Below are 56215 nucleotides of genomic sequence, written 5' to 3' on the forward strand. Positions count from 1 at the left end.
CGCGCCCGGCTCACCCAGCTTCTCGGCCGGGTCCCAGCCCTCCAGAGCCTCCGGCCCGTAGACCGGCTCGATGGGCAGACCGGACTCCGACTCGCGCGCCATGGTGTGATGCCTCCCGCTGAGCAGTTGCTCGAGTTGCTTGCTGGTTCCTCGCCAGTTACCCGCCAGTACAGACCGACCCTTCGACGGACTGTAGCGGTGGGCGTGCACCCGGTGGAGAGGCGCACGCTGGGACCTTGCTCACAGCCGCGTTGGGACCTCGCTCACAGCCTCCACCGTGGCACGGGTCGCCCGCAATGCGGCCAGTGGTTCACGGCCGGACCGTTTCACGGCCGGACCGGTTCGTGGCCCGACCTTTTCGTGGCCCGACCGGTTCGTGGCCTGGCCCGGTTCACCGGCGGGCCCGCCCGGGGAACATGTCCGGTGACACCCGGGAGCGCCGGTGAGACGAACGGGGGGCGGTATGCATACCACGGGCAGGGGGAGAGCGATCGCCGTCCTTGCGGCGCTGGCCGCGGTGACCGGCTGTACGGTGCAGCCCGCCGGCGAGGACGGCAGGCGCCGGTCGCCGGTGCACATCGACATTCCGAGCGGGACACCGGCCCCGCCCCGGACCTCCGACGACAAGCAGCCGGACAGCCCGCGTGCCGCGCCGCCCGCACAGGACCCGCCCGCACAGGCCCCCGCCCCGGCCCCGGTGCTGTGGTCCCGCGGCGACACAGGCCGTGACGTCCGCGAGCTGCAGGCCCGGCTGCGTCAGGTCGCCTGGCTCTTCCACGGGCCGACCGGGACGTACGACGAGCTGACCGAGAAGGCGGTCGAGGGGTTCCAGGGCAAGCGCGGGCTGCCGCGGACCGGCGAGACCGACACGGTCACCTGGCGGCGGCTGCTGGACATGACGCAGAAGCCGGGCAGGTGGGAGCTGTACCTGATGGGCGGCCAGCCGGCCGACGCGCCCGACCCACGCTGTCTGTCCGGCCGGGTGCTGTGCATCAGCAAGTCGAGCCGGACGTTGCGCTGGATGGTCGACGGGCGGACGGTGTCGACGATGGCGGTCCGCTTCGGCGCGCAGTACACGCCGACCCGGGAGGGCGTGTTCCACGTCTACTGGAAGTCCCGGAACCACTGGTCGACGCTCTACGACTCGTCCATGCCGTACGCGATGTTCTTCAGCGGCGGCCAGGCGGTGCATTTCAGTCACGACTTCGCCGCCCGCGGTTATGCCGGTGCCTCGCACGGCTGCGTCAACGTGGGGGACGAGGCGGCGATCGCTCAGCTGTACGCGCAGGTGAGGAACGGCGACAAGGTCGTCGTCCACTGGTGAGATCCGCGCCGCGAGGGGCGAGGGGAGAGATGCGGGGCGCGGGCGGGACCGGGGGAACGTGTCCCGCCCGCGCCAGGTGCACGAGCCGTGGGTACGGGGGGAACCCCGGCTCTGTGCGACGGCCGATGACCAGTCGGCTCACTCATTACTGCGCCGGGGCGGCCGAAAACGTCACACCCTCGGCGAAGAAATTTCTACGGATCACGAAACCGCAGGTCAGCGGCCATGAAACAGGGTGCCGCCGATGCCCCCGGCGGGGATCAGAGGGCGCTGTAGATGGGGCTGGGCGACGCGTCCGGGAAGGTCGTCGCCTTCTTCGGCAGCAGGGTCTGGGGCCGGGCCGAGGGCGCGAGGGCGCCGTCGCGGTGGCCGCCCGGGACCGTGTCGCCCGCGTCGTCGCCGTCCTTGCCGCCCTGCTCGCCCTGGCCACTGACGGCGCCCTTGCCCTTGTCGCCGCCCTTGCTCGTGCCCTGGCCGGTGTCCTTGCCGGTGTCCTTGTCCTTCGGGGAGCCGCCGTCGGTCGCGGACAGGACGCCCCTGCAGTACGTCCAGACCCGGGCGGGACCGCCCGCGACGCCCTCCAGGGCACGCTTGCGGCCGGGGTCGAGCGCCTTGCCGTCGCGGATGTCGCGGCAGGCCGCCTTGTCCCCCTTCCACTGGTCGCCGGGATGGGCGCCGGGGTCGTCGGCGCCCAGGTCGGCGCCGGGCTTCGGGGTCGTACCGCCGCTCGCCCCGTCCCGGCCGGAGCCCCCGGCGATGCCGCTGGAGGGGTCGCTCGACGGGCCGCCCGGCGTGGACTCGCCCTGCGGGGAGCCGCTCGGCGGGGGCGACGGAAGCGAGCGCTCGGGGGGTGTCACGGCGGCCGAGACCGAGGCGGCGGGGTCCGGCTCGCCGCCTCCGAACGGCGCGGGCAGGACTCCGGTTCCGGCCGCGACCGCCACACCGCCGACCATGCCGACGGCCAGCGCGGCGGCCAGCCCGAGGCGCGCGGGACGCGCCCAGCGGGGGCGCCGGGCGGCACCGGCGGGGCCGCCGAGCCGGACCAGCCCGGCGTGGGAGGCCTGGGCGGCGGAGCGTCGGCCGGCGGGCAGCTCCGCGTCGCCGCGCTCCGCGCGCGCCTTGCGGAAGGCCGCCAGCGCGGCCGCCTCACCGGGGAGTTCCTCACTGGTCAGCGGCGGTGGCGTGGAGAGCGCGCCGAGCATCTTGGCGAGCCGTTCGGCCCGGTCGCGGGCGGCGGGGTCGACAGCTTCCGGTGGCTCTCCGCTCAGCAAACGCTCCGCCGTTTCGCGGTCCAGCCACCTGTACTGCTCGTCGGCCATCACATGTCCTTCTGCGTCCGCGTGCGCGTAGGCGTCACACTCGCGGACGTCACCGCACGGCGGCGCGGTTCTCGCTGGGGCGGCAGGGCGTCGAGCACTCCGGCCGATTCCGGATCCGCCTCCGGGTTCTCGCCGAGCAGTTCGGCGAGCCGCTTCAGACCGCGGTGTGCCGCCGTGCGGACGGCGCCGGGCCGCTTGCCGAGCGTCTCGGCGGCGGTCTTCGCGTCGAGCCCCACGACCACGCGCAGCACGACGGCCTCGGCCTGGTCCTGCGGCAGCCGGGCTATGAGGGAGAACGTGCCGTCGGTGGCCAGCGCCTCGATGGCCTCACCCGCGGTGTCGGACTCGGCGGCCCGGCCGGTCAGCTCGGTCTCGTCGCCGCCGATCGCGGGGCGGCGGCCGCGCATCCGTATGTGGTCCAGGGCGCGATTGCGGGCGATGCGGGCGGCCCAGCCGCGGAACCGGTCGGCGTCGCCGCTGAACCGCTCCAGGTCACGGGCGATCTGCAGCCAGGCCTCGGACGTGACGTCCTCGGCGTCGGGGTCACCGACCAGTGTCCGTACGTATCCGAGCAACCGCGGGTGCACAGCGCGGTACACAGTCCGGAACGCGGTCTCGTCCCCATCCTGTGCCGCACGCACCGCGGCGGTCAGCTCCGCGTCGTCCCCCAGCACCGCGCGCGCCCTTCTGCGCCTCGACCGGCGCCGCTCGCGCGGACCGGGTTCTCGCCGTTGTGGTTTCTCGATTGATGGTTGCGGTCTCAAGGCCGTGAGTGGTTGCTGTGGTCGTCTGTCCTCCGTGGCCCGGCGCGAAAGGCACGTTACGACCTGAAACCGCTCCTCGTCCATGTCGGTACAGGATGCAACCAACCCGTGACGCGCTGGGTGTGACACAAAACGCACGCGCGGCGCTGTAGGAAGTACGGGCCGCCGCGCGGCCCGTCCGCGCGACGGCCGGGGCCTCTCCTGTGGGGGGTGGCGGCCCCGGCCGTTGCCACAGCGGCGCAGGCGGGAACCGCTGAGCCTGGTGCCGGGATGACGCCGGGGTTCCACGTCGGGGGACAGCGTCCTGGGAAAACAGGGTCGCGCTACTGGTTCTTGCCGTTGGGCTGGGCGGGCTTGCCCTGACCGTTGTCCGCGCCGCTGCCGGCGCCGGTGCCGCTGCCGGTGTCCGCGCCACTTCCCGCACCGTCCGCGCCGCTGCCGGAGTTTCCGGTGCCGTCGGCGCCGCTGTCGCCGCCGGCATCGCTGTCCGTGCGGCCGGATCCGTTCTGCGTGCCGCCGGAGCCGTTGCGGGCGGCGTCACCGGCGTCGTCGCTGTTCCCGGGGCGACTGTCCGGCCCGTCGGGCTTGCCGGGCTTCGCCCCGTCCACCGCGCGGGCCAGTTGCTCGGAGCAGTACGCGGCGACGTTCTTCTCGCCGCCCGCGGCCGCGACGAGGCGCTGCCAGGCCGTCGCGTCCAGGGCCTTGCCGCGTGACCCGACCTGCTCGTAGGCGCGGCAGTGGGCCTCAGTGTCCTGGGCGGGGGCCGGGCGGCCCGGCGGCGGGGAGGCGGTGCCGTCGTCGGAGGGGGTTCCGGCGGACCGACCGGGGGCGCTGGTCGCGGGGTGCGGGCGCTTTCCGTCGTCTCCGGTGTCGTCCGTGGCGGAGCCCGCCGCGCCGATCGCCGCGACGGCGACGCCGCCCAGGGTGAGGCTGGCGGCCAGCACGGAGAGCATCGTCTTCAGCGAGCGCCCCGCCCAACGCTCCCGGGGGCGCCAGTCGTCCCGGCGCCGGGTGCGCGCCTCCTGGGGTGCCCCGGCGTCCCGGGCGGCCCGGAACGCCGCCACGGCCCGCAGCTCGGCCTCGGCGTCGACGCCGTCGCGGATCAGGGAGGCGACGAGGAGCGCCTCCAGGTCGGCGGTGTCGATCGTGCGACGCGAGCCGGAGCCGGTGCCGTAGGGGCCGGTGGTCCGCCGGGCGCCGGACACGGGCCCGCCAGGGTGCACACGCCGACGGCCGGGAAGACCGCCGTCGCTCTGCCGTTCACCCATGTCCGTTTCCGTCCCTGCTCGATCCACTCGGCCCCTCGGGCTCACCCCATACGTCCGGCGCGCCCGACGCGTTCACGCCACGCTGCCCGACCGATGCGTTCAGGCCACCCGGCCGAGCCGGCGCGTCCAGGCCGCGCAGCCCGTACGGCCTGCTCAGACCGCCCGGATCGCCGTGCCCGTCACGCCCGGCCGATCCGTTCCGGCCAACCGGCCGACCCTGCCCGCCGTGCCCGGCGCGGCTGTCCGGCCCGCTCGGCCCGGCGCCTGTGCCGTCACTGTTCATTTCGACTCCCCCAGCGTCCGGGAAGCCTCATCCGTCACACTTTCGACGCCGAGCTGTTTGGCCAGGCGTTTCAGACCGCGGTACGCGGCCGTCCGCACCGCGCCCGGCCGTTTGCCGAGGACCCGGGCCGCGGCCGGGCCGTCGAGGCCCACGACGACCCGCAGCAGCACCGCCTCGGCCTGGTCACGGGGCAGCCCGCGGACCAGTTCCAGGGCGTACTCGGTGGACATGGCCTCCAGCGCCTGCTCGTGGGTGCTCTGCGGCCCGGGCAGTTCCAGCACGTCCTGTTCGAGCGTCGCCGCCCGGGGCCGGACCCGCCTGCGGCGCAGATGGTCCAGCGCCCGGTGCCGGGCGATGGTCGCCGTCCAGCCCCGGAAACCGGCCCCGTCGCCCTTGAACCGCCCCAGGTCCCGGGCGATCTCCAGCCAGGCGTCGGACGCCACGTCCTCCGCGTCCTCCCCGACGAGCCCCCGCAGATAGCCCAGCAGGCCGGGCTGCACGAGCCGGTACGCGACCGCGAAAGCGGCCTCGTCACCTTCCTGGGCCCGCGCGACCGCCGCGCCCAATTCCCCGTCGTGTGCCTGCACGCGGCGGGGTTCTCCTCCCTGGCCCAAGAACCTTCCTCGTCCGTACCGAGTTCGTGGCGGGTCGGCGTCGTCCGGCACGGCCGGCCGTGCACGTCCCCACGGTGATCAGCGCCAGGCCCCACAGAAGTGTCACAGCGCGCGGGGCTTGCCCACGCCGTGCGGCAACACCGGGCACCGTCAGCCCGCTTCCGGCGGCAGCGCGATGCTGCCCGTGAACCTCCCTTCGGTCCGCTGCGTCACGTCCTGGCTGTAGCGGATGGTCCGGTCGCCGTACGGGATGAGGAAGGCGCACCGGAACGTGTGCGAGGTGATCCGGTACGTGGCCGGATCCAGGGCGACCGTCTCCTCGGCGCGCTCCACGCGGATCCGGCTCTCGGGCGCCGTGACCCCGGCCGCGCGCAACTGCTCGAGGGTCGGGGCGAGTTCGCGCAGCGCCTTCCGTACGACGCCCTGTCCCCGTACGGCGGGCAGGGCGGCGGGTGCCGTACGGACGCGCAGTTCGAGCCGGCCGGCCGACTCGACGGGCCGGACGGCGTCGGCGTACGTCCGCAACGCGTCGAGCGCGGCGACCGGGTCCTCCACCTTGTCCGCGATCCCGGGCTCGGTCAGGGGTCCGTGCCGCCAGGCGGTGCCGTCCTTGACGTACCCCGTGCCGTCGACGACGTAGACCTCCTCGGACCGGGCAACTCCCTTGCCGCTGACGCTGGTCCCGGTGGAGTGGAGCGCCCACGGCTCGTCCGTCGTCCGGTGCACGGTGGCCGTGTACGTCGCGGTGTTCGCCTGCCCCCGCAGGACAAGCCCCTCGCGCCCCTCGACGGCGAACGTCCACCCCTTCTCCTGGGCCATCGCCTCCTCGGCGCGGGCGAGGAACTCCTCGGCGGTGTCGGGCGGCGCGGCGGGAGCGACCGGCCGGCTCGGCGCGGTCGCCGCCGCGGACGGCGGTCCGGGCGGTTCCTCCCGGCCGGTTCCGGCGCCGGAACACCCGGCCGACGCCAGGGACAGCAGGCAGCAAACGGCCGTCGCCGCGGCGCGGCGTCCCCCGCCCGGCCTTCTCACGCCACGGCCCGGCGAGCCCGGCCGTGCAGCGTCAGGTAGAAGGTCTGCAGGGACTCCTCCGGGCCGCCGGCCTCGAAGCGGTTGTGGACCTTGCCGAGCGGGTTCCAGACCCGGCCGTCCGGCATCCGTACGCCCACCAGCTGGCCGAAGTAGGCGCGCTGGTCGGCGTCGAAGTCCACCCACACCGCGCCCGCGCGGCGCACCAGCACCTCACCGACGTACGCGCCGAGCGCGAAGAGCGTGCCATGGGCGCGCTCCCCCTCGGCACCGCCCTTGCGCAGCCCGTCGATCAGGAAGTCGACGACGCGCAGGCTGCCCACGGAGAAGTCCAGCGGCAGCCGGTGACGGGCGGTCACACGTGCCACGAAGGCCGCCGCGTGCGACCGCATCTCGCCCGCGCGCGCCGCGCGTTGCTCCGCCCTGCTCATGGGACCCCACCCCTTCGTCAGCCGGGAGAGTCCTCCCAGCGGCTCCCCCCGGCTGACCCAGCGCATCCGGAACCACCCGCATCACGGGTCATGGATGTGTTCATGACCACACAGCGGGGTCACAGCAGTCGTACAACCCTTTCGCCTTCTGGAACGTCGGCCGGGGCGTGGGCGGCGGGACGAATGCCACCGTCCCGGTCGTCTCCGGGCACGGGCCGCGGCCCGCCCGGCGCGTGGAGCCTCATACACGGCCGCCGAGCCCGGTCGGGGGCGCGTGATGTTTGGCCACACCTCAGCGCTGTGTGAGTGCCGCCTGTGTGACAGGTGAGGCGTCCGTGTTCCTTCTCTAGGGGTGGGGTAGTTGAGTCCTCGCAGGACCCATGCGTACAAACCGCTCAGTCTCAAGCGCCGTGCCTGGCTTACGGCCGGGGCGGTCCTTCTGAGCGGTGCGGGTGTCGTGACGTACGCGATGGCCGGTCCGTCCGCGCCGTCCGGCACCAAGGCCGAGGGCCGGGAGCCCGCCGTCCACACGCTGAAGCTCAAGGACCGCGGCGCGGGCCGCAAGGGCCTGGCGAAGCGGGACACCGAGCAGTTCAGCGCGGTGGTGCTGACCTGGAACGACCCCGAGGCGAAGGCCAAGGGCACGCCCGAGGTGCGCACCCGGGACATCGAGACCGGCAAGTGGTCCGCCTGGCAGAAGGTCACCGTCGAGCCGGTCCAGGCCGACGGCGCCGAGGGTGAGCGGGCCGCCCTGCGCGGCGGCACCGAGTCGGTGTGGACCGGCGCGTCCGACGGCGTCGAGGTGCGGGTCGTCAACGCCGACGGCACCGAGGCGGCCGGCCAGCCGGCCGGGATGGACATCAGGCTGCTGGACCCGGGCACCGATCCGCAGGGCCCGCTGGAGCCTGCCGCGTTCGCGGCGGAGACCACGGCGCCGGCGGTGAGCGAGTCGCCGACGGCGACGGCCACGGAAACGGGGACGGAGACGGCCGGCCCGACCGGTTCCCCGACGGCCGGGGACCCGGCACCGACCTCGGCGTCCCCGTCGACGTCCGCCTCCCCGACGGACCCGGCCTCCCCGACCGGCACCGCCTCCCCCTCCCCGTCCGCCACGGTCCCGGCGCCCCGGCCCTCCACGGTCGTCAAGCCGCCGGTGATCACGCAGGCCGAGTGGGGCGCGTCGACGAAGTACAACGGCACGCCCGAGTACGGCACGGAGATCAAGGCCGCCGTCATCCACCACACCGGCATCGACAGCGACAACACCCTGTCCTGCGCCGAGTCCCGGGCCCGGATGCGCTCCATCCAGCAGGCCCACTTCAGCCAGGGCTACTTCGACCTCGGATACAACTTCGTCGTCGACAAGTGCGGCCAGATCTTCGAGGGCCGCAGCGGCGGCATGGACCTGCCGGTGATCGGCGCGCACGACGCCGGCTTCAACACCGACACCGTCGGCATCTCCTACATCGGCAACTTCGAAAAGGCCAAGCCGAGCCGGGCCGGGCTCGACGCGATCGCGCGGATCGTGGCCTGGAAGTTCGGGATGTACGGCATCGACCCGACCGGCAAGGTCACGCTGACCTCGCGGGCCCCGCTGAACTACAGCGGCAACAAGGTCCCGGAGGGCCAGCAGATCACCCTGCCGCGGGTGTTCGGGCACAAGGACACCAACGCCACCGCCTGCCCCGGCGTCTCCCTCTACGGCAAGCTGTCCTTCATCCGTACGCTGGCCAAGACCCCGGGCATCTCGCACGCCCTGGCCACCACCGACTACAACCGGGACGGCGTCAGCGACCTGGTCGCGGGCACCCCGAAGGCGAACTCGGTGACGGTGGTCCCGGGCGGCGTCAACGGCCCCGTCACCGCCGCGAAGGTGACGCTCACGCAGAACAGCCCCGGCGTGCCCGGCTCCTCCGAGACCGGTGACGGCTTCGGCACGGCCACCGCCTGGGGCGACGTCAACGGCGACGGTCACGCCGACCTCGCGATCGGCTCGCCAGGCGAGGACGACACCAGCGGCAACACCGACCGCGGCCAGGTCACGGTGATGTACGGCCCGGCGCTCACCACCGGCTTCTCGTACACCACCTCGGGCGTCACGGCGGCCGGCGCGAAGCTCGGCTCGACGGTCACCGTCGGCGACTTCAACGGCGACGGCAAGGCGGACGTGTTCTCGGCCGGCACCGGCAAGGGCGGCAACTGGAACGTCCGGCTGACCGGCGGCGCCACCAAGTACGGCACGCTCACCACCGCCACGTCCTCGGTCGCCCACCTGGACGCCGCGACCGGCGACTTCAACCTCGACGGCTACGCGGACGTCGCCCTCAACTACCGCGACACCGGCGGCATCGGCCGCGTGCTGCGCTTCGCGGGCTCCGCGAGCGGCCTGACCAAGGTCGGCGTCATCTCCGTCAAGGGCGGCCGCTCCATCGCCGCGGGCGACATCAACGGCAACGGCTACGACGACATCGTCATCGGCCAGCCGTACGCCTCCGAGTCGGGCGGCAAGTCCGGCGGCCAGATCACCATGGTCCCGGGCACGTCGACCGGCTTCACCACCACCGGCATGACGACGATCCACCAGGACACGGCGTACGTCCCCGGCGGTAACGAGTCCGGTGACGCCTTCGGCACCTCGGTCTCGGTCGGCGACTTCAACGCCGACGGCTACCTGGACGCCCTCGCGGGCGCCCCGGGCGAGGACCTGGCCCGCAGCGGCGTGAACTACGCCGACGCGGGCGACGCGATCCTGGTCAAGGGCACCTCATCCGGCCTCACCGGCTCCGGCTCGGTCGCCGTCTCCCAGGACACCTCGGGCGTCCCCGGCACCGCGGAGACCGGCGACCGCTTCGGCTCCTCGGTGTCGCTCACCGACCTGTCCGGCTACGGCCGCGCCGACCTCACCTTCGGCGCCGACGGCGAGGACGGCACGGACGGCATCCTGCTGCACCTGCCGAGCAACAGCACGGGCCTCGGCTACTCCGACGCCGTGATCTACAGCAAGACCACGCTGGGCACGCCGACGGACGGCCGGCTGGGCCAGACGCTGACGCCGTAGCCCGCGCCGGCGGAACCACGTGCGGGGGTCGCGAGATCGCGACCCCCGCACGTGTCACTCGCCGCGCAAGCAGCGCCGGCTCGCGCCGCCGGGAAGCGCTACTCCGCCAGCCCCATCCCGCGGAGCTCATCGAGTTCGGACAGCACCTGACCGAAGCTCTTCGAACGCCCTGGGGCCACGGCGACGATCGAGTCCCAGGGGCTCACCCCGAATCGACCGGCAGCGATACCCGCATACACCGGCAGATCCGACAGGTCCGCCCCTGCAAAACTCTCCCGCCGCAGCAGGAACTGCGTCTCCTCGTCCCCGCGAATCAGTTCACCCGGGACGTAGTAGAAGCTCGCGTCACTGAACTTCGCCTCCCTGATGTCGAGCGCCCATTCCACCTCCTGATAGGCGACACGCATCGCCTCCACGAACCTCTCCTGTACCTCTCCCGGCAGGGCATGGTTGGGAGGAGTCGTGACCACTTTCCCCCCAATGTTCCCCGCAGGGTGACGCGATCGAAGACGCACGCCTCCAGAAGCAATGCCCTTCGACCGCCTGCCCCGCCGTCCGCGTCTTCGACGTTTTCCTCCGGGACCGCAATGTCACCCGTCTCCCCGCGGCCGGATCACTTCATGAACTGACACCCAGGCCGAGTCAGTCTTCTTCTCGGGCCCGTCGGACGCGAATCTGCACGATCTTCTCCGCCTCGGCATTCTTCCCCGCCAGGCGCCCGGCCTCCAGGATCTCCTCGTCGGTCACCTGCTCGCCGAGTGCGAAGACCTCGTGCACGCCCTCCATCCGGTGGGCGTCCAGCATCTGCAGAAACCAGCGGGCGGACCGGACGAGATCGACGTCCGTACCGATGCCGTCCCGACACCACTCGCCGACCGCGAACATCGCGTCGATGTGCCCGAGTCCGGCCGCGACCTCGTACCAGTGCAGCGCCTCGCTGTCCTCGTCCCGCTCGGAGTACACGTCACCGAGCCGGGCCGCGGCCTCCGCGACACCCCCCTCGGCCGCCATCCGCAGCCAGCGCTGCGCCTCGGCCACATCGCCCGGCACCTCCTCCAGCAGGAAGACCCCCAGATTGTGCGCGGCGATCACATCACCCGCGTCGGCCGCCGCCCGGAACAGCCCTTCGGCCACCGCCAGGTCCTTCTCGACGCCCGCACCCTCGACATACAGATAACCCAGGGTTCGCCGTGCCTCGTTGTGCCCCGCCTCGGCCGCCCTGCGGAACCATTCAGCCGCAGCACCCGGATCCTCGTCCCAGGCCAGCAGCACCCCGCCCAGGACGTTCTGACACTCGACGTCCCCGTCCCCGGCGGCCTCCTCCAACTCGGGCCGCAGCTCCGCGAGTCGGCGCACAGCCCCGGGCCTGTCCTGCTGCGCCGCCTCCAGACACGCACGCACGCGCGCGGCGAGCCCGGCCCCCTCCTCGTGAGCGCCCGTCATTGAATGCCTCACATTCTCACCTGGTATTCGAGCGAGATCTCGCCGAATTTGGCCATCATCGAACTGTCCCCGGATTCGGCGATCTCACGCATTTCCCGGAGAAGTCCCTCCAGAATGACTTGCGCTCCGTCGACTCCCGCCCGAAAATCACGCAAGGCCTGCACCGCGTCCGCCGCGATCTGCTTACCCTCGCGAATTCCCTTCTCCATCCCACCTCTCTGCCACCTCACGCAGCGACACTCCCTTGTGGTCCAGGAGGCGCTTCACCCGAACTCCCAGGTGTTGCCGAGCGGTGAGGTCTTGCGCCACAGGTCGGCCGCGTAGCCGTCCACCCGGGTCTGGTACTCGTACGCGGTGGCCTTGTCCGGGTACGTCGACGGGTTGCAGTAGTCGGTCGGGTTGAACGACGTCCACGCCTTGGTGACCTCGGCGTCCCACTGGCGCAGCGGGTAGCCGGTCTTCTGGTCGTAGCAGTACGCCGTCTTCGCCCCGTTGGCCTCCTCCAGGTACGTGACGTTGTTGTCGGCGTCCCAGGCCAGCTTGGTGGTCTGCGCCTTGGCGTTCGTCAGCTGCACCGGACGGGCGAAGTCGTCGGTCACATGGGTCGTGACGTGGTTCTCCGCGTCGGTGACCTTGGTGTCGACGAACTTCGTGTTGGAGGTGTGCGGCGCGTACGCGAACGTGGTCGTGTACCGCAGCCGGTCGGTGATCGTCTTGTTCCACCAGTGGAACTTGGGGTCGTCACCGGCCTGCGGCGCGTAGTAGGCCAGGTCGGTGGAGTTGCCCCGCGGGTCGGTGGCCTTGACGAGCTTGACGTTCTTGTTGCCCTGCGTGGCGTCGTAGGTGAACTTGAAGACCTTCGGCTGGCCGGACGCCTCGCCGTCGATCACCTGGCCGAGCAGGCCCTTGCCGGTGTAGTAGAAGGTGAGCTTGCGACCCGAGATGTCCGTGATGGACTTGACGTGGTCGTAGATCTTGGAGTTGGTCAGGTTGGTGCCGCTGACCTTCGCGCCCGTGTCGTCGATGTACGAGTAGGACGCGTCGCCCTTCTTGTAGTAGTCGATCGTGAGCGACTGGCGGCCGGCCGGGTCCGTGACGTAGAGCAGGAACTTGGTCGGCTTGTTGTTGGACCTGCGCTCCTCGTACGTGAACGTCTGCGTGTTGCCGTCGTTGTCGACGACCGACGTCAGATAGCCGTCGCAGCCGAACAGGAACCGTGTGCCGTCCGGACGGGTGAGCGTCCAGGCGTCCGGGACCGGGTCCTTGGCCGGCGTGCAGTCCAGGTCGAGCTTCGGCGTCAGCTTGAAGTGCACACCCGCGGGGGCCTTCCACGAGCCGTCCGCCTGCTTGCGGAAGACGTGCGTGGTGCCGTCGCCGTCCGGGAGCTTGATCTCGGTCGGGTTCGGGTTCGGGTGGAAGTCCAGCGGGGCGCCGAGCCGGTTCGGGCCGGAGATCTGCGCGGACCAGCCGTGGCCGAGGACGGTGTCACTGGTGTCCAGCGAGTTGTACGCGATCCGGGCGAAGGTGTTCAGGCCGCGGCCCGGGTTGTTGATCGCGTTGTACTGCCAGACGCTGTTGCCGGAGGCGACATTGGTCATCAGCGACGAACCGGCGCCGGTGTTCTTGCCCGCGTACGAGTAGAACTTCTCCAGCCCCAGCGTGTTGGAGGTCGGGTCCTCCACCGCCACGTTCTGCTTCAGCGGCGGAATGCCGCCCGTGCCCGCCGACAGCCAGGTGCCGTCGGCGACCTTGCGGACGTCCCAGCCGAGCACGTACTCGGTGCGCTTGCTGCCCGAGTCCGAGTTGATCGGCGTCTTGACCTGCGCCTGGATGGTCGCGGACTTGCTCGGCAGCAGGGCCGGGATGGCCGTGGCGACCTGGTTGCCGCCGTTGGTCACGTCCGTGCCGTCGGGCAGCTTCCAGGTGTAGGACAGCTCGCGGTCGCCGGCCGCCCAGGCGGTGGCCGTGGTGTTGGTGACCGTGAACTCCACCGTGTAGGTCGAGTTCGGGGTCATGCGGGCCGGGTTCTGCGGGGCGTAGTACGTGTCCTCGGTGGTCGAGTCGACGTAGATGACCTGGATGTACGGGCGCAGCTGCGGGTCGGCGGCCTCGGCCGACAGGAACAGGGTGTGCTCCTGGGGGCCGGTGGCCGACTCGTCCTTCAGCTTGACCGCGACGCCCTTGTTGCTGGCGGGCGTCTTCACCCAGCCCTGCGTCAGGGAGGTCGCGTTCCACTGGTGGCGGCCGACGTCGTGGACGCTGCCCACCGTGCTGGCGACCGTCGAGGAGACGTCACCGCCGGCCGTGGTCCACGCCGTGGTGGAGCTGGCCTTGTTCCAGGTGGCGCTGGCGGCGTCGAAGTCCCGGTTCATGGCGCGCAGTTCGTAGATCGCGCCGTCGGAGCCGGTGGTGGTCTCCGCGCCCCACATGTACATCTTCGAGTCCAGGACCGTGGCGGTGCTGGGGATCGAGGTGGTGGGGAACTTCAGCAGCGCCCGTGTCTTGCCGTACGTCGGCGAGTCGTTGCCGACCTCCAGCCAGGTCTGCGAGGTGTTGGTGAGCGGCTCGGTCAGGCCCGCGCCGTAGTTGGCGTCCGGCTTGGCGGAGGACAAGGTGGTGTCGGTGACGCCGCCCTGCGAGCCCTGGATGATCTTCATCGTCCGGCCGGCCTTGGGGATGCCCACGGTCCGCGTCGGCGAGCCGAGCAGCTGCCCGTCCTTGGTCTTGACGGCCAGTTGGTAGAAGTACGACTTGCCGATCTCGTTGAGCGAGGAGTCCGGCGTGGGCACGGCGGTGGTGTCGGTGTACGTCGTCGCCGTCCTGTCGATCGGCGCGACCAGGGTGGCCGCCGATGGCGTGAACGCCTGCTGCGTGGAGCGGTGCAGCTGGTACTCGACGATGTCCAGGCCCGGGTCGCCCGTGGTCTTGCTGTACGCCTTCCAGGACAGCTCGGGGCCGGTGCCGTGCACCACGGTCGGCGAGTTCAGCGTGGTGCCGACCTTGCCGTAGGTGACGGTCAGCCGCGGGATCGTGGAGGTCTCGTTGTTGTAGTCGCCGTCACCGGACTCGTAGCGGGGACCGCCCACCGGGCTGGACGACAGGGTGTCGTCCTTGGCCTGGATGACGAAACCGTGGTTCGTCGCCGTGCCCGACAGCCACTTCTGCACGGTGTCGGTGACGGGGAAGTTGTGCCACTGGTTGTGCTCGCCCGCGTTCTTGACGATCTGCGCCGGGTTCACCAGGCGCACCGCGTCGGCGATGTTGCGGGTGGTCGAGCTGCCGGTGTCCCCGAGGACGACCTTGCCCGTCGTGCCCTTGTTGAAGGGGTACTGGGTGCTGCTCAGGGCCTTCCAGGACGCCGCCGTACCGCTCTGGTTGACGGTGTGGCTCGCTGTGCCGTCGCGGTGCGTGACCGTGTACGGGGCGGCCGTGGCACCGTCCGAGGCGGGCGGGAAGTGCGCCTCGACGCGGTAGGTGGCCGTGTCGAGGACCTTCGGCTGCCAGATGTACGTCTCGCCGGTGGCGGTGTTCTTGTTGTACGCGTAGTCGTCGCCGACGGCCGCGCCGCCGGTGGTCGTCCCGCGCGGCCACTCGCCGACCGCCGCCGTGCCGGTGTCCCCGTCGTCGATCTGGACGGTGGTGCCGGACAGTTCGCCGGCCAGGCCGGAGGTGTTGCTCCAGTTCGCCCCGGTCTCGGTCCACGCGCCGGTGGCCCGGCGCACCTCCATGGTGACGTTGTTGGCGACCCCGGAGTGCACCTGGTCGAAGTACATCTCCAGGCGCGCCGAGTCGATCTTCGTCCCGGAGGGGATCGCGGTGAGCGGGAAGTAGATCAGCGAGCGGGAGATGCCGCCCGTGTTGGTCTTGCCCGCGGACAGCTTCCAGCTGGTGGCGTAGTTGGCCGTCGGGTACTCCGACAGGACCATGGTGTCCTGGGCGCTGGAGGGGCTCGGCGCGATGGTGATCGTCGGGTCGATCCGCACCGGGTACTGGCGGTCCTTGCACGCCAGCCACTTCGCCGACGGGGTGACGGTCAGCTTCCAGTTCTTCCCGTCACGGGTGAGTTTCTGCCCGACGGCGGTGGAGTACGTGCCGCCGGTCGGCGAGTCCGGGACCTTCTTGGCGTCCGTCATGTACGGCGCCGGGATCACCATCCCCGGGGTGTGCGGCCGCTCGCCGTACAACTCGATGGCGCCGTCCTTGCGGGCCTTCGGCGTCAGCCCGTCGGTGTCGAGGGTGAAGGTGTAGCTGACCGGGCCTGAGGGGGGCTCGGTCAGGACGATGTTCTCCTTCACCTGGCCGCGGCCGACCTTGTACTCCAGGTCGGCGCCGCCCACGGCGTTCTCGTAGGTGACGGTGGCGCCCTTGGCGACCGGCTTCGGCGCCCGGTCGGCGCCGGCCAGACCGAGCGTGACCGCACGGCCGTCGGGCGCCTGGAACCGGACGAGCTTGTCGCTGCTGTCACCGAACCAGCTCCGCCCGGAGTTGGTGGTGTTGGCGAACTCGAAGCCCTCGGCCCGGCTCTTGACCACCGACGTGTCGATGGTCTTCCAGACCTTGCCGTCCCGGTACGACAGCGGCTCGGCCGAAAGCTCGACCTCGGTCCGTCCGTCGGACAGCTGCCAGTAGCGGGCCGTCGCCGTGCGCTTGCCCTTCAGCTCCTTGACCCGCTTGGCGGGCGGCAGGGCCTTGCCCTTCGGCAGCTTCTGCCGGCTGGGTATCTCCAGCTTGCCGCCGACCGGCGGCCTGGCGTCGTCCTCGTCGTCGTCACCGCCCAGCCAGTCCGCGATCGTGTCGATGACGCCCTTGCCGTCATCGTCCGGCGCGGCCGCGGGCGCGGCGTACGCGAGCTGCGGCAGTGTCGTACTCACCACCGCCGACACCACAAGGCAGGAGATCAGTCTCCCGTATCGGACTTTCACGTCCAATACCCTTTCCGTTTACGGCGCGACCCGCCCGGGAATGCTCCGGAATTCGGGCACGCCAAACCGCCGGGCGGGTATTCCCGACCGGCCACCCTCGTGCGGGGACACGAGGATCCGCATCTTTAAACACCGACAAAGGTGCAGGTCAAGCACGGCGACACAGAGGACAGTCGACCGACAGTCCGACATCGGGTCGCATTTGGAGTGTCGTTTCGCCCGTTTCATCCAAGGGCTGGAAAAGATGGTTCCGCATGCGCTATAACCGCTCGGTTCGCCATCAGGTATTTCGCATGACGAATTACCTGCCGACGAAACAACGACGAAAGCCAGGGCCATGTCAGCTACCGAAACCAAGGACCCGACCGGGAAGGCCGAGGACCCGACGGGGGAGAAAAAGCAGCGTGGCGGTGGCGACCGCAGCGCCCTCCTCGTCGGCGGCGCGGTCCTGCCCGCCTGCGCCGGGCTCGTCCTGACCGGTGTGCTCGGCGGGTTCGGCGAGGAGGACAGGCCGAAGCGGCACGTGCCCACCGCCGCCGTGACGTACGAGGTCACCGGCGAGGGCCGCGTCGAGGTCAGCTACCTCGCCCGCAGCGAGCAGGGCAGGGCCACCGTCGAGAAGAACGTCGAGCTGCCCTGGACGAAGACCGTCCAGGTGCCGCTCGGCCAGTCCCCGGCCGTCAACATCGTCCTCGACGGCAAGGGCGGCGAGGCCAACTGCGCCCTGACGATCCGTGGCAGGTACGTGCAGGGCGCCACCGCCTCGGGCACCTACGGCCGCGCCACCTGCGCCGGTGAACTGCCCGCGCCCGAGCGCACGGAAGAGGTCACCGGCTGATGCGCTTCCTCGTCCGCACCGCCGTCGCCACCGCCCTCGCGCTCGGCGCCCTCGGCCTGGCGGCCCCCGCGCAGGCCGAACCCGCCGGCACCGTCCGCCACATCGCCGTACCGGGCAGCGATCCGCTGCAGCGGGCGCTAGCGCCGCGCACCACCGAGCCGTTCCGCATGGTCGGCGTCACCTGGGACGACCCGGACGCCCGCCTCGGCGGCACCGCCGAGGTCCGCACCCGCTCCGCCGAGACCGGCGAGTGGAGCCCCTGGCGCGCCCTGGACACCGACGTCCGTACGCCCGAGACGGGACCCGACCACGACCGGGCCGGGGTGCGCGGCGGCACGCAGCCGCTGTGGACCGGCCCGTCGGACGGCGTCCAGGTCCGCGTGGCGGGCAAGGGACTTCCGGCCGGGCTGCGCGTCGAACTGGTCGACCCGGACGGCGGCACGGGCAGCGCCACCCGCACCGCGATGCGCACGACCGCGGCCGAACCCTCCCCCAAGCTCTCGGCTTCGCTCGAGCAGGGAGGTGCCCCCATCGCAGGCCGCCCGGCCGTCACCCCGCGCTCCGGCTGGGGCGCCGACGAGTCGCTGGTCCAGGACCCGCCCACGTACACCACCGACACCAAGGCGATGTTCGTGCACCACACCGCGGGCACCAACGACTACACCTGCGCCGAATCCGCGTCGATCGTCCGCGGGATCTTCCTCTACCACGTGCAGGGCAACGGCTGGAACGACATCGGCTACCACTTCCTCGTCGACAAGTGCGGCACCGTCTTCGAGGGCCGCGCGGGCGGCATCGACAGGCCCGTCCTCGGCGCGCACACCTACGGCTTCAACACCGGCACCAGCAGCGTCTCGGTGCTCGGCGACTACAACACCGCGACCGTCAACACCGCCGTCCGCGAGGCCGTCGCGAAGGTCGCCGCGTGGAAGCTCGGCCTGTACGGCATCAACCCGGCCGGGACCGTGGTGCTGACCGCCGGAGCCGACAACGGCAAGTTCACGGCCGGTCAGAAGGTCACCCTGAACCGGATCTCCGGCCACCGCGACGGCTACCCGACCGAGTGCCCCGGCCAGAACCTCTACGCCGACCTGCCCGCGATCCGCGCCCTCGCCTCCACCACCAGCGAGCCCGCGCCGCAGGGGGACGCCAACCGCGAGGGCCACGCGGACCTGGCCGTCGGCGTCCCGCGCGCCAACCAGGTCACCGTGGTGCCGGGCGCGGCCGCCGGCCCGTACGGCGCCGGCAAGCAGGCGGTGACCCAGGAGAGCGCGGGCGTGCCGGGCAGCACGGAGACCGGCGACGACTTCGGCGCCGCCACCGCCTACGGCGACCTGAAGGGCGACGGCTTCGCGGACCTGGCGATCGGCGCGCCCGGCGAGGGCGCCACGGACGCGGGCGCGGTGACCGTGCTCGACGGCGGCGTCAACGGGCTCGCGCCCAGGGCCGCTTCCGTCACGCCCGGGGTGGCCGGGGAGCGCTTCGGCGCGGCCCTGGCGTCCGGCGACTTCGACGGGGACGGCGACGCGGACCTCGCGGCGGTGGCCCCGGGCAGCGCCCGCGCCTACCTCGTCGACGGCCGGAGCGGCGCCCTGGGCACGCCCGTCGCGCTCGCCGACGGCCCGGTCCAGGCCCCGGACGCGGCGGCGGGCGACTTCGACCGCGACGGCTACACCGACCTGGCCGTCACCTTCCGTACCACGGACGGCGGTTCACCCCTGGTCGTGGCCCGCGGCTCGGCCGCGGGGCTCGGCACCCCCACCGTCCTCCCGGGCGCCGGCGGCCGCTCCCTCGCGGCGGGCGACCTGGACGGCGACGGGTACGCGGACCTGGCGGTCGGCCGCCCGAACGCCGGCGACGCCGGTGAGGTAGCCGTCCACCACGGCTCGGCGACCGGCCTGGCCACCACCGGCGGGACCGTCCTCACCCAGGGCGCGAACGCCGAGCCGGGCGACGGGCTGGGCACCTCGGTGGCCGTCGGGGACACCGACGCCGACGGCTATGCCGACGTGCTGGCGGGTGCCCCCGGCGAGGATCTGACCGTCGCCGGCACCGCACAGGCCGACGCGGGCGCGGTGACCCTCTTCCGCGGCGGCGCGAGCGGCACCTCCTCCTCCGTGTCCGCGACGTACCACACGGACCTGGCGGGTGTGCCGGGCGCGGCGGAGGCGGGCGACCGGCTCGGCTCGGCGGTGGCCGTGACCGACCTCACCGGCGACGGCCATGCCGACCTCGGCATCGGCTCCGACGGCGAGAACGCCTCCGACGGCACGGTCCTCACCCTCAACAGCGGCCCGTCCGGCGTCATCGCCACGAGCGGCCTGTACTTCGGCCCGGGGACGCTCGCGGCACCGACCGGCTCCCGCATCGGGGACGTGCTGGCGCCGTAGCGGCGCCGCGGGGTACGGACGGAGCCGGGGGTCCGCTCCGTCCGTACCCGGTTACGACGTCGTCCCCGCGCTCGACGCGTCCCGGCACAGCAGTCGCAGCGAGCCGTCCCCGGTGAAGCAGCGGCGGGCCTCGTCGATGGGGTCCCACAGGCGGCCGTCGGGGGTGCGGATCCAGTGGTCGCCGCCCGTCGCCCACCACTCCCCGCCCGTCTCACGGACGATCACCTCACCGGCGTACGCGCCGAATCCGCGCAGCACGTGCTCCAGGGCGCCTTTCGGTGTGTCCTCCCGCCGTATCCCCTCGATCATGCGGTCGACGCTCCACAGGCTCTGCGCCGAGTAGTCGAGCCGCAGCCGCGCCCCCTCACGCATCGCCACCACCGTGTCCGCCGCCCACCGCACCGGCTTCGCCGCGGCCGAGGGCCTGGTCTCCTGCTGGGTCGTCACAGTCGTCACACCCGGAAGAGCGTGGCCGGGCGGGCGTTCGTCACCCGGTTCCGGCGGGGTCCCCAGGACCGGTGCAGGACCGCCCCAGCTCCGTCCCACGACGGTCACAGGACTCTTTCACCTGCGAGGTTTACCGCGGGGTGATGATTCCGCGCCCCGGTGCGCTGCCCTGTCCGATGAGCATGTACCTCCATCTGCGCGCCGTGCCGCCCTCGGCGCTGCGCAACAGCGCGACCTGGCTGCAAGGGCTGTTCCAGGACGACTGGGACGCCGTACGGCAACGGATCGGCCGGCACCGGGAGGAGGTACTGGACAAGGACCACCTGCGCTACGAGTGCTTCTACGCGGGTGCTCACCCGCCCGAGGGTCCGCGGACCCTCGTGGTGCTCGGCGGCCGGCCGGTGTCTCCGCTCGAACCGGACCTGCCGCCCTTCCTGCTGCTGACGGCGGCTCAGGTGGCCCGCGTGGCCGACTTCCTCACCTCGGCCGACTTCGACGAGCTGTGGCGGCTCGCCCGCGACGAGGTGCTGCCGGGGTACGGCGGGAGAGAGGCGGAGCCGAAGGCGCGGGGCGTCTTCGCGGCGACGCACCGCGACCTGACCGCGTTCTACACGCAGACGGCGCACTACGGCGACGCGGTGGTGAAGTGGCGGGTGCGCTGAGCCGGCCGGGCGCGGTGAGCCCGCCCAGGACGGCCGCCTCGGCCACCGGCCCCTCAGCCCCGCTTCCGACCAGCCCCGGTTCCGATCAGCCATGGTTCCGATCAGCCCCGATTTCCGACCAGCCATGGTTCCGACCAGTCATGGTTCCGATCAGCCCCGGTTCCGGATGCGGCGCGACACGACCGCGCGCAACACCCGCCGCCCCTCCGTCGACACCTCCAGCGCCCCGCGCAGTCCGGCCGCGCCGTGCCCGGCGAGGAGTTCCAGGACGGTTATCTGACGGCGCAGTTCGGCGGCGACGAGCGGTGACATGCCCTCCGTACGGCCCTGGCGCCGGGCGTCGACCGAGGCCGCCTCGTCCTCGGCGGGGTCCAGCATCCGGTGGATCTGCAGGGACGCGACCGAGCAGGCGTCGGCCCACACCCGGACCTCGGCGGCGCACGGCTCGGCCGGGGCGGCGGCCAGCATCCGGCGGGCGAGCAGCGCGGCCTCGTCCGCCGAGTCGAAGGCGTCCAGTTTGCCGCGCGCCTGCTCCAGGCCCCGGCCCCAGTCACCGGCGTCGGCGGTGTCCGTGAGGCTCTGCCACAGGGGCCGCAGGATCTCGTCGTCACCGCCCAGCAGGGGCGCACACCGATCCAAACAAGCCAGCCCGCTCACGGCCAGCCCGCGCTCGTCGGCCTGTGCGATCAGTTCCACCAGGCTCATCCACGCCTCCCTACCGCGGGCCTCCACCGGGCCTCCACCGGGCGCCTCCCTAACGGAGCCCGCACTTCCCCTTACTGCGTGCGACGGCCCGGGAGTGTCACTCGGGCACCACCCCGAGCCGGTCGAGCAGCCGGAAGAAGAGGTTTTCGGCCACCGGGTCGGGGTCGGCGGTCAGCACCTCGACGAGGGCGTCGGCGTCCGCGGTGAACCCGGCCTCGGCGGCCCACTCGACCGCGCGCCCGGCGGCGTCACGGGGTTCCAGGAAGTAGTCCTCGAGCGTGAGCCCCTCCCGGTCGGCGCCGAGGTACCCGGCCATCGCGGCCCGCGCCAGACATGTCGTCCACGCCCCGCTCTGAGGCGCCGCCGCCTCGACCACCACGCAGTCGCTGTCCATCACGTACCCGAAGAGGGCGGGCGCCCCGGTCTCCAGGGCGAGGGTGTTCATGTTCCCGACGTCGCCGTCGCTGCTCGGGTACTCCCAGACCTGCCACCCGCCGGGCGCCGAGGTGCGGAGCGTCATCACCTCCTCGGCCCCCGCCAGCGCGTCCAGCTCGGCGAGCGGTCGCTCCGCGCGCCCCACGACGAAATACCCCCAGTACCCCATGTCCCGGCTTCCCCCCGGCGATTCGGTTCCGCTCGCACCGAAACACCACCACAGTCGTACGGGAGTTCGCAGCCGTATGGGGCAACTCGTACCGGCTCAGCCCAGCCGGTCCGCCAGCGCGCGGAACTGCGCCCAGGACAGCTCCGGCCGCCCCGGATCCCAGAGCTTCTGTACGGTCGCCCGCAGCGGCAGCCGGATCCCGGCCGCGACCTGCTCCTGCGTCTGGGAGTTCGCGAGGTCGCACCACACCGCGAAGGACCCGCCGAGGATCTGGCCGTCGTACCGCGCCGGCACGGCGGTGGTGCCGCGCAGGACCCGCGGGTTCCACTGCTCGTAGATCCGCTGCCCGGTCGGGTAGACGAAGGTCTGCGGCTGCCCGAGCACGTAGTAGAGGAACTCGTCGTTGTAGTTGATGACCTTCCGGCCGGCGTTCAGGTACTCCACCGGCTGCCGGGCGCCGATCTCCTTGCCGGTCCAGTAGGCGACCTGGATGTCCTCGGCCGCCTGCACGGACGTGCCGCGGAAGAAGCCGTCGTTCCAGGCGCGCGGCGTGCGGTCGTGGGCGCGGACCGTGTCGGCGCGGTCGTTGAGCCAGCCGGTGGCGAGGTCGGCGACGGTCGCGCCGGAGCCGTACGCCTCCCGCGCGGCGGCGGCCAGCTGCGGGAAGGATGCCTCCGGGTCGGAGAACGTCAGCGCCTGGTACTCGTCGCCGCCCAGGTGCCACTGCCCGCCGGGGAACAGGCCGGCGTACTCGTCGAGCAGGTCGTCGACGATCTTGGCGGAGTCGTCCTTGGAGATGTCGATGGCGCCCCGCACCGCCGTGCCCCGCGCGCTGCGCAGCTGGAGCTCGGGGTGAGCGGCGATCACGGCACCGAGATGCCCGGGCGAGTCGATCTCGGGCACGACGGTGATGTGCCGGCTGGCCGCCAGCTGCACGATCTTCCTGACCTGCGCCTTGGTCAGGTGCTCCTTGGACACGACCTCCGGGTGCGTGTCGGACTCGATCCGGAACCCCTGGTCGTCGGAGAAGTGCAGCCCGAGCTGGTTGAACTTCAGGTCGCCCAATTCCCGGATCCGGTCCTCGATCCAGCCGGCCGTGAAGTGCTTGCGGGCGATGTCCAGCATGAACCCGCGCACCGGCTTGGCCGGCTCGTCGCGCACCACACCCTCCGGCGCCGTACCGCCGCCGTGCACCGCCTGCTTCAGGGTGCGGGTGCCGTAGAACACGCCCGCGTCGGCGGGCCCGCTGATGTTCACCCGCCCGCCGCGCACGGTCATGGTGTACGACTCCGGGTCCGCGCCCTCGTCGCCGTTCAGCGCCAGCCGGACGTCCCCGGCGCGCACGTCGCCCTTCTCACCCGCGTACGTCAGCCCCAGCTCGCCGGCGATCAGCCGCCCCTCGTCGGCCAGGTCGGCGTCGTTCACGACCACGCGGGCTCCGCGCTCCGGCTTCCAGCCCGGTCCGCGCGCCGGAGTGTGCGCCCGTACGGCCGGGATCGTGCGGGGCGTCGCGGACAGGGGGTAGGAGCGGCTGGGGCTCGGGGACTGTGCCCGCGCGGTGGGCGTGGCCGCGGACCGCGCCTCGGAGGTCCGCGCCGCCGAACCCGCGGGCCCGCCGCCGTCGTCGCCCGAGGACGCCCAGAGGCCCAGGCTCACCCCGCCGGACACCACGACCAGGGCCGCGGCCACCGCCACGATCAGCACCCGCCGCTGTTTCTCCTTCTGCGCCGGCACCCGGCGCCTGTGCTGGCTCACCCCGCCAACCTACGGCCCGATGCGGACGGGGGCCGTCCACCACGCGTTTCGAATCTCTCTCGCGCGGGTGAAATTCGGGCATCCGTCGGACACGTCACGTCCACTCTCGATAACGTGGCACCACACCTCTCACAAGATCCCCTGCTGACACACACGTGACGCCCACGAGGACCCACGCTGGCTGTGCACCGCCTCCCCGACCTCCCCGGCCGTACCGCCATACCGGTGGAGCACTTCAACACCGCCTCCGCCGAGGACGTCCAGCGCATGCTGCTGACCTGTCTGCACAGCCCCCGCTGGGCCGACCGCGTCGCCGGCCACCGCCCGTACCCGGACGTGGCCGCCCTGCTGGCCGCGGCGGACGAGGCGGCGTACGACCTGACCTGGGGGGACTTGTCGGAGGCCCTGGCAGCCGAGTCCCTGCCGCCCCTCCCGGTGGGCACCTACTCCGCCGCCCACACGGCGCTCAGCGCGGCGCACGCGGCGTACGAGGCCCGCTTCGGCCACGTGTTCGTCATCTGCCTGGACGGCGTACCTCCGGAGGAGTCCCTGGACCACGTCCTGGAAGCCATCCGGTCACGATTGACCAACGATCCGGAGGAGGAACGCGCGGTGACTGCGGAGCAGCTCCGCCGCCTGGCGAGGGGCAGACTGGTGAGAAATCTCAGGGGCGCGGGGCCGTGTGAATGCGCGGCTCCGCCGCGTGGCGCGACAAGCCACTGACGGCGCGCACCCGGCAAATCGGCCGGAAACACCCACCTCACTGGCCGCGATAGCCCACACGTACCTCTTTGAGTGCCAGTTTGATCACACCGCGGGGCCCCCGCTCAGCCCGGCGGCAGCGCATCGCTACGATGCTGGGGGCCGGTGGACCGTACCCGGCCGGGCCCGACCGACACTGAAGCCGGCGCGGCCCCAATCCCCGCTCCCGGAGGAAACTTCCGTGCCGGCTGGAACGCTGTACCGCGGCCGGGAAGGAATGTGGTCCTGGGTGGCTCACCGAGTCACCGGCGTCCTCATTTTCTTCTTCCTGTTCGTTCACGTGCTGGACACCGCACTCGTCCGTGTGTCGCCCGAGGCCTACGACACCGTCGTGGCCACGTACAAGACGCCCATCGTCGCGCTGCTGGAGTACGGCCTCGTCGCCGCCATCCTCTTCCACGCGCTCAACGGTCTGCGCGTCATCGCCGTCGACTTCTGGATCAAGGGCGCGCGCTACCAGAAGCAGATGCTCTGGGCCGTCGTCGGTCTGTGGGTCGTGCTGATGCTCGGGGCGGTCTACCCCGTCCTCGGCCACGCCGCTCGTGAACTGTTCGGGAGCTGACGCCAATGTCCACGACTGAGAAGACCGCCTCGGGCATCGGCCCCGTCGAAGGCGGATCCGTCTACACCGTCGACAACCCGGCGCCCCTCATCGAGCCGCCGCGCAAGCGCACCAAGAAGACCCCGAAGACCACCCGGGGCAACTTCGAGATGGCCGCCTGGCTGTTCATGCGCCTGTCCGGCATCGTGCTGGTCGTCCTGGTGATCGGCCACCTGCTGATCCAGCTCGTGCTGGACGGCGGCGTCTCCAAGATCGGCTTCGCCTTCGTGGCGGGCCGCTGGGCGAGCCCCTTCTGGCAGGTCTGGGACCTGCTGATGCTGTGGCTGGCGATGCTGCACGGCGCCAACGGCCTGCGCACGGTCATCAACGACTACGCGGAGCGCGCGAACACCCGGCTGTGGCTCAAGGGCCTGCTCTACACCGCCACGGTGTTCACCATCCTGCTGGGCACGCTGGTGATCTTCACCTTCGACCCGAACATCCGCTAGGCACGGGGCTGCGAGAATCATGAAGATCCACAAGTACGACACCGTCATCGTCGGCGCCGGTGGCGCCGGTATGCGCGCCGCCATCGAGTCGACGAAGCGCAGCCGCACCGCCGTGCTCACCAAGCTCTACCCGACCCGCTCCCACACGGGCGCCGCGCAGGGCGGCATGGCCGCCGCGCTCGCCAACGTGGAGGAGGACAACTGGGAGTGGCACACCTTCGACACGGTCAAGGGCGGTGACTACCTGGTCGACCAGGACGCCGCCGAGATCCTGGCGAAGGAGGCCATCGACTCCGTCCTCGACCTGGAGAAGATGGGCCTGCCGTTCAACCGCACCCCGAACGGCACCATCGACCAGCGCCGCTTCGGCGGTCACAGCCGGAACCACGGCGAGGCCCCGGTCCGCCGCTCCTGCTACGCGGCCGACCGCACCGGCCACATGATCCTTCAGACGCTGTACCAGAACTGCGTCAAGCACGGCGTGGAGTTCTTCAACGAGTTCTACGTCCTGGACCAGCTGATCACCGAGGTCGGCGGCGTCAAGCGGTCGGCCGGTGTCGTGGCGTACGAGCTGGCCACCGGCGAGATCCACATCTTCCAGGCGAAGGCCGTGATCTACGCCTCCGGCGGCTGCGGCAAGTTCTTCAAGGTGACGTCGAACGCGCACACGCTGACCGGTGACGGCCAGGCGGCGGTGTACCGGCGGGGCATTCCGCTGGAGGACATGGAGTTCTTCCAGTTCCACCCGACCGGCATCTGGCGCATGGGCATCCTGCTGACGGAGGGCGCCCGCGGTGAGGGCGGCATCCTCCGCAACAAGGACGGCGAGCGCTTCATGGAGAAGTACGCGCCGGTCATGAAGGACCTGGCGTCGCGTGACGTCGTGTCCCGGTCCATCTACACGGAGATCCGCGAGGGCCGCGGCTGCGGTCCCGAGGGTGACCACGTCTACCTGGACCTCACCCACCTGCCGCCGGAGCAGCTGGACGCCAAGCTCCCGGACATCACCGAGTTCGCCCGCACCTACCTGGGCATCGAGCCGTACACGGACCCGATCCCGATCCAGCCCACGGCCCACTACGCGATGGGCGGCATCCCGACCAACGTCGAGGGTGAGGTCCTGGCGGACAACACCACCGTCGTCCCGGGCCTGTACGCGGCCGGCGAGGTCGCCTGCGTGTCCGTGCACGGCGCCAACCGCCTCGGCACCAACTCGCTGCTGGACATCAACGTGTTCGGCAAGCGGGCCGGCATCGCGGCGGCGGAGTACTCCCAGACGGCGAACTTCGTCGAGCTGCCCGAGGCCCCGGAGTCCTTCGTCGCCGAACAGATCGAGCGCCTGCGCAACTCCACGGGCAACGAGCGGGTGTCGACCCTGCGTCGCGAGCTGCAGGAGACCATGGACGCGAACGTCATGGTGTTCCGCACCGAGCAGACGATCAAGACGGCGGTCGAGAAGATCGCCGAGCTCAAGGAGCGCTACAAGAACGTGGCGATCCAGGACAAGGGCAAGCGGTTCAACACGGACCTCCTCGAGGCGATCGAGCTGGGCAACCTGCTCGACCTGGCCGAGGTCATGGCGGTGTCCGCCCTGGCCCGCAAGGAGTCCCGCGGCGGTCACTACCGCGAGGACTACCCGAACCGCGACGACGTCAACTTCATGCGCCACACCATGGCGTACCGCGAGGTCGGCGCCGACGGCACCGAAACCGTCCGTCTCGACTACAAGCCGGTCGTCCAGACCCGCTACCAGCCGATGGAGCGTAAGTACTGATGGCTACCCCTGTTCTGGACAAGGAAGACGCGGCCGGCAAGCCCGAGCCCGGTTTCGCCGACTCCCCGTACATCACGGTCACCTTCCGGGTCCGCCGCTTCAACCCGGAGGTCTCGGCCGAGGCGACCTGGGAAGACTTCCAGATCGAGATCGACCCCAAGGAGCGCGTCCTCGACGCCCTGCACAAGATCAAGTGGGACGTCGACGGCACGCTGACCTTCCGCCGCTCCTGCGCCCACGGCATCTGCGGCTCCGACGCCATGCGGATCAACGGCAAGAACCGCCTGGCGTGCAAGACGCTGATCAAGGACATCAGCCCCGAGAAGCCGATCACGGTCGAGCCCATCAAGGGCCTGACGGTCCTGAAGGACCTGGTCGTGGACATGGAGCCGTTCTTCCAGGCGTACCGGGACGTGATGCCCTTCCTGATCACGAAGGACACCAACGAGCCCACGCGCGAGCGCCTGCAGTCGGCGGAAGACCGGGAACGCTTCGACGACACCACGAAGTGCATCCTGTGCGCCGCCTGCACCACCTCGTGCCCGGTCTTCTGGAACGACGGCCAGTACTTCGGCCCGGCCGCCATCGTCAACGCGCACCGCTTCATCTTCGACTCGCGTGACGAGGCCGGCGAGCAGCGCCTGGAGATCCTCAACGACCGCGACGGCGTCTGGCGCTGCCGCACGACCTTCAACTGCACGGACGCCTGCCCGCGCGGCATCGAGGTCACGAAGGCGATCGCGGAGGTGAAGCGGGCGCTGATCACGCGCCGCTACTGAGACCTCCCGGTGTATGTCCGAGGGCCCCGTTTCCGCTGGATACGGGGCCCTCGGGCATATGCACACCATGGGGTGAACGGAGCCGGCAAGGACGCACGGGCGTCGTCCGACCTACGATGATGCTCTCGACACCTGCCCACGGGAGGCACCTGATGTCAGCTGCATCCGTCGAGCAGCCTTTCGACCATGACGACGACGAGCCGGTCACCCTCACGACCATCGCCGACGAGATCATGGAGCGCCATCCGGGCTACCGCGTCGAGATCATCGGAGGCCATCTCCTCGTGACCCCGTCCCCGGATGCTCCCCACGCTCGCGCCCTGACCGGCCTCATGCTCCCGTTCATCGCAGCCGGCCTGCACGGTGGCGAAACAGAGGTCCTCCAGAACGTCGGACTGTGGCTCCCCACCGGCGACGAGGACTACGCCATCCCCGACCTCGTGGTGGTGGACGCCGACATCGACGATCACTTCGTCGAGAACAACGCGTACGACCCTGCCTGCTTCCGCCTCGTCCTGGAGGTCACCTCGGGGAACTGGAAGGACGACCTCAAGACCAAGGTCACCGCCTACGCCGAGGCCAAGGTCCCGGTGTACGTCGTCGTGGACCGTGAGCACCAGCGCCTGCACGTCCTCACCGAACCGTCCGGAGACGACTACGCGAACCACCGCGTTCACGCCCCCGGCGAGACCGTGGCGCTGCCGGACTCGATCGGCGCCAAGGTCACCCTCGACGTGGCCGAGATCCTCACGGCGGGACAGCCCCGCACGAGCGACTGAGCGAACCCCGGCCCCCGGACCCGCCTACAGCTGGCTGAGGATCGTCGGGTCCGTGATCTCCGTGTCGTTGGCCAGCATCATCGCCTTGCTCAGGATCACCGCCAGCATGCGGTCCCCCTCGAAGGGCAGATACCCGGTCTGCGCGGCGGACGGGTCGGACTTCGGGACGATGCACAGGTACTGGTCGTTCGGGGTCCTGAGGATGTTGCCCGAGCCGAGGTGGATCTTGTACGTGTGGCGTTCGCCCTTCACGTGCAGGAAGCGGCCCTCGATGGTGCAGCGGTCGGCTGTCGCCAGGCGTGGGATCAGGCGTTCGAGCAGGGCCCGGCGCGTCTCCGCGCTCTGGTTCAGTTCACCGAAGCCGTACGACGTCCAGTACTCCCGGAAACGGCCGCCGGGGCCGCCGTCCTGCCAGGTCGGGTCGTTGCCGACGCTGGCGACGCCGACGAACAGGTCGACGTCGCGCAGGACTTCGGACAGGACCAGGGGCGGGATGTCCGTGAGGGGGAGCGGGTCGGCCGGGGCCGCGCCGCCGCGCAGCCACATGCGGTACTCGCCGCCGTAGCAGTGTGCCGAGTTCTGCGGGGCGTCGATCGGGTAGAAGCGGACCTGGTCGGTGCGCAGGCGCAGGTAGCTGCCGGAGTCCGTGGTGTCGACGCCGTACTCCTCGCCGTCGCCCTCGATCCAGTACTCGGCGCGCAGGCCCCAGGCGGGCAGGTCGCGTGTCGCCGGCGGGGCCTCGTCGTCGACGCACAGGCGCAGCTTGTTGCGCCAGCCCCGGATCGCCGCCAGGGAGTGGAACTGGTGCTGGCGCAGGATGTGGGCGGCGAAGCGGTTGGAGTACGTGCCCGTGGCGCGCTCGGCGTCCGTCAGCAGGTACACCTCGCGGTGGGCCTGCTTGAACGGCTGGGTGATGCCGTGCCGCTCCAGCCAGTCGCGCCAGGCGACGATCTCGGCGGGCTCGTGGCCGACCGGGTGCCAGAGTTCGACCTGCATGCCCTCTTCGACGGGTGTGTCGGTGAGGGTGCGCAGGGCTCCGTCGGCGTATCCGGCCGTCGTGCCGTCGACCGTCCAGAGGAGGCGGCGGGCCAGCGTGCCGACCAGGGGGTGGTCGAGGTAGCGCTCGCGCCAGGCGGCGTACGGCCAGGTGCGGCGGGCGAGGAACTGGCGGTCCAGGCGCTCGCTCTGCGCCGAGAGCATCCGGTCGATGTCCTTGACGGCGGCCTTGAGTTCCTTGAGCTCGTCGGCGTGGTCGCGCCGCACGGCGGCGGGCACGGTCTTGACCGCCTTGCCGGCGGCGTTGCGCCAGCCGAGCACGGCCCTGGAGCCCTGGACGCGCACGACGGCGGTGGCTTCGCCGAGGCGGTGTTCCGCCCGGCCGACCTCCGTCAGGCCGTAGGAGGGCACGGCCAGTTCCTCGATCTCCTCGCGGCTGAGGCCGAGTGCCGCTGCTCTCGTCTCCAGGGCGGTGTCCAGAAGCTTGGCCGTGTTCTTGTACGTCACCCGTGTGACCAGGCGGGCGAGTTCGGCGAGGGCGGTCTCGCCGTCGATGCGGGCGAGGGCGACGACACCGGCGTTGGCGACCTTGGGGTTGCGCGGGCCGAGTCCGGCGGCCTTCTTCAGCGAGGTCTCCACGAGGGCGCCGAGCGCGCGGGGCACCTCGGGGTGGGGCGGCAGGAGCGACAGCAGCCAGGCCAGGCCGCGCAGGGCGGTGGCGTTGTAGGGGTCGTAGGCGCTGTTGATGTCCGGCTGCCAGTCGCGGCGCTCCAGCGGGAGGGTGCGGGGGCGGCCGACGAGGGCGAGCCAGGGCAGGACGGCCGCGCGGACGCGGTCGGCGCCGAGGGCGTCGATCAGGGCGCGGGCCCGCTTGTCCCACTTGGCGGTGGGCTTGGAGGCGGTGGCGGTCAGGGCGTGGCCGAGCAGGGCCTGCCAGTCGGGGCCGGTGGCGTCACGCAGGGCCTGTTCGGCCCATTCCTCGCCGACGTTGAGGACGGGGTCGGTGAGCTCCTTCGCCAACGCGGCCAACTCCTCACAGGTGTAGGCGTCCAGAGCCGTACGGCGGATGACGGCCACGACGGGCGGGGCGAGCGGCCGGCCGGCGGCCAGCTCGGCCCGGGCCAGGACGTCGAAGCGCTCCGCGTGCCAGAACGAGTGCCTCCGCGCGAGGTCGTCCAGGGCCTTCAGACGCTCGGCGGCCAGGGGGTCGTCGTCGAGGCCGTCGGAGAGCAGCCCGCACAGGGCGAGGTGGCGGCAGCGGTCCCGCGCGTCGTCACCGGCCCGCTCGAAACGGTCGGCCAGGGCGCGCACCAGTGCGCGGCGGTCCGCCGGCGGCAGCTCCCGCAGCATGCCGAGAAGGTCGCCCCAGCTTCCGCTCCAGCGGCCGCCGCTGGAGTCCAGCACCCTCAGCGCCTCGTCGGCGACCCGGTCGATGTCGCCGTCGGCGAGCCGGTTGCGCATCCGGTCCGTGTGCGCGCGGGGAGATCGGAAGGCGGCCATCAGCCACCCACCAGCGGTACGAGCTTCAGGAACGTGACCTCGGTGCCGAGCGTCAGCTCTATCTCCTCGTCGGGGTCGGTGACCTGACGGTCCCCCACCAGCACCAGGAAGCCGTTGCCCCCGAAGGCCCGCAGCGCCAGCTCCGTCTGTGTCTCGGGGTCGATGCGGCGGCGCGTGCGCACCGCGTAGCCGTTCAGCACCCGCTCGGTGTCGGCGGGCTGCACCAGGCCCTGGAACACCTCCGGCCTGCGCGCGTTGTACTCGGCGACCTCCTGGAACACCCGGCGCCGGATCAGCTCACGCACGGTGAGCCGCTCCTCGGCGATCTCCAGACCCCAGGCGGCGCTCCGGTCCCCCGTTGTCGTCTCGTCGACGAACGTCACGATTCCCATGCCGACGACAGTACGAGGCACCACTGACAATCGAGCCTCCGCCGAGAACCGAGGCACCACTGACAATCAAGCCTCCGCCGAGAACCGAGGCTCCGCTGACAACTGAGGCACCGTCGACAACCGCGAGACACCGCCGACGACCAAGGCACCGTCGACAACCGAGACACCACCGGAGACCGAGGCACCACCGGCAATCACCGGTTGCGGCCGATCATCGCCCTACTCTGACGGTATGTCAGATGACGAGTCGTACGAACTGCTCGGGTTCGACAACGTGCTGCTGCCCGTCGGGGACCTCGGCGAGGCCGTGGGGTTCTACGGGCGGGCCGGGTTCCCGTTGGATTTCCGGCTCGACGAGGCCGGGATCGCGCTGCTGAAGGTCGGGGGCGAGACGCCCGGGATCCTGCTGCGGCAGGAGGAGGCGCTGGGGCACCGCCCGCCGCCGTGGCCCTCCCCGCGCGTGTGGCTGGAGGTGGCGGACGCCCGGGCGGCGGCGCGGGCGCTGCGCGACGCGGGCATCCCCCTGCTCGACGAGCCGTCCGCCGTCGCCACCGGCTGGGCCGTCGAGGTCGCCGATCCGTGGGGGAACGTCATCGGCTTCACGGACTACTCCAAGCGCCCGGAGCTCGGCCGACGGCCGTGACGCGCCCGATGGGTGCTGACTGGATCTTCGACCGTACGCTTCCGGTCGCCGCGGCCGCTCGTGCGCGAGATGCACGAGACGCACGAGACGCACGAGCTGTTCACGGACGTCCTGCCGGGGACGACGAAGGCGCTGTCCGGCCCCGGCAGGACGTCCGCTTCCTGAGCGCTCAGGTCAGTTGACGGCGTCCACCTCGCTCGCCGCCAGCTCCACGTCGTACACCAGCGGCCCGTCCGTCACGGCGACCTGCGTCGCCCGGGAGGGGTACGAGGGGGCCGTCGTCGCCAGCAGGTAGGTGCCCGGCGCCGGGACCGACACGATGTACGAGCCGTCGGCCAGCGAGGTCACGCGGTCCAGTTGGCGGCCGCCCTGGGTCAGGAGCGTCACGACCGCGCCGTCCACCGGGGCGCCGTCGGGACCGCGGACGAAGCCGTGCACGACCGAGGCCCTGCCTTCCGCGGGCGGGTCCTGTGCCGCCGTCTCCTCCTTCGGTTCCACCGCGAGGTGCGGCAGCCGCTTCTCCAGCCCGGCCGGCAGCCACCAGTTGGCCTTCCCGAGCAGATGCATCGCGGCCGGCACCAGGGCCGTACGCAGGATGAACGCGTCCAGGGCGACCGCGGCGGCGAGGCCGACACCGGCCATGGCCGCGCCGTAGTCGCCGCTGAGGACGAAGGCCAGGAAGACACAGACCATGATCAGGGCCGCCGAGTTGATGACCCGGCTGGTCTCGGCGAGGCCCACCCGCACCGCGCGCGCGTTGTCCTTCGTGTGCACCCACTCCTCGTGCATCCGGCTGACCAGGAACACCTGGTAGTCCATGGAGAGGCCGAAGAGCAGGGACAGCATGATGATCGGCAGGAAGGCCGCGATCGGGCCCTCCTCGCCGAGGCCGAGCAGGTCCAGGCCCCAGCCCCACTGGAAGATCGCCACGAGGACGCCGAAGGAGGCCGCCGCCGCGATCAGGTTCATCACGGCGGCCGTCAGCGGGACGACGAGGGAGCGGAAAGCGACCAGCAGGAGCAGGAAGCCGAGACCGATGATCGTGGCGATGAAGTACGGCAGACGGTCGCCCGTGACCGACGCGAAGTCCTTCGACACGGCGGTCACACCGCCCACGTGCGCCTCCACGCCGGCGTCGGGGATGACGTCGTCGCGCAACGTTTCGATCAGGCGGTCCGTCTCCTCGGCCTGCGGCGAGGTGGTCGGCACCACCTGGATCACCGTGACGCCGTTGGCGGGCGGCGCGGAGACGGCCTGCGCGACGCCGTCCGTCTCCCGGAGGGCGCTGACCAGCGCGTCGGTTCCCTCCCCGTTCACGACCACCTGCAGCGGGCCGTTGAAGCCGGGGCCGAAGCCCTCGGCGAGCAGGTCGTAGGCCTTCCTGGTCGTCATCGACGCGTCGTCGTTGCCCTGGTCGACGGTGCCGAGGCGCAGGGACAGCAGCGGCAGGGCGAGCGCGGCCATCAGGACGACGGCCAGGGCGGCGACGGAGCGCGGGCGGCGTTCGACGGTCGCGGACCAGCGTGCCGCGAGGCCGCTCGTCCGCTCCGGCTCGGGGCCCTGCGCGGCGAGCCTGCGGCGCTGGCGGCGGCTGAGCACCCGGTGGCCGAGGAGACCGAGCAGGGCGGGCAGCAGGGTGACGGCCGCGAGCACGCTGAGGACCACGGTGAGCGAGGTGCCGATGACCACACCGTCCAGGAACCGCAGGTTCGTCACCAGCATCCCGGCGAGCGCGATGCACACCGTGCCGCCCGCGAACAGCACCGCCCGTCCCGAGGTGTTGAGGGCCATGACCGCCGACTCCTCCGGGTCCACGCCGCGCAGGATGCCGCGCCGGTGCCGCGTGACGATGAACAGGGCGTAGTCGATGCCGACGCCGAGGCCGATCAGCGTGGACAGCAGCGAGGCGAGTTCGGGCACGTTCGTGACGTGGCTGAGCAGTTGCGTGGAGAACAGGCCGGTGCCGACGCCGAAGACCGCCACCACGATCGGCAGCAGCATCGCGAAGACCGACCCGAAGGCCAGGAACAGCACGACGGCCGCCGCGAGGATGCCGACCAGTTCGGCGGTGCCGGTGGGCGGCTCCTGCACGCGCGTGATGGCCTGGCCGCCCAGCTCGACCTGCAACCCGTCGCCGCCGGCGTCCTTCGCCGTGTCGACGACGTCCTGGACCAGCTCCTTGGGCACGGCGTTCGCCTGCTCGGCGAACGTCACCTGCGCGTAGGCGATCCGCCCGTCCCGGCTGATCTGCGCGGCGCCCTGGGCACCGTACGGGCCGGTGACCTCACCGACCCCCTCCATCCTTCCTATCTCCTCCAGCGCGGGCTCGATCCGGGACCGTACGGACTCGTCCCGTACGGATGCCCCGTCCTCGCCGTCCACCTTCCACACCACCGCGTCGGTGTCGCCCGCGCGCTCCGGGAAGGCCTTCTCCATAAGGTCGTACGCGCGCTTGGAGTCCGTGTTCGGGAGGGAGAAGACCTCCGCGTAGTTCGTGCCCGCGGTCGTGCTCGCCGCGCCCAGCCCGAACAGCGCCCCCACCCACAGCAACAGGACCACCAGCCGGTGCCGATAGCACCACCGTGCCAATGCCGCCACGCTCAACGCTCCTTCGTCGGTCGGTTGGTCCCCCAGGTCCTGGGCAACAGAATGGGCGGCGGCACGCGTGCGTGGACACGACGTGCCCATGACTCTCAAGGAACTCCAAAGCGCGAACCGGCCCCGCTGTCAGTGGTCGCGCAGATACTGGGGGCATGACGACGGCTCCTGGCACCGTGCTGGTCGTGGAGGACGAGGAGTCCATCGCGGACGTCCTCGCCATCGCGCTGCGCTACCACCGGTTCGAGGTCATGACGGCGGGCACGGTCCGCGAGGCGATCGCGCTCGTCGAGCACACGCGCCCGGACGCCGCGCTGCTCGACGTCATGCTCCCGGACGGCGACGGCCGGGCGCTGGGCCGCGAACTGCGCGCGCGGCGCCCCGAGTTGGCATTGCTGTTCCTGACCGCGCGCGACGCGCCCGCCGAGATCGTCGGCGCCCTCGGCTTCGGCGACGACTACATCACCAAGCCGTTCAACATCGACGAGGTCGTCGCCCGCCTCCAGGCGGTGCTGCGCCGCACCCTCCCCCAAGCTCTCGACCCCGCTCGAGCAGGGGGCACCCCCATGGCCGACGTCCTGCCGCAGCGGCCGCCCCTGCGGTACGGCGACCTGGAGCTGGACGAGACGACGTACAGCGTCCGCCGCGCGGGCCGCACGGTCGAGCTCACCCCCACCGAGTACGCGCTGCTGCGTTTCCTGGTGCGCAACGGCGGCCGGATCGTGCCCAAGGAGCAACTCCTCAAGCACGTGTGGCAGTACGAGCACACCCCGCCCGAGTCGACGGTCGTCGAGACGTACATCAGTTACCTGCGGCGCAAGCTCCACGCGCTGGGCCCGCCGGTGATCACGACCCGGCGCGGGGTCGGTTACGGGCTGGCATGAGGATCCGGTTGCGGTGGCCGCGCTGCGAGCGCGGCATCCACTCCCTGCGGGGCAAGCTGACGCTGGCGAACGTGGCGCTGCTGGCCCTCGGCATCGTCGTGGCCACCGCCGTCAGCGTGATGGGCATGCGGCACTACCTGCTCGACCAGATCGACTCCGAGCTGACCAAGACGCGCGACTCCCTGGGCAGTTCGCGGCTCACCCTGCGGCAGATCGACTCGCTGAGCGTGCTGGGATTCGTCCGCGACCGGCTCGGTCCCCCCGACGACGACCGTCCGAAACCGGAGACGATCTTCGCCGCGGTCGACGGCCGGGGTGAGGCCGTCGGCATCCTCGGATTCCAGCCGACCGAGGCCCAGCGCGCCCTGGCGAAGGCCGTCCCCGACCCGCGCACGCTGACCGCGGACCCCGAACCGCACGACGTCACGGTGCGGGGTACCGCCTACCGGGCGACCGCGACACAGCTCGCCGACGGCACGTACATCCTGCTCGCCAGCTCGACCGACGCCCTCCACGAGGGCGTCGCGAAGGCCGTGAGACTCGACCTCGCCATGGGCACGCTGCTGCTGGCGCTGCTGGCCTGCCTGACGATGTTCAGCGTGCGCCGCCGGATGCGGCCGCTGGAGGACATGGTGGAGACCTCGTCGGCGATCGCCGAAGGCGATCTGACCCGGCGCGTCCCCTCCAGCCGCGACCCCACCCTGGAGGTGGAACAGCTGCGGATCGCCCTCAACTCCATGCTCCACCAGGTCGAGTCGGCCTACCGCACCCGCGAGCGCAGCGCGGCCCAGCTGCGCCGCTTCGTCGCCGACGCCTCGCACGAGCTGCGCACCCCGCTGTCCGCGATACGCGGCTACCTCCAGCTGTACGACAGGGGCATGCTCACCGACCCGGCCGAACGCAGGCGCGCCTGGGACCGGATGATGGCGGAGGCCGACCGCATGGGGCGGCTCGTCGACGAGCTGCTCACCCTGGCCCGCCTCGACCAGCAGCCCGAACTGCGCTTCCGGAACGTCGACATCAGCCGCCTGGTGCGCGACGCGGCCGAGGACCTGCGCGTGCAGCAGCCCCGGCGGCCGCTCACCGTCGACGCCGAGGGCGCTGTGCTGATCCGCGCCGACGAGTCCGGGCTGCGCCAGGTCCTCGGCAACCTGCTGGGCAACGTACGGACGCACACGCCCGAGGACGTGCCGGTGCGGCTCGGTGTGGAGCGCCTGGACGGCGCCGTGACGCTGTGCGTCGAGGACAAGGGGCCGGGCCTCACCGAGGAGGACGCGGCCCGCGTCTTCGACCGCTTCTTCCGGGCCGGCGGGGGCGCGGGCAGCGGGCTGGGCATGGCGATCGTGCAGGGGGTGGTCCGGGCGCACGGCGGCGAGGTGACCGTGCGGACGGCACCGGGCGAGGGACTGGCGGTCACGGTGACCCTGCCGGTGCGGGCGGCCGTGCCGGCGTAGCAGGGGCGGCCGCCGGGCACGTCAGAGCCGGTCCAGGCGCCAGAGGCGGAAGACGCCCGTGCCGTCCGACAGGTACTGGCCGCCGCCGATGTCCTCGCTGGTGACGACGTACTCCTTGGCCTGCCACAGCGGGATGACCGGCACGTCGTGGGCGATGGTCTCCTGCAGCTCGCGGAAGTCCTGGGTGGCCTCGCCGCGGTCGGCGTAGCGCTGGCTGGCCTGGATGAGCCGGTCGACGGTCTTGCTGCTGTAGCCGGTGTTCATGGTGCCGCCGGTGCCGACGAGCGGGCCGCCGAAGGTGTCGGGGTCGGGGAAGTCGGCGACCCAGCCGACGGCGTACGCGTCGAGTCGGCCGCTCGCCCACTGCTTCTGGAAGTCCGTCCACTCGTAGCCCCGTACGGTCACCTTGAACAGGCCGGTCGCCTCCAGCTGCCGCTTGATCTCCGCGGCCTCCTCGGCGGCGGCGCCGCGGCCCTTGGCGTAGCCGTAGGTGAAGCGGACCGGGAGGCTCACACCGGCCTCGGTGAGTAGTTCCCGGGCCTTCTTCGGGTCCTGCTCGGGGTAGTCGTCGAAGAACGAGGTGGTGTGGCCCGTGATCCCGGTCGGGATCAGCGAGTAGAGCGAGTCGACGGTGCCCTCGTACACGGTCGCGGCCAGCCGTTCGCGGTCGATGAGCCAGGCCATGGCCTGCCGTACGCGCGGGTCGTGCAGCGGCTTGCCCGCTCGGGTGTTGAAGTACAGGTTGCGGGTCTCGGAGCTGTCGGCCTCGAAGACGCGCTGCCGGGGGTCGCTCGGGTTCAGGCCGGCGAGGACCTTGGGCGGCAGCTGGCGGGTGGCGACGTCGACCTGCTTGGCGTTCCAGGCGTGGTCGAGGGCGTCCGGGTCGGCGTAGTAGCGCAGTTCGACGGGGCTGCCGGTGTCCTTGACCGCGCCCTCGTAGCGCCCGTTGGGCGTGAGGACGGCCTCCTTGCCCTTCGTGTACGAGGTGAGGGTGTACGGGCCGGTGCCGTCGACACCGTTGCCGGTGCGCAGCCGGTTCGCCGGGTACGTGGCGGGGTCGACGATCGAACCGGCGCCGGTGGCCACCTTGAACGGGAAGGTGGCGTCGGGCGAGGACAGCCGGAACGTGACGGTCCGCCCGTCGGCGCTCACCGAGGACAGGGTCTCCAGCAGGGATGCCGGGCCGACGGCGGAGTTGATCTTCTTGATGCGGTCGAAGGAGTACTTCACGTCCTCGGCGGTCACCGCCTTGCCGCTCGGGAAGGTGAGGCCCTCGCGCAGTTCACAGCGGTAGGTGCGCAGGTCGCTGCCGACGAACCCGCAGCTCTGCGCGGCGTCTGGCACGGGCTGCGCGCCGCCCGGCTCGAAGGTCAGCAGCGACTGGAAGACGTTGCTGAACAGCGCCCAGGATCCGGCGTCATAGGCGCCGGCCGGGTCGAGGGAGGTGACGGCGTCCGTCGTGCCGACCCTGATGGCGGCCTTGCTCCCCCGCGACGGCAGCAACTGCCAGGCGCCCACCCCCACGGCCGCCAGGACCAGCAGTCCCGCGAGTATCCGTATGCGAACCGACCGCATCGGTCCTGTCCTCCCCAGACCCGGCACGGGCCCTGCGTGCGTATGCCACCCCCCTGGGTGGCCGGCTCACCCAATCACAGCTGTTTCAGCAGGGGGAAGGGAGATGTGCCGAGTTGGGAAAGAACTTACCCTGTGGTGTCTTTCGCCCGGTTCACCAGGGCTCCCACCGCAAGTGAGCCGGCGCACGTCCGCCGGGTCCGGCGCACGGCCGCCGGGTTCAGTTCCCGGCGGCCTGCGCGGCCACGAGGGCCGCGACCCGGGCGGTGTTTCTTGGTCACCAGGTGGTCGCCGGTGCGCGGCGCGCAGCCGGGGACCAGTGGGTCGGGGCGGCGTCGATGCCGCCGTCCGTGCCGTCGGCTCGGTCGTACCCGACGAGGACGACGGTCGAGGAGCCGGTGTCCGTGGAGTGTTCGCGCAGCCTCGCGCACGCGTCGACGAACGTGTGGCCGGACGAACTGTGCCGGCCTGCTCGCCGCGGACGGGTGCTTCGCACGCCACGACCACCTCGCACCGGGCTGTCCGTCCGCCTGTCCGTCCGCGCCCGCCGGTGCCGGAGCGGGCCGCCCGGCTCGCCGCGTCGCCACCGCGTGGCCCGGAGGAGTCCATGACCACGGTCGGCCGACGGTCGGCGGGTTCTGGTGGGGCCTGTGGTGCGACGGCCGCATCTTCGAGGTCGAGACGTCGAGACGCTGTGCCTGCTGTCGTCAGGCCTGCCGCGACGCCAGCTCGATCACCGTGATGTCCGACGGCGCGCCCACCCGGGTCGGCGGGCCCCAGGCGCCCGCGCCCCGGCTGACGTAGAGCTGGGTGTCTCCGTAGCGCTCCAGGCCCGCGAGGGTCGGGTTGGCGGCGGAGGCGATGAGGTTGCCGGGCCAGAGCTGGCCGCCGTGGGTGTGGCCGGAGAGCTGGAGGTCGACGCCGTGTTCGACGGCCTCGTGGATCTGGACCGGCTGGTGGGCGAGGAGCACGCACGCGCGTGCCCGGTCCCGGTCGCCCAGGGCCCGGGCGAAGTCGGGGCCCTGCCCCTCCTCCTCGCCCGCCACGTCGTTCACCCCGGCCAGGTCGAAGTGCGGGAGCTCCGTACGCGCGTTCTCCAGGGGGCGCAGGCCCAGGCGTCGTACCTCCTCGACCCACTGCTCGGCACCCGAGAAGTACTCGTGGTTGCCGGTGACGAAGTAGGAGCCGTGACGGGCCCTCAGCTGCGCCAGGGGGGCGGCCGCCGGGCCCAGGTCCTTGACGCTGCCGTCGACCAGGTCGCCGACGACCGCGATGAGGTCGGGCTGGGTCGCGTTGATCTTGTCGACGACCTGCTGGGCGAAGCCCCGGCCGAGGACCGGGCCCAGGTGGATGTCGCTGACCACCGCGATGCGGTAACCATGCGCCGCGCGCGGGAGCTTGGCCAGGGGGACGGTGACCCGCTTCACCTTCGGGCCGCTCAGCACGCCGTACGTGCCGTACCCGACGGTCCCGACGGCGGCCGCGGCGGCGGCACCCGCGACCACTCGGGAGACGAAGAGGCGGCGGGAGGGGCCGACAGGTCTGGACGGGCCGGACGGACCGTCCGGCCCGGAGGGGGTGGTGCCGATGGTCGGGCTCGGCTGCGGCTCGGGTGCCGCCACGGAGTTCTGCTCGGGCCCGCTCGTCGCGATCACGGAGCCCGGCTCCTGGCCGCTCACCGCCACTGCGGGCATCCGCTGCGGCTCCGCCACCTGCGACGCCCCTCCGGCCGCGACCGTCCCCGTCTTCGTCCCCGTCTTCGGCTCCGGCTCCGGCTCCCGCTCCGGCTCCGGCTCCGGCTCCGGCACGGTCCCCGCCGTCGCGCTCCCCCGCCGTTCCACGAAACGTCGCAGCAGGGGGCGTACGACCTCGCCCGCCAGCACCGCCAGCACCAGGTAGATCGACAGCGCCATCCACAGGAAGCCCGGCCAGGCCAGGACGCGCTGGAGCCAGAAGGGCGCACCGGCGCGCTCGGCGACGACGGCCGCGACGGTCAGCGCCCAGCCGCCGGCGATCAGCACGGCGCCCGCGCGGCGCACGAGGCCCGGACCGCGGGTCGTGTCGCGGAACAGGCGACGCCACACCCACCAGTTGGCCGTCACCAGGACGGCCACGACCAGCAGCGCGACGAGCGCGAAGACGATGACCACGCGACGAGTTCCCCTCCGGTGTGCGTGCTGAGTGAACGTCCTGCGTATCCGTCCTGTTCCTGTGACGCGCGGCGCGTTCCTGTGACGTGCGACGCAGGGGTGCTTCACCTGAGGTCTGGCGCAGCACCCGCCATGACGTGCGACGCAGCGCGTCCTATGACGTCCGGCGCAGTGCGCGCTATGACGTCCGGCGCGGCGCGTCCTATGACGTCCGGCGCAGTGCGCGCAGACCGCGCAACCCGATGACCCCGATGGCCGTCCCCAATACGAAGGAAACGACGGCGAGCAGCAAGTGCACCCAGAAGTACGCCGTCGGGTGACCGTCGTCGAACGCGAGCCCGCTGCTGTCCTTGATCAGGTTTTTGACGAAAGTGATCCAGATGACCCAGCTCCACACCCCGAAGGCGAGCAGGAACCAGGAGACGGGGCGGCTGAGCTTCATACGTCCAGTATCGCCACCGCGTGTCCGGTTCCGTGCCCGGGGTGGGGGCGGAAGCGGGACTTCCCCGCACGCGCCAGGTACTTTCTCGATCGTGCCCGCACCCAAGAAGACCGTCAGGCGATCCCTGCTGGTCACCTCCGCCGCCCTGCTGTCCACCGCGCTGACCGCGCCCGCCGCCTTCGCCGCCCCGAGCCCCTCGGGCAGTCCGTCCGCGAGCCCGTCGGGCAGCCCTTCGGCGAGCCCGTCGGCCACTCCCCCGGTGACGATGTCGACCGTGGGCGGGGCCCGGCTCGGGCAGCCCGGGACGCAGGTCAACCTCGCGAGCGGTGTGCCGGTGCTGCCGAAGGACGTGACGGCCCGTTCGTGGATCGTCGCCGACGCCGAGTCCGGCGAGGTGCTCGCCGCGCACAACGCGCACTGGCGGCTGGCCCCGGCGAGCACGCTGAAGATGCTGTTCGCGGACACCCTGCTGCCGAAGTTCCCGAGGACGATGAAGCACAAGGTCGTCCCCTCCGATCTGGCCGGTATCGGCCCGGGCTCCAGCATGGTCGGGATAAAGGAGAACGAGACGTACACCGTCCACGACCTGTGGCTCGGCGTCTTCCTGCGCTCCGGCAACGACGCCGTGCGCGTGCTGTCCGCGATGAACAAGGGCGTCGAGAACACCGTCAGGGAGATGAACGAGCACGCCGAGGAGCTCCAGGCCCTCGACACGCACGTGGTCAACCCCGACGGCTACGACGCGCCGGGCCAGGTCTCCTCCGCGTACGACCTGACGCTGATCGCCCGCTCCGGGCTGCAGAAGAAGGACTTCCGCGAGTACTGCTCGACGGTTCGCGCCAAGTTCCCGGGCGAGACGAAGAAGAGCAAGAAGGGCAAGGCGGTTCGCGAGTCCTTCGAGATCCAGAACACCAACCGGCTGCTGTCCGGCGACTCCGGCATGCCGGTCTACCAGGGCATCGCGGGCGTCAAGAACGGCAACACCACCAACGCGGGCGCCACCTTCACCGGCGTCGCCGAGCGGAACGGCAAAGTGCTACTCGTCACGGTCATGAACCCGGAGAAGGACGAGCACAACGAGGTCTACAAGGAGACCGCCCGCCTGTTCGACTGGGGCTTCAAGGCGGTCGGCAAGGTGCAGCCGGTGGGCGAGCTCGTGCCGCCGAAGGGCGCCGCGCAGGCCGAAGCCCAGCCGGGTGCCGACGCCTCCGGTGAGGCCGGTGGCTCCGGGGACGGCACGGCCGGGACGGGGTCGAAGCCGGTGGCCAGTGCCCCGGCCGCGGACGGCTCCAGCGGCATGGGGGTCGCGCTCGCGGTCACCGGCGGGGTGCTGGTACTGCTCGCGGGCGGCGCGTTCCTGGTCACCCGCCGCTGGCCGCTGCCGGATCTGGTGCGCCGTCGGACCCGTCCCTGACGTCCGGCACCTCCACCTCCTTGCTCTGCGTCGCCGTCCAGGCGGCGCAGAACAGCACCAGCTTGGACGTGAAGTTGATCCACAGCAGCAGGGCGACGGGCACGCCGAACGCGCCGTACATGCTCTTCGCGGCCACGCCCTGCAGATAGCCGCTGAGCAGCAGTTTCAGCAGTTCGAAGCCGACCGCTCCGGTCAGCGCGGCCACCACCAGGCGGTGCCGCGTGGGTTCGACGCCGGGCAGCAGGGTCAGGACGTACAGCAGGAGCAGGAAGTCGGCGAGTACGGCGATGGCGAACGCGGCGACGTACAACAGGCCCCCGCCCCAGCCGCCCCCGCTGATGCCGATCTGCCGGATGATCCAGCCGACCATCGCGGAGGCGACGGCGGAGGCGGCGATCGTGACCAGGACGGCGCCGCCCAGGCCGACGAGGACGCCCGCGTCCTTGGCCTTGCGCAGGACCGGGTTCTCCTCCTCGTCGGGCAGCTCCCACACCGCACGCAGGCACTCGCGCGTCAGGCCGGCCCAGCTGATGCCCGTGAACAGCAGCAGGGCGCCCGCGATGAGACCGATGGTGCCGGCGTTCTGCACCAGGCCGTCGATGTTCAGCTGGTCGGATATGCCGGGCACCTGCTCGGCGATCTTGTCCTCCAGCATGTTCTGCTGCTCGGTGCTGAGCGTGGCGGCGGCGATCGTGGCGGCCACGGTCAGCAACGGGAAGAGCGCGACGAAGCTGGTGAACGTCATCGCGGCGGCCAGTCGCGTCCACTTCACCCGGTCCAGCCGCTCGTACGACCGCCACGCGTGCGTGACCATCAGCCGCGCCAGCCACGGCCCGACGACGGGGAGCTTTTTCAGCCAGTCCATGATCCGACTCTGCCCTTCTGGCGGAACACCCATGTCCGAGTGCCCCAGAAGCGCAGAACCGTGGCGAGCGCCATGCCGACGACCGCCCCGGAGACGGTGTCCGCGCGCTGCGAGGTGAGGCCGAGGCCGTAGTGGCTGACGGCCAGACAGAGCAGCTGAACGGCGCCACCGGCGAGGTTCACCGCGAAGAAGACGGCGTACGGACGCAGCCCGCGCACGCGCGTGCCGCGGTAGGTGCCGAGCGCGTTGCCCGCGTACGCGACCGAGCAGCCCGCCACGAAGGACAGTGCCTTGGCGGTGAGCGGGTCGAGGGCGGCGGGGCCGCGCAGGTACGTGAAGAGGGCCAGGTCGGTGGCGTAGGCGAGCAGGCCGGCGGAGGCGAAGCCGAGCAGTTCGCGGCGGGTCGCCCGCGTGCGCGTGCTCACCAATTCACCACCGCCAGGCCGTACATCGCCAGCCAGCTCACGCCGATCAGGGCGAGGGCGCGGTCGCGCAGGACGACGTCCTCGGGTTCGCCGGCCGTGCCGCGGTCGGCGAAGACGGCGTACCGGAGGACGGCGAGGATGAAGGCGACCATGGACAGCTGCCGCCAGGGCAGCACGCTGGTGTGCGGCACGCCGCCCTCCTCCAGGGCCCACAGGCAGTAGCCGAGGACCGCGACGCCGGCCGCGAGCTGCCAGACGAAGCGGAGGTAACCGGTGGTGTACTCGGTGAGCAACGCGCGCGTGGCGCCCGCTTTTCCGGCCATCTGCACGGCTTCGGAGTAGCGCTTGGCCGACACCATGAACAGGGCGCCGAAGCCGGTCGTGATCAGGAACCAGCGCGACAGCGGGATGCCGAGGGCGAGTCCCCCGACCACCGCCCGCATCAGGAAGCCGGTCGTGACGACGACGAGGTCGACGACGAGGACGTGCTTGAGGCTGACGCAGTACGCCAGTTGCATGCCGAGATACGCGGTCAGCAGGGCGCAGACGGCCGGGGAGCACAGCCAGGCCGCGGCGGCGGGCGCGAGGACGGCGAGGGCGCCGCCGACGGCGTACGCGACGGGCACGGGGACCTGTCCGGCGGCGACCGGCCGGTGGCGTTTGACGGGGTGCGCGCGGTCGGCCTCGGCGTCGCGGGCGTCGTTGACGAGGTAGACGGCGGCGGCGCTGGCCGTGAACAGGGCGAAGAGGAGCGCGAGTTGAACGAGGGCGTGCCGGGAGAACAGCTCGCCGGCGGCCGCCGGGGCGGCGATCACGAGGATGTTCTTGACCCACTGCTTGGGGCGCGCGGTGCGGAGCAGGCCGCCCAGGAGCGTGCCTGTGCGGCGGGGCGGCGTGGCAGGCCGGGGCTCGCGCTGCTCCAGCGGCGCCGCCTCGGCGAGGCGCGCGGTGCCCGTCAGGGGCGCGGTCTCGGTCATGCCCGTCCCCCTCGCATCCAGCGCGTACCGAGGCGTGCCGTGAGCGCCCCGAGGGCCGCGCCCGCCGCCACGTCCGAGGGGTAGTGGACGCCGACGACCAGCCGGGAGAGGCACATCGCGGCGGCCAGCGGCGGGACCGCGTAGGCCCCCAGGGTGCCGAAGGCGACCGCGGCGGCCGCTGCGGAGGTCGCGTGGGAGCTCGGGAAGGAGTGCCGGCCGGCGGTGCGCACCAGGGGCTCGACATGCGCGGGGCGCGGACGGCGCACGATCCGCTTCACGCCCATGCTGGCGAGGTGCGCGCCCGCGGTGAGTGCCGTTCCGCGCAGCCAGGCGCCGCGCCGCGCACCGTCCACGGCGGCTCCGGTGAGACCGGCCGCGATCCACAGCGCCGCGTGCTCGCCGGCCCAGGACAGGGCACGCGCGGCAGTGGCGACTCGCGGGTCACCGCCGCAGGCGTGGAGCACGGCGAGGATCCGGTGGTCCATGTCGTCGAGGCCGCTGTCGTGGAGATCGCTGTCGTCGAGGTCGTTGTCGTGAAGGTCGCCCATGTGATCCATGTCGTCCGTGTCGGCCATGTCATCCATGTCGTCCATGTGGATTCACTGTTCACGCCGACACGGCCGGAACTCCGGCAATATTGGGCGACATCCCATTAATCACCCATTTCGGGGAGAGATGCCATGTTTCTGAACTAATCGCCACATAGCGGCGATACGGTCACCCACATGTCTGCCGACACCGTTTCCGACACGGGCTGGGACCGCACCACGGTCACCGGTTGGGGCCGCACCGCTCCCACCTCCGCCCGCCTGATCCGCCCGCGGACGTACGAGGAGGCCGCGGCCGCCGTCCGGGACTGCGGCGCCCGAGGCGGCATCCCCCGGGGCCTGGGACGGGCGTACGGGGACGCGGCGCAGAACGCCGGCGGGGCCGTGCTCGACATGACGGGCCTGGACCGCATCCACGCGATCGACGCCGACGGCGGCACCGTCCTGTGCGACGCGGGCGTGTCCCTGCACCGGCTGATGGAGGTCCTGCTGCCGCTCGGCTGGTTCGTGCCGGTGACGCCCGGCACGCGCTACGTCACCGTCGGCGGGGCGATCGGCGCGGACATCCACGGCAAGAACCACCACGTCTCGGGCTCCTTCTCCCGGCACGTGCTGTCGCTGGAACTGCTCACCGCCGACGGCGCGATCCGCACCGTGCGCCCCGGCACGCCCCTGTTCGACGCCACCGCGGGCGGCATGGGCCTGACCGGCGTGATCCTGACGGCGACGGTGCGCCTCCAGCCGGTCGAGACGTCCCTGATGTCGGTCGACACCGAGCGCGCGACGGACCTCGACGACCTCATGGCCCGCCTCGCGGCCACCGACCACCGCTACCGCTACTCGGTCGCCTGGATCGACCTGCTGGCACGCGGCGCGGCGACGGGCCGGGCGGTCCTCACCCGCGGCGACCACGCACCCCTGGGGGCCCTGCCGAAGGGCACACGCGCGTGGCGCGCCCCCCTCGCTTTCCGCACCCCCCGCTTCCCGGCCGCCCCCGCCTTCCTCCCGGAGGGCCTGCTCACCCGGACGACGGTGGGCCTGTTCAACGAACTCTGGTACCGGAAGGCGCCACGCGCACGTACCGGCGAACTGCAGCAGATCCCCGCCTTCTTCCATCCCCTGGACGGCGTGCCCCACTGGAACCGGATCTACGGCCGCGCCGGCTTCGTCCAGTACCAGTTCGTCGTCGGCCACGGCCGGGAGGACGCCCTGCACCGGATCGTGCGACGCATCTCCGAACGCCGCTGCCCGTCCTTCCTGGCCGTCCTCAAGCGCTTCGGGGAGGCCGACCCGGGCTGGCTGTCGTTCCCCGTGCCCGGCTGGACCCTGGCCCTGGACATCCCCGCGAACCTGCCCGGCCTCGGCGCCTTCCTCGACGAACTCGACGAGGAGGTGGCCGCGGCCGGCGGGCGGGTCTACCTCGCCAAGGACTCCCGGCTGCGGCCAGAACTGCTCGCCGCGATGTACCCGCGGCTGGACGACTTCCGCGCCCTGCGCGCCGAGCTCGACCCGCGCGGGGTGTTCATGTCCGACCTGGCCCGCCGCCTCACCCTCTAGGAGCTGTCGTGAAGGACGCCTTCGGCCTCCCCCAGTCCCTGCTCGTCCTCGGCGGTACGTCCGAGATCGCGCTGGCCACCGCCCGCCGTATGATCGCCCGCCGCACCCGCACGGTGTGGCTGGCGGGCCGCCCGTCGCCCGCCCTGGAACAGGCCGCCGAGCAGCTGCGCCGCCTCGGGGCGGACGTGCACACCGTCGCCTTCGACGCTCTCGACCCCACCTCCCACGAGTCCGTGCTCGGCAAGGTCTTCGCCGAGGGCGACGTGGACATGGTGCTGCTCGCCTTCGGCGTCCTCGGCGACCAGGCCCGCGACGAGCGGGACCCGGAGGCCGCGGTCCGGGTCGCGCAGACCAACTACACCGGCGCGGTCTCGGCGGCCCTGGTGTGCGCCCGCGCGCTCCAAGCCCAGGGCCACGGCTCCCTGGTCGTGCTGTCCTCCGTCGCGGGCGAGCGGGCCCGCCGCGCCAACTTCATCTACGGCTCCAGCAAGGCCGGCCTGGACGCCTTCGCCCAGGGCCTGGGCGACGCGCTGCACGGCACGGGCGTGCACGTCATGGTCGTACGCCCCGGCTTCGTCCGTACGAGGATGACCGCCGGCCTGGAGGAGACACCGCTCGCGACGACGCCGGAGGCGGTCGCGACGGCGATCGAGGTCGGTCTGCGGCGCCGCTCGGAGACGGTGTGGGTGCCCGGCGCGCTGCGCGTGGTGATGTCGGCGCTGCGGCATCTGCCGCGCGGGGTGTTCCGCCGGCTGCCGCTCTGACGGGGGCGGCCCGGCGCAAGGGCTCCTAGCCCTGCTCGGCTCGAAGGAACCTCGGTGGCCCGTCAGTGGGCCGGCAGCGATCCCCGCTCCACCGGCGCCGACGCCTGCGGCGGCACGACGGACGAGCCGAAGGGGAACTCCCGCAGCTTCCGCCAGACGCCGTCGGCGCCCTGCTCGTACAGCGCGAAGCCGGTGCACGGCCATTCGGCCTCGTAGTCGGCGAGTTCCTCGTACGCCCGGTCCATCGCCGCCTCGTCGATGCCGTGGGCGACGGTGACGTGCGGGTGGTACGGGAACTGCAGTTCGCGGGCGACGGGCCCGGAGGCGTCGCGGACCTGCTTCTGCAGCCAGGTGCAGGCCTCGGCGCCCTCGACGACCTGGACGAACACGACCGGCGACAGGGGCCGGAAGGTGCCGGTGCCGGAGAGCCGCATGGGGAACGGCCGGCCGGACGCGGCGACCTCCGTGAGGTGCGCCTCGATCGCCGGGAGGGCGGCGTCGTCGACCTCCGTCGGCGGCAGCAGGGTGACATGCGTGGGGATGCCGTGAGCCGCGGCGTCGCCGAAGCCCGCGCGCAGCTGCTGGAGCTGGCTGCCGTGAGGCTCCGGGACCGCGATCGAGACACCGATCGTTACGGTCCCCACGTCGTCTCCTGTCGTGTCGTCGGTGTGGCTCGTCCTGTTGATGAGCGTGAGTGGCCGCTGACGCGTCACCCGGCTATCGACTGTACGGCCACGGGTGTGTTGCGGGCAGGCGCAACCGGAGTGATGTGCAGCGCTCTGCGGTGGTACGGCTCGGCGTCGGGGCGGGTTCGTGCGGGTTCAGTGCTTGGCGGGCAGGAAGCCCACCTTGTCGTACGCCTGGGAGAGGGTCTCCGCGGCGACGGCACGCGCCTTCTCCGCGCCCTTGGCCAGGATCGAGTCGAGCGTCTCGGGGTCGTCCAGGTACTGCTGGGTGCGCTCCCGGAACGGCGTCACGAACTCGACCATGACCTCGGCGAGGTCCGTCTTGAGCGCACCGTAGCCCTTGCCGGCGTACTTCTCCTCCAGTTCACCGATACCCGTCCCGGTGAGGGTCGAATAGATGGTGAGGAGATTGCTGATGCCGGGCTTGTTCTCGACGTCGTAGCGGATGACCGTGTCGGTGTCGGTGACCGCGCTCTTGACCTTCTTGGCGGTGGTCCTGGGCTCGTCGAGGAGGTTGATGAGGCCCTTCGGCGTGGACGCCGACTTGCTCATCTTGATCGACGGGTCCTGAAGGTCGTAGATCTTCGCCGTCTCCTTGAGGATGTACGGCTTCGGGACGGTGAAGGTCCGGCCGAAGCGGCCGTTGAAGCGCTCGGCGAGGTCGCGGGTGAGCTCGATGTGCTGGCGCTGGTCCTCGCCGACGGGGACCTCGTTGGCCTGGTACAGCAGGATGTCCGCGACCTGGAGGATCGGGTACGTGAACAGGCCGACGGAGGCGCGGTCGGCGCCCTGCTTGGCTGCCTTGTCCTTGAACTGGGTCATGCGGGAGGCCTCGCCGAAGCCGGTGAGGCAGTTCATGACCCAGCCGAGCTGGGCGTGCTCGGGGACGTGGCTCTGGACGAAGAGCGTGCAGCGCTCCGGGTCGAGCCCGGCGGCCAGCAGCTGGGCGGCGGCCAGGCGGGTGTTGGCGCGCAGGTCCTTCGGGTCCTGCGGAAGCGTGATCGCGTGCAGGTCGACGACCATGTAGAACGCGTCGTGGGTCTCCTGCAGGGCCACCCACTGGCGGACGGCGCCGAGGTAGTTGCCGAGGTGGAACGAGCCTGCGGTGGGCTGGATTCCGGAGAGCACGCGGGGTCGATCAGAGGCCATGCCCATCATTCTCTCAGGTCTCGGGGGTCGATCCGGAACTGGTCCGAAACAGGTGGGAACCGATCCGTGCCCTGCGGTGTAACAAGATAGTGAGGACGCGGGAGGGGGGCCGCATCGTCGATGAGGCCGCGGTGATCGCACGCGTACGCGCCGGAGAGCCGGAGGCGTACGCGGACCTGGTGCGGGCCCATACGGGCATCGCGCTCAGGGCGGCCGCCGCGCTCGGGGCGGGTGCGGACGCGGAGGACGTGGTGCAGCAGGCCTTCGTCAAGGCGTACTGCGCGCTGGGCCGCTTCAAGGACGGCATGGCGTTCAAGCCGTGGCTGCTGGCGATCGTCGCCAATGAGACGAGGAACACGGTGCGCACGGCGGCGCGGCAGCGCACGCTCGCCGGCCGGGAAGCGGCGTTCGTGGAGGCGGAGCCGCTGATACCGGAATCGGCGGACCCGGCGGTGGCGACGCTCCGGACGGAGCGCCGCGCGGCGCTGCTGGCCGCCCTGGAGAAGCTGAGCGAGGAGCACCGCCTGGCCGTCACCTACCGGTATCTGCTGGAGATGGACGAGCCGGAGACGGCCCAGGCCCTGGGCTGGCCCCGGGGGACAGTGAAGTCCCGGCTCAATCGAGCGCTGCGGAAGCTGGCCCGCCTGCTGCCGGATTTCCAGCCTGGGGAGTCTGGGGAAGGGGGTGAGAGGCGTGAGTGAGTCGTACGACGGTGACGGCGGCGAGGGCCGTCGGCGCGCGGAGGCCGCCCGGCTGCGGGAGGAGCTGAAGGCGCTGGGCCGGTCGCTGGACGCGCCCGGCGGGGCCGGGGCCGAGTCGATGGTCGAGCGGGTGCTGGAGCAGATACTGGCCGAGCGTGTGCCGGTGGCGGAGCCGCCGGGGGCCGGTGAGCGGCTGCGGGAGAGGTTGCGGGCGGCTCGGCGCTGGACGCGTGCGCGGTGGCGGTCGATCACGGCGGCGCTGTGCGGGCTGCTGACGGTCCTCGCGCTCACTCCCCCGGTGCGGGCGGCGGTGTCCGACTGGTTCGGCTTCGGCGGCGTCGAGGTGCGGTACGACCCGTCGGCGGTGCCCTCTGTGGGTGCCCAGGTGCCCGGCTGCGGCCGGTCGGTGTCCCTGGCCGAGGCGGAGCGGCGGGCCAGGTTCACGCCGCTGATGCCGGACGTGCTGGGGACGCCGGACGCGGTGACGGTGAGCGGTCTGCCGCGTGGGCGGGTCCTGGTGAGCCTGTGCTGGCGCGAGCGGGGCCACACCATCCGGCTCGACGAGTTCCGGGCGCGGCTGGACCCCAGCTTCATCAAGACGGTGCGTGAGCAGCCGGAGCTGCTGCCACCGATCGGTGCCGCTCCGGCCGACGGTATTCCGGACCCGGCTCTGTGGTTTCCCCGGCCGCATCAGCTGAGCTTTCCGCTGGTGGGCCCGGGCGGCGACCGCTACACGTGGCGGAAGCGCACGGCGGGGCCGACCCTGCTGTGGACCTCGCCGGGCGGCGAGGGCGTCGTCACGCTCCGTCTGGAGGGTGTGGGGTCGAAGGAGCGCGCGGTGGAGATCGCGGCGTCGCTGGAGCAGCGGGACCGACCGCCCTCCGGCCGGTCCCCGAAATAGCGGGCGCGCAGTGGGAACCCCGACGGGCCGGGCGGTGTACCAGAAGTGACAGGCGGCCCGCGGACGGGCCGCGCGGATCAGTCGCTTCGGGGGTTCGGATGCACCGGTGGAGGAACAGGGCACGGGAACTGACCGCGTGGATGGGGGCGTTGGCGGCGAGCGTGGCCCTGGTCGTGTGGGGAGGCTCGTCCGCCTCGGCCGGAGGGCCGACGAGCGCGCTCGTGGTCTCGCCGGGGAGCGGGGAGACGGCGTCGCTGCACAACAACGACACGGAGTACCGGGAGCTGGAACGGCTGCTGGGCCCACTAGGAGGGGCGGGCACGCGCACCAAGCCCCCGGAGGCCGTCCTGGAGGCCTCCCACCGGATCAACGTCACGTGGCTGATCCACGACGTGGAGCCCTGGCGGGTCGACCAGGTGTACGTGGGGAACGACAGCGGCGGCAACGTCTGGATACACACCACGTCGAAGCCGACGGAGTCCTTCGACGGTCTCTGGCATCGCGCCCGGCAACCCGTCCCGCTGCGGGACCTGCTGACGGAGCTGGGGGTGATGGGCGAGGCCACGCATGAGGACGGCTCCGGCTCCGGCGTCGCCCCGGTCCCGGCGCAGACGGACGGCGCCCGGTCTTCGGCGGCGGGCCCGGCGGCCTCGGCTACCGGCACCCGGGCGGCAGCGGCGGAGGACGGCACGGACTGGTGGTGGGCGCTGCCGGGCGCGGCGGCCGGAGCGGGGCTGGCGCTGGTGCTGCGGCCACTCGCCGCGCGGATGGCACGGACCCGACGGGAGCGGGCCGCGGAACCGCGGCAGGACGTGCTCGATGCGTGAGACCTGGTGACATGAGGCCCCGGGGGGACGGATGACTGGTCGGATGGCAGACCGGATGGCAGGTCACGAAGGTCGGCGTACCAGGGTGCGGTCGAGGAAGGGCCCGAGGGTCCGGCTCGCGGTGGTACCGGCGGCGGCGGTGGCCCTGCTCGCAGTGCCGGTGGCCGGGGTGGCCGCGCAGCCACAGGGCCGTGACACCCCCGACCTGGCGCTGGTCGTCGGCCGCACGGGAGGGACGGCGGCCGTGCACTCCGGTGAGCCCGGGTTCGCCCGGCTGTGGCAGTTGCTGCAGCCGGCCTACACCGGAACGGAGCGGGTGCCGGAGGACTGGCTCCGGGGCGGGCATCCGCCCGTGCGGATCACCGTGGTGTGGGGTCTGTCGGGCGTCGGGGGCTGGCCGCAGACGAACAGGCCGCCCGGCGGTGATGTGGCCCTGCAGCGGCAGGACCAGTTGTTCGTCGCCGAGGACGGCACACCGTGGGTGCGTTCGGATCCGTCGCCGGAGGTGGCGGACGACGACATCCGCTGGCATCGGGCGCCGCGTTCGCTCTACGCGTGGATGGAGCGGGCGGGGCTGCTCGGTGAGCCGGTGCAGCGGAGCGCCGCCGCCGAGTCCGCGGAAACCGGGTGGACGGGCGCGGCGGGCGGTGTCTGCTGGGCAGCGGCGGGCCTGGCCGCCGGGGTCGGAGGCACGCTGCTGATACGCCGCGCGGCGGCCCGGCGCGAAGCCGGACCGCCGCGGGAGGAGCCGCGACAGGAGCTCATCGATCTGTGAGCCCTTGCCGGAAGGCGTCAGCCGAGGTCGATCTCCGAGTAGAGCGGGAAGCCCTTGAGGAGGTCGGTGGCGCGGTGGGAGATCTCGTCCGCGACCTTGGGGTCCAGGACGTGCTGGGCCTTGGACGGGGCGCCCTTGCTGGTGGTGCCGGGCTCGGTGGTGGTGAGGACACGGTCGATGAGGGCCGCGATCTCGTCCATCTCGGCGGTGCCGAGGCCACGGGTGGTCAGGGCGGGGGTGCCGATGCGGATGCCGGAGGTGTACCAGGCGCCGTTGGGGTCGGCGGGGATGGCGTTGCGGTTGGTGACGATGCCCGACTCGAGCAGGGCGGCCTCGGCCTGGCGGCCGGTCAGGCCGTAGGAGGAGGCGACGTCGATCAGGTTGAGGTGGTTGTCGGTGCCGCCGGTGACCAGGGTGGCGCCGCGGCGCATCAGGCCCTCGGCCAGGGCGCGGGAGTTGTCGACGATGCGCTGGGCGTAGTCGCGGAAGGACTCCTGGCGGGCCTCGGCCAGGGCGACGGCCTTGGCGGCCATGACGTGCGGCAGCGGGCCGCCGAGGACCATCGGGCAGCCGCGGTCGACCTGGTCCTTGAGGGAGTCGTCGCACAGCACCATGCCGCCGCGCGGGCCGCGCAGCGACTTGTGGGTAGTGGTGGTGACGATCTGGGCGTGCGGGACCGGGTCGAAGTCACCGGTCAGCACCTTGCCGGCCACCAGGCCCGCGAAGTGCGCCATGTCCACCATCAAGGTCGCCCCGACCTCGTCGGCGATCTCCCGCATGATGCGGAAGTTCACCAGACGGGGATAGGCGGAGTAGCCGGCGACGATGATCAGCGGCTTGAACTCGCGGGCGGAGGCACGTAGGGCCTCGTAGTCGAGGAGGCCGGTGGCCGGGTCGGTGCCGTAGGAGCGCTGGTCGAACATCTTGCCGGAGATGTTCGGGCGGAAGCCGTGGGTGAGGTGGCCGCCGGCGTCCAGGGACATGCCGAGCATGCGCTGGTTGCCGAAGGCACGGCGCAGTTCGGACCAGTCGGCCTCGGTGAGGTCGTTGACCTGGCGGACGCCGGTCTTCTCCAGGAAGGGGGCTTCCACGCGCTGGGCGAGGACGGCCCAGAAGGCGACGAGGTTGGCGTCGATGCCGGAGTGCGGCTGGACGTAGGCGTGGCGGGCGCCGAAGAGCTCCTTGGCGTGCTCGGCGGCGAGGGACTCGACGGTGTCGACGTTGCGGCAGCCGGCGTAAAAACGGCGGCCGATGGTGCCCTCGGCGTACTTGTCGCTGAACCAGTTGCCCATCGCCAGGAGGGTGGCCGGGGAGGCGTAGTTCTCGGAGGCGATCAGCTTGAGCATCTCGCGCTGGTCGGCGACCTCCTGGCCGATGGCGTCGGCGACGCGCGGCTCGACGGAGCGGATCACATCAAGGGCGGCACGGAAGGCGGTGGAAGCGGTGGAGAGGGGCTCGGCTGACATGGGGGACCTCCGGACGTTGCGTTCAGCGTTCACGGTACGGCCCAGGCGCACGGCACTCATCAATCGGGCCGCTCCCCGATGGTCGGTCCCATCCCAGCGCGCCAGTCACGGCCCGCGATCAGCCTACCGGGCGACCGGTGGTGGGGTGGGCCGAGGTCCATCCTGCGCGCGGGGGCGGGACGGGAGCGTGGGGGCGAGGGGCGGGGCGAGGGGCGGTCCGTGTGCGCGCCGAGGACCGCTCGCCGTCGTCGCCCTGGCCGTGACCCGGCTCCTGCCGGAGCTGCCGCGGCTGCCGTGCGTCAGCGTCCGGGTGCCGTCCGGGTGGGTGTACGGGGTGTCGCTGAGAGGTGTTCCATGGGTGCCCCGGCGGCACAGTCATGGCCGAAAGGTCCCGACGCCGCGTGCGGCAATACGAGACGTTCGTATCGCACGAGTCCTGTGCGAGGTCGCGACATGTGGAGGATTCCACGCCTCAGAGGATCACGTGCGGCAGGAAGCGTGCGTACTCGTCCGTCACCAGGCCCGAGGACTCGCGGATGCCGAGGCCGGCCGACTCGTTCTCCACGACCCAGGTGCCGAGGACGACGTGGTTGCCGTCGAAGGTGGGCAGGGGGGCCAACTGCTGGTAGCAGCAGGGGTCCTCACGGGTGACGGGGGCACCGCCCGGCTCGTGGACCGTCACACCGGCTCCCTCGCGGCCGAGGAGGGGCTTGGCGACGTAGCCGTGGGTCGTGGCCAGGTCGCGCGGGCCGTCGAGGTAGGCGGGGAGCAGGTTGGGGTGGTCCGGGTACAGCTCCCAGAGGATCGCCAGGAGGGCCTTGTTGCTCAGCAGCATCTTCCAGGCCGGTTCGATCCACAGGGTGGTGCCCGTGCCGCCGCCGTTGTCGAGGGTGTCGAGGACGTGGCCGGCGAAGCGGTCGGTGGTGAGCCACTCCCAGGGGTAGAGCTTGAAGATGCTGCGGATGAAGCGGAGTTTGGTGTCCACGAAGCGGCCGGAGAGGCGGTCCCAGCCGATCTCCTCCATGGAGATCCAGTCGGTGGCGAGGCCGGCCTGCTCGGCGGTCTCCTTCAGGTAGGCGACCGTCATCAGGTCCTCGCCGAGTTCGTCGGCCGAGGAGTGCGCGAAGTACAGGGGGCCGCCGGGCGGGAGGAGGGTGGCCTGCTTCTTCCAGGCGTCGATCAGGCGTTCGTGGAGAGAGTTCCACTGGTCGGCGCCGGGGAAGCGTTCCTCCATCCAGAACCACTGGGGGGAAGCGGCCTCGACGAGAGACGTGGGGGTGTCGGCGTTGTACTCGAGGAGCTTGGCCGGGCCGGTGCCGTCGTAGCGGAGGTCGAAGCGGCCGTAGACGGAGGGGAGTTCGGCGCGGCGGTGCCAGGCCTCGGCGATCGCACGGGCCAGGCGCGGGTCGGTGATGCCGAGGTCGGCGAAGCGGTCGGCGGTGACGATGTGGTCGGCGGCCGCCAGGCACATGCGGTGGAGTTCCTCGACGACCTCCTCCAGCGCCTCGACCTCCTCCAGGGTGAAGACGTAG

Annotated in this window: 50 protein-coding genes and 1 riboswitch (1 of these 51 cut by a window edge); of the genes, 21 read left to right on the plus strand and 29 right to left on the minus strand. The window is 71.8% G+C overall.

Annotation, left to right across the window (positions count from 1 at the left end):
* Positions 1-463: 463 nt before the first annotated feature.
* A complete protein-coding gene (locus ACYVMZ_RS14870; RefSeq protein WP_461079608.1) occupies positions 464-1324 on the plus strand; it encodes a L,D-transpeptidase family protein in 861 nt (286 codons plus the stop codon).
* Between the two features lie 260 nt (positions 1325-1584).
* On the opposite strand, the gene ACYVMZ_RS14875 is transcribed toward ACYVMZ_RS14870, so the two are convergent.
* The 6 genes from ACYVMZ_RS14875 to ACYVMZ_RS14900 form a co-directional block, all read right to left on the minus strand.
* Complete coding sequence (locus ACYVMZ_RS14875) at positions 1585-2643, minus strand: hypothetical protein (protein WP_461079610.1); 1059 nt, start codon at positions 2641-2643, stop codon at positions 1585-1587.
* Positions 2643-3317: an RNA polymerase sigma factor gene (locus tag ACYVMZ_RS14880; protein WP_461079612.1), complete on the minus strand. Its 675-nt coding sequence runs from the start codon at positions 3315-3317 to the stop codon at positions 2643-2645. Before ACYVMZ_RS14880 ends, ACYVMZ_RS14875 begins: the two co-directional genes overlap by 1 nt.
* 413 nt (positions 3318-3730) lie before the next feature.
* Positions 3731-4675: a hypothetical protein gene (locus ACYVMZ_RS14885; protein ID WP_461079614.1), complete on the minus strand. Its 945-nt coding sequence runs from the start codon at positions 4673-4675 to the stop codon at positions 3731-3733.
* Between the two features lie 279 nt (positions 4676-4954).
* A complete protein-coding gene (locus ACYVMZ_RS14890) occupies positions 4955-5572 on the minus strand; it encodes an RNA polymerase sigma factor (protein WP_461079616.1) in 618 nt (205 codons plus the stop codon).
* A 150-nt stretch (positions 5573-5722) separates the two neighbouring features.
* Positions 5723-6601: a hypothetical protein gene (locus ACYVMZ_RS14895; protein ID WP_461079618.1), complete on the minus strand. Its 879-nt coding sequence runs from the start codon at positions 6599-6601 to the stop codon at positions 5723-5725.
* Positions 6598-7029 carry a hypothetical protein gene (locus ACYVMZ_RS14900; protein ID WP_461079620.1) on the minus strand — a complete coding sequence of 144 codons (432 nt, stop codon included), beginning with the start codon at positions 7027-7029 and terminating at the stop codon, positions 6598-6600. Before ACYVMZ_RS14900 ends, ACYVMZ_RS14895 begins: the two co-directional genes overlap by 4 nt.
* A 469-nt stretch (positions 7030-7498) precedes the next feature.
* On the opposite strand from ACYVMZ_RS14900, the gene ACYVMZ_RS14905 reads away from it, so the two are divergent.
* Entirely contained in the window at positions 7499-10087 is a 2589-nt protein-coding gene (locus ACYVMZ_RS14905; RefSeq protein WP_461080036.1) for an FG-GAP-like repeat-containing protein, read from the plus strand.
* 98 nt (positions 10088-10185) lie between these two features.
* Here the strand turns inward: ACYVMZ_RS14905 and ACYVMZ_RS14910 are convergent, their stop codons facing one another.
* The 4 genes from ACYVMZ_RS14910 to ACYVMZ_RS14925 form a co-directional block, all read right to left on the minus strand.
* A complete protein-coding gene (locus tag ACYVMZ_RS14910) occupies positions 10186-10503 on the minus strand; it encodes a hypothetical protein (RefSeq protein ID WP_461079622.1) in 318 nt (105 codons plus the stop codon).
* A gap of 226 nt (positions 10504-10729) precedes the next feature.
* Positions 10730-11530, minus strand: a complete 801-nt coding sequence (locus tag ACYVMZ_RS14915; protein WP_461079623.1) for a tetratricopeptide repeat protein — start codon at positions 11528-11530, stop codon at positions 10730-10732.
* Positions 11531-11538: 8 nt separating this feature from the next.
* Positions 11539-11739: a hypothetical protein gene (locus ACYVMZ_RS14920; protein WP_461079625.1), complete on the minus strand. Its 201-nt coding sequence runs from the start codon at positions 11737-11739 to the stop codon at positions 11539-11541.
* 54 nt (positions 11740-11793) lie between these two features.
* Positions 11794-15456, minus strand: a complete 3663-nt coding sequence (locus ACYVMZ_RS14925) for a DNRLRE domain-containing protein (RefSeq protein ID WP_461080038.1) — start codon at positions 15454-15456, stop codon at positions 11794-11796.
* Between the two features lie 1333 nt (positions 15457-16789).
* Between ACYVMZ_RS14925 and ACYVMZ_RS14930 the strand changes: the two genes are divergently transcribed.
* Together ACYVMZ_RS14930 and ACYVMZ_RS14935 are read left to right on the plus strand one after the other, a co-directional pair.
* Positions 16790-17290: an MmpS family transport accessory protein gene (locus tag ACYVMZ_RS14930; protein ID WP_461079626.1), complete on the plus strand. Its 501-nt coding sequence runs from the start codon at positions 16790-16792 to the stop codon at positions 17288-17290.
* Positions 17290-19680 (plus strand): FG-GAP-like repeat-containing protein, encoded by a 2391-nt coding sequence (locus ACYVMZ_RS14935; protein ID WP_461079628.1) that lies wholly within the window; start codon positions 17290-17292, stop codon positions 19678-19680. The genes ACYVMZ_RS14930 and ACYVMZ_RS14935 overlap by 1 nt, the downstream gene beginning before the upstream one ends.
* 51 nt (positions 19681-19731) lie before the next feature.
* On the opposite strand, the gene ACYVMZ_RS14940 is transcribed toward ACYVMZ_RS14935, so the two are convergent.
* The gene (locus ACYVMZ_RS14940; RefSeq protein ID WP_461080040.1) at positions 19732-20127 is read right to left on the minus strand and encodes a hypothetical protein; all 396 of its coding nucleotides are present in this window, start codon (positions 20125-20127) and stop codon (positions 19732-19734) included.
* Positions 20128-20303: 176 nt separating this feature from the next.
* On the opposite strand from ACYVMZ_RS14940, the gene ACYVMZ_RS14945 reads away from it, so the two are divergent.
* A complete protein-coding gene (locus tag ACYVMZ_RS14945) occupies positions 20304-20789 on the plus strand; it encodes a DUF1877 family protein (protein WP_461079630.1) in 486 nt (161 codons plus the stop codon).
* A 150-nt stretch (positions 20790-20939) separates the two neighbouring features.
* Here the strand turns inward: ACYVMZ_RS14945 and ACYVMZ_RS14950 are convergent, their stop codons facing one another.
* From ACYVMZ_RS14950 to ACYVMZ_RS14960, 3 genes are all read right to left on the minus strand, one after another.
* The gene (locus ACYVMZ_RS14950) at positions 20940-21494 is read right to left on the minus strand and encodes a hypothetical protein (RefSeq protein WP_461079632.1); all 555 of its coding nucleotides are present in this window, start codon (positions 21492-21494) and stop codon (positions 20940-20942) included.
* A 97-nt stretch (positions 21495-21591) separates the two neighbouring features.
* Positions 21592-22098 (minus strand): hypothetical protein, encoded by a 507-nt coding sequence (locus ACYVMZ_RS14955; RefSeq protein ID WP_461079634.1) that lies wholly within the window; start codon positions 22096-22098, stop codon positions 21592-21594.
* Positions 22099-22194: 96 nt separating this feature from the next.
* Positions 22195-23802 (minus strand): beta-N-acetylhexosaminidase, encoded by a 1608-nt coding sequence (locus ACYVMZ_RS14960; RefSeq protein WP_461080042.1) that lies wholly within the window; start codon positions 23800-23802, stop codon positions 22195-22197.
* 234 nt (positions 23803-24036) lie between these two features.
* Between ACYVMZ_RS14960 and ACYVMZ_RS14965 the strand changes: the two genes are divergently transcribed.
* The 6 genes from ACYVMZ_RS14965 to ACYVMZ_RS14990 all read left to right on the plus strand — a co-directional run bounded on the left by ACYVMZ_RS14965 (position 24037) and on the right by ACYVMZ_RS14990 (position 28997).
* A complete protein-coding gene (locus ACYVMZ_RS14965) occupies positions 24037-24576 on the plus strand; it encodes a 2-oxo-4-hydroxy-4-carboxy-5-ureidoimidazoline decarboxylase (protein ID WP_461079636.1) in 540 nt (179 codons plus the stop codon).
* Between the two features lie 220 nt (positions 24577-24796).
* A complete protein-coding gene (gene sdhC / locus ACYVMZ_RS14970; protein WP_461079638.1) occupies positions 24797-25177 on the plus strand; it encodes a succinate dehydrogenase, cytochrome b556 subunit in 381 nt (126 codons plus the stop codon).
* Positions 25178-25182: 5 nt separating this feature from the next.
* Positions 25183-25665, plus strand: a complete 483-nt coding sequence (locus ACYVMZ_RS14975; RefSeq protein ID WP_461079640.1) for a succinate dehydrogenase hydrophobic membrane anchor subunit — start codon at positions 25183-25185, stop codon at positions 25663-25665.
* A 19-nt stretch (positions 25666-25684) separates the two neighbouring features.
* Positions 25685-27439, plus strand: a complete 1755-nt coding sequence (gene sdhA / locus ACYVMZ_RS14980) for a succinate dehydrogenase flavoprotein subunit (RefSeq protein ID WP_461079642.1) — start codon at positions 25685-25687, stop codon at positions 27437-27439.
* Positions 27439-28218 carry a succinate dehydrogenase iron-sulfur subunit gene (locus tag ACYVMZ_RS14985; protein WP_461079644.1) on the plus strand — a complete coding sequence of 260 codons (780 nt, stop codon included), beginning with the start codon at positions 27439-27441 and terminating at the stop codon, positions 28216-28218. Before sdhA ends, ACYVMZ_RS14985 begins: the two co-directional genes overlap by 1 nt.
* A 152-nt stretch (positions 28219-28370) precedes the next feature.
* Positions 28371-28997 (plus strand): Uma2 family endonuclease, encoded by a 627-nt coding sequence (locus tag ACYVMZ_RS14990; protein ID WP_461079646.1) that lies wholly within the window; start codon positions 28371-28373, stop codon positions 28995-28997.
* Positions 28998-29021: 24 nt separating this feature from the next.
* Here ACYVMZ_RS14990 and ACYVMZ_RS14995 read toward each other — a convergent pair whose 3' ends face one another.
* Both ACYVMZ_RS14995 and ACYVMZ_RS15000 read right to left on the minus strand, forming a co-directional pair.
* Positions 29022-31493, minus strand: coding sequence for a DUF4132 domain-containing protein (locus ACYVMZ_RS14995; protein ID WP_461079648.1), 2472 nt, complete (start codon positions 31491-31493; stop codon positions 29022-29024).
* A complete protein-coding gene (locus ACYVMZ_RS15000; RefSeq protein WP_461079650.1) occupies positions 31493-31885 on the minus strand; it encodes a hypothetical protein in 393 nt (130 codons plus the stop codon). Before ACYVMZ_RS15000 ends, ACYVMZ_RS14995 begins: the two co-directional genes overlap by 1 nt.
* A 232-nt stretch (positions 31886-32117) precedes the next feature.
* On the opposite strand from ACYVMZ_RS15000, the gene ACYVMZ_RS15005 reads away from it, so the two are divergent.
* Complete coding sequence (locus ACYVMZ_RS15005) at positions 32118-32528, plus strand: VOC family protein (protein ID WP_461079652.1); 411 nt, start codon at positions 32118-32120, stop codon at positions 32526-32528.
* Between the two features lie 174 nt (positions 32529-32702).
* On the opposite strand, the gene ACYVMZ_RS15010 is transcribed toward ACYVMZ_RS15005, so the two are convergent.
* Positions 32703-35117, minus strand: coding sequence for an MMPL family transporter (locus tag ACYVMZ_RS15010; protein WP_461080044.1), 2415 nt, complete (start codon positions 35115-35117; stop codon positions 32703-32705).
* Positions 35118-35281: 164 nt separating this feature from the next.
* Between ACYVMZ_RS15010 and ACYVMZ_RS15015 the strand changes: the two genes are divergently transcribed.
* Positions 35282-36010 carry a response regulator transcription factor gene (locus ACYVMZ_RS15015; protein ID WP_461079654.1) on the plus strand — a complete coding sequence of 243 codons (729 nt, stop codon included), beginning with the start codon at positions 35282-35284 and terminating at the stop codon, positions 36008-36010.
* A complete protein-coding gene (locus ACYVMZ_RS15020) occupies positions 36007-37464 on the plus strand; it encodes a sensor histidine kinase (RefSeq protein WP_461079656.1) in 1458 nt (485 codons plus the stop codon). The genes ACYVMZ_RS15015 and ACYVMZ_RS15020 overlap by 4 nt, the downstream gene beginning before the upstream one ends.
* Positions 37465-37485: 21 nt before the next feature.
* Here the strand turns inward: ACYVMZ_RS15020 and ACYVMZ_RS15025 are convergent, their stop codons facing one another.
* The 4 genes from ACYVMZ_RS15025 to ACYVMZ_RS15040 all read right to left on the minus strand — a co-directional run bounded on the left by ACYVMZ_RS15025 (position 37486) and on the right by ACYVMZ_RS15040 (position 41628).
* Positions 37486-39039 (minus strand): ABC transporter substrate-binding protein, encoded by a 1554-nt coding sequence (locus tag ACYVMZ_RS15025; RefSeq protein WP_461079658.1) that lies wholly within the window; start codon positions 39037-39039, stop codon positions 37486-37488.
* Positions 39040-39313: 274 nt separating this feature from the next.
* Positions 39314-39532, minus strand: coding sequence for a hypothetical protein (locus tag ACYVMZ_RS15030; protein ID WP_461079660.1), 219 nt, complete (start codon positions 39530-39532; stop codon positions 39314-39316).
* Between the two features lie 211 nt (positions 39533-39743).
* Complete coding sequence (locus ACYVMZ_RS15035) at positions 39744-41186, minus strand: metallophosphoesterase (RefSeq protein WP_461079662.1); 1443 nt, start codon at positions 41184-41186, stop codon at positions 39744-39746.
* A 202-nt stretch (positions 41187-41388) separates the two neighbouring features.
* Positions 41389-41628 carry an SCO4848 family membrane protein gene (locus ACYVMZ_RS15040; RefSeq protein WP_461079664.1) on the minus strand — a complete coding sequence of 80 codons (240 nt, stop codon included), beginning with the start codon at positions 41626-41628 and terminating at the stop codon, positions 41389-41391.
* A gap of 91 nt (positions 41629-41719) precedes the next feature.
* On the opposite strand from ACYVMZ_RS15040, the gene ACYVMZ_RS15045 reads away from it, so the two are divergent.
* Positions 41720-43042, plus strand: a complete 1323-nt coding sequence (locus ACYVMZ_RS15045; RefSeq protein WP_461079666.1) for a D-alanyl-D-alanine carboxypeptidase family protein — start codon at positions 41720-41722, stop codon at positions 43040-43042.
* Here the strand turns inward: ACYVMZ_RS15045 and ACYVMZ_RS15050 are convergent.
* The 4 genes from ACYVMZ_RS15050 to ACYVMZ_RS15065 are packed head-to-tail and all read right to left on the minus strand — an operon-like array spanning position 42990 to position 45857.
* On the minus strand, positions 42990-43907 hold the full coding sequence (locus ACYVMZ_RS15050; protein WP_461079668.1) for a YihY/virulence factor BrkB family protein: 918 nt from the start codon (positions 43905-43907) through the stop codon (positions 42990-42992). The two genes, ACYVMZ_RS15045 and ACYVMZ_RS15050, sit on opposite strands and share 53 nt — an antisense overlap.
* Positions 43895-44332, minus strand: a complete 438-nt coding sequence (locus ACYVMZ_RS15055) for a GtrA family protein (RefSeq protein ID WP_461079670.1) — start codon at positions 44330-44332, stop codon at positions 43895-43897. Before ACYVMZ_RS15055 ends, ACYVMZ_RS15050 begins: the two co-directional genes overlap by 13 nt.
* Entirely contained in the window at positions 44329-45309 is a 981-nt protein-coding gene (locus ACYVMZ_RS15060; protein ID WP_461079672.1) for a decaprenyl-phosphate phosphoribosyltransferase, read from the minus strand. Before ACYVMZ_RS15060 ends, ACYVMZ_RS15055 begins: the two co-directional genes overlap by 4 nt.
* Positions 45306-45857 (minus strand): phosphatase PAP2 family protein, encoded by a 552-nt coding sequence (locus tag ACYVMZ_RS15065; protein WP_461080046.1) that lies wholly within the window; start codon positions 45855-45857, stop codon positions 45306-45308. The genes ACYVMZ_RS15060 and ACYVMZ_RS15065 overlap by 4 nt, the downstream gene beginning before the upstream one ends.
* A gap of 177 nt (positions 45858-46034) precedes the next feature.
* Here ACYVMZ_RS15065 and ACYVMZ_RS15070 point away from each other — a divergent pair, with 177 nt between their 5' ends.
* On the plus strand, positions 46035-47414 hold the full coding sequence (locus tag ACYVMZ_RS15070; protein WP_461079674.1) for an FAD-binding protein: 1380 nt from the start codon (positions 46035-46037) through the stop codon (positions 47412-47414).
* Between the two features lie 8 nt (positions 47415-47422).
* Positions 47423-48178, plus strand: coding sequence for a decaprenylphospho-beta-D-erythro-pentofuranosid-2-ulose 2-reductase (locus tag ACYVMZ_RS15075; RefSeq protein WP_461079676.1), 756 nt, complete (start codon positions 47423-47425; stop codon positions 48176-48178).
* Positions 48179-48240: 62 nt separating this feature from the next.
* Here ACYVMZ_RS15075 and ACYVMZ_RS15080 read toward each other — a convergent pair whose 3' ends face one another.
* Both ACYVMZ_RS15080 and trpS read right to left on the minus strand, forming a co-directional pair.
* Entirely contained in the window at positions 48241-48822 is a 582-nt protein-coding gene (locus ACYVMZ_RS15080; protein ID WP_461079678.1) for a 2'-5' RNA ligase family protein, read from the minus strand.
* Positions 48823-48999: 177 nt separating this feature from the next.
* Positions 49000-50013 carry a tryptophan--tRNA ligase gene (gene trpS, locus ACYVMZ_RS15085; protein WP_461079680.1) on the minus strand — a complete coding sequence of 338 codons (1014 nt, stop codon included), beginning with the start codon at positions 50011-50013 and terminating at the stop codon, positions 49000-49002.
* A 131-nt stretch (positions 50014-50144) separates the two neighbouring features.
* Here trpS and ACYVMZ_RS15090 point away from each other — a divergent pair, with 131 nt between their 5' ends.
* The 4 genes from ACYVMZ_RS15090 to ACYVMZ_RS15105 all read left to right on the plus strand — a co-directional run bounded on the left by ACYVMZ_RS15090 (position 50145) and on the right by ACYVMZ_RS15105 (position 53217).
* Complete coding sequence (locus ACYVMZ_RS15090) at positions 50145-50714, plus strand: RNA polymerase sigma factor (RefSeq protein ID WP_461079682.1); 570 nt, start codon at positions 50145-50147, stop codon at positions 50712-50714.
* On the plus strand, positions 50707-51615 hold the full coding sequence (locus ACYVMZ_RS15095) for a hypothetical protein (protein ID WP_461079684.1): 909 nt from the start codon (positions 50707-50709) through the stop codon (positions 51613-51615). The genes ACYVMZ_RS15090 and ACYVMZ_RS15095 overlap by 8 nt, the downstream gene beginning before the upstream one ends.
* 140 nt (positions 51616-51755) lie before the next feature.
* Complete coding sequence (locus tag ACYVMZ_RS15100; RefSeq protein WP_461079686.1) at positions 51756-52442, plus strand: hypothetical protein; 687 nt, start codon at positions 51756-51758, stop codon at positions 52440-52442.
* Between the two features lie 85 nt (positions 52443-52527).
* Positions 52528-53217: a hypothetical protein gene (locus ACYVMZ_RS15105; protein WP_461079688.1), complete on the plus strand. Its 690-nt coding sequence runs from the start codon at positions 52528-52530 to the stop codon at positions 53215-53217.
* A 17-nt stretch (positions 53218-53234) separates the two neighbouring features.
* Here the strand turns inward: ACYVMZ_RS15105 and ACYVMZ_RS15110 are convergent, their stop codons facing one another.
* Positions 53235-54683 (minus strand): glycine hydroxymethyltransferase, encoded by a 1449-nt coding sequence (locus ACYVMZ_RS15110; RefSeq protein WP_461079689.1) that lies wholly within the window; start codon positions 54681-54683, stop codon positions 53235-53237.
* A gap of 32 nt (positions 54684-54715) precedes the next feature.
* A riboswitch (ZMP/ZTP riboswitch) is annotated at positions 54716-54802 on the minus strand.
* 353 nt (positions 54803-55155) lie between these two features.
* On the minus strand, positions 55156-56215 hold the 3' portion of the coding sequence (locus ACYVMZ_RS15115) for a glutathionylspermidine synthase family protein (RefSeq protein ID WP_461079691.1). 125 nt of this gene lie beyond the right edge of the window; only the last 1060 of its 1185 coding nucleotides appear in the window; its start codon lies off the right edge, out of view; it ends in the stop codon at positions 55156-55158.

This window comes from Streptomyces deserti, assembly GCF_054782695.1.

What these genes read in the sequence shown, in the direction of transcription:
- ACYVMZ_RS14995 (WP_461079648.1), bottom strand. Translation starts at nt 31,493, where the DNA reads ATGGCCGCCTTCCGATCTCCCCGCGCGCACACGGACCGGATGCGCAAC.
- ACYVMZ_RS14920 (WP_461079625.1), bottom strand. Translation starts at nt 11,739, where the DNA reads ATGGAGAAGGGAATTCGCGAGGGTAAGCAGATCGCGGCGGACGCGGTG.
- ACYVMZ_RS15000 (WP_461079650.1), bottom strand. Translation starts at nt 31,885, where the DNA reads ATGGGAATCGTGACGTTCGTCGACGAGACGACAACGGGGGACCGGAGC.
- ACYVMZ_RS14885 (WP_461079614.1), bottom strand. Translation starts at nt 4,675, where the DNA reads ATGGGTGAACGGCAGAGCGACGGCGGTCTTCCCGGCCGTCGGCGTGTG.
- ACYVMZ_RS14950 (WP_461079632.1), bottom strand. Translation starts at nt 21,494, where the DNA reads ATGAGCCTGGTGGAACTGATCGCACAGGCCGACGAGCGCGGGCTGGCC.
- ACYVMZ_RS14975 (WP_461079640.1), top strand. Translation starts at nt 25,183, where the DNA reads ATGTCCACGACTGAGAAGACCGCCTCGGGCATCGGCCCCGTCGAAGGC.
- ACYVMZ_RS15065 (WP_461080046.1), bottom strand. Translation starts at nt 45,857, where the DNA reads ATGGGCGACCTTCACGACAACGACCTCGACGACAGCGATCTCCACGAC.
- ACYVMZ_RS15050 (WP_461079668.1), bottom strand. Translation starts at nt 43,907, where the DNA reads ATGGACTGGCTGAAAAAGCTCCCCGTCGTCGGGCCGTGGCTGGCGCGG.
- ACYVMZ_RS15005 (WP_461079652.1), top strand. Translation starts at nt 32,118, where the DNA reads ATGTCAGATGACGAGTCGTACGAACTGCTCGGGTTCGACAACGTGCTG.
- ACYVMZ_RS15025 (WP_461079658.1), bottom strand. Translation starts at nt 39,039, where the DNA reads ATGCGGTCGGTTCGCATACGGATACTCGCGGGACTGCTGGTCCTGGCG.
- ACYVMZ_RS14930 (WP_461079626.1), top strand. Translation starts at nt 16,790, where the DNA reads ATGTCAGCTACCGAAACCAAGGACCCGACCGGGAAGGCCGAGGACCCG.
- ACYVMZ_RS14935 (WP_461079628.1), top strand. Translation starts at nt 17,290, where the DNA reads ATGCGCTTCCTCGTCCGCACCGCCGTCGCCACCGCCCTCGCGCTCGGC.
- ACYVMZ_RS14875 (WP_461079610.1), bottom strand. Translation starts at nt 2,643, where the DNA reads ATGGCCGACGAGCAGTACAGGTGGCTGGACCGCGAAACGGCGGAGCGT.
- ACYVMZ_RS15040 (WP_461079664.1), bottom strand. Translation starts at nt 41,628, where the DNA reads ATGAAGCTCAGCCGCCCCGTCTCCTGGTTCCTGCTCGCCTTCGGGGTG.
- ACYVMZ_RS14955 (WP_461079634.1), bottom strand. Translation starts at nt 22,098, where the DNA reads ATGGGGTACTGGGGGTATTTCGTCGTGGGGCGCGCGGAGCGACCGCTC.
- ACYVMZ_RS15020 (WP_461079656.1), top strand. Translation starts at nt 36,007, where the DNA reads ATGAGGATCCGGTTGCGGTGGCCGCGCTGCGAGCGCGGCATCCACTCC.
- ACYVMZ_RS14905 (WP_461080036.1), top strand. Translation starts at nt 7,499, where the DNA reads ATGGCCGGTCCGTCCGCGCCGTCCGGCACCAAGGCCGAGGGCCGGGAG.
- ACYVMZ_RS14925 (WP_461080038.1), bottom strand. Translation starts at nt 15,456, where the DNA reads ATGGTCCTGTCGGAGTACCCGACGGCCAACTACGCCACCAGCTGGAAG.
- ACYVMZ_RS15015 (WP_461079654.1), top strand. Translation starts at nt 35,282, where the DNA reads ATGACGACGGCTCCTGGCACCGTGCTGGTCGTGGAGGACGAGGAGTCC.
- ACYVMZ_RS15060 (WP_461079672.1), bottom strand. Translation starts at nt 45,309, where the DNA reads ATGACCGAGACCGCGCCCCTGACGGGCACCGCGCGCCTCGCCGAGGCG.
- trpS (WP_461079680.1), bottom strand. Translation starts at nt 50,013, where the DNA reads ATGGCCTCTGATCGACCCCGCGTGCTCTCCGGAATCCAGCCCACCGCA.
- ACYVMZ_RS15070 (WP_461079674.1), top strand. Translation starts at nt 46,035, where the DNA reads ATGTCTGCCGACACCGTTTCCGACACGGGCTGGGACCGCACCACGGTC.
- ACYVMZ_RS14915 (WP_461079623.1), bottom strand. Translation starts at nt 11,530, where the DNA reads ATGACGGGCGCTCACGAGGAGGGGGCCGGGCTCGCCGCGCGCGTGCGT.
- ACYVMZ_RS14945 (WP_461079630.1), top strand. Translation starts at nt 20,304, where the DNA reads ATGAGCATGTACCTCCATCTGCGCGCCGTGCCGCCCTCGGCGCTGCGC.
- ACYVMZ_RS15110 (WP_461079689.1), bottom strand. Translation starts at nt 54,683, where the DNA reads ATGTCAGCCGAGCCCCTCTCCACCGCTTCCACCGCCTTCCGTGCCGCC.
- ACYVMZ_RS14870 (WP_461079608.1), top strand. Translation starts at nt 464, where the DNA reads ATGCATACCACGGGCAGGGGGAGAGCGATCGCCGTCCTTGCGGCGCTG.
- ACYVMZ_RS14900 (WP_461079620.1), bottom strand. Translation starts at nt 7,029, where the DNA reads ATGAGCAGGGCGGAGCAACGCGCGGCGCGCGCGGGCGAGATGCGGTCG.
- ACYVMZ_RS14990 (WP_461079646.1), top strand. Translation starts at nt 28,371, where the DNA reads ATGTCAGCTGCATCCGTCGAGCAGCCTTTCGACCATGACGACGACGAG.
- ACYVMZ_RS14985 (WP_461079644.1), top strand. Translation starts at nt 27,439, where the DNA reads ATGGCTACCCCTGTTCTGGACAAGGAAGACGCGGCCGGCAAGCCCGAG.
- ACYVMZ_RS15100 (WP_461079686.1), top strand. Translation starts at nt 51,756, where the DNA reads ATGGGGGCGTTGGCGGCGAGCGTGGCCCTGGTCGTGTGGGGAGGCTCG.
- sdhA (WP_461079642.1), top strand. Translation starts at nt 25,685, where the DNA reads ATGAAGATCCACAAGTACGACACCGTCATCGTCGGCGCCGGTGGCGCC.